This window comes from Staphylococcus sp. acrmy, from assembly GCF_022690565.1.
Lineage (GTDB): Bacteria > Bacillota > Bacilli > Staphylococcales > Staphylococcaceae > Staphylococcus > Staphylococcus caledonicus.
Map to the genome: position 1 here is coordinate 57,672 of NZ_JALCVE010000002.1, position 57,671 is coordinate 115,342.

At 33.5% G+C, this 57,671-nt stretch carries 50 protein-coding genes and 1 pseudogene (2 of these 51 cut by a window edge); 3 read left to right on the top strand and 48 right to left on the bottom strand.

Annotated features, from left to right (window positions below):
- The 20 genes from FH144_RS02065 to ylqF form a co-directional block, all read right to left on the bottom strand.
- Nucleotides 1-1,925 carry the 5' portion of a PolC-type DNA polymerase III gene (locus FH144_RS02065; RefSeq protein WP_242313675.1) on the bottom strand. The gene continues 2,386 nt to the left of window position 1, outside the view, so only the first 1,925 of its 4,311 coding nucleotides appear in the window; its start codon is at nucleotides 1,923-1,925; its stop codon lies beyond the left edge, outside the window.
- Between the two features lie 319 nt (nucleotides 1,926-2,244).
- Entirely contained in the window at nucleotides 2,245-3,945 is a 1,701-nt protein-coding gene (locus FH144_RS02070) for a proline--tRNA ligase (RefSeq protein WP_242313470.1), read from the bottom strand.
- A gap of 18 nt (nucleotides 3,946-3,963) precedes the next feature.
- On the bottom strand, nucleotides 3,964-5,250 hold the full coding sequence (rseP, locus tag FH144_RS02075; protein ID WP_242313471.1) for an RIP metalloprotease RseP: 1,287 nt from the start codon (nucleotides 5,248-5,250) through the stop codon (nucleotides 3,964-3,966).
- Nucleotides 5,251-5,466: 216 nt separating this feature from the next.
- Entirely contained in the window at nucleotides 5,467-6,249 is a 783-nt protein-coding gene (locus FH144_RS02080; RefSeq protein ID WP_242313472.1) for a phosphatidate cytidylyltransferase, read from the bottom strand.
- A gap of 3 nt (nucleotides 6,250-6,252) precedes the next feature.
- Nucleotides 6,253-7,023: an isoprenyl transferase gene (locus tag FH144_RS02085; RefSeq protein ID WP_242313473.1), complete on the bottom strand. Its 771-nt coding sequence runs from the start codon at nucleotides 7,021-7,023 to the stop codon at nucleotides 6,253-6,255.
- Nucleotides 7,024-7,383: 360 nt separating this feature from the next.
- Nucleotides 7,384-7,938, bottom strand: a complete 555-nt coding sequence (gene frr / locus FH144_RS02090) for a ribosome recycling factor (protein ID WP_107507613.1) — start codon at nucleotides 7,936-7,938, stop codon at nucleotides 7,384-7,386.
- A 16-nt stretch (nucleotides 7,939-7,954) separates the two neighbouring features.
- Complete coding sequence (gene pyrH / locus FH144_RS02095; protein ID WP_107507614.1) at nucleotides 7,955-8,677, bottom strand: UMP kinase; 723 nt, start codon at nucleotides 8,675-8,677, stop codon at nucleotides 7,955-7,957.
- 135 nt (nucleotides 8,678-8,812) lie between these two features.
- Entirely contained in the window at nucleotides 8,813-9,691 is an 879-nt protein-coding gene (gene tsf / locus FH144_RS02100) for a translation elongation factor Ts (protein ID WP_198611317.1), read from the bottom strand.
- A gap of 266 nt (nucleotides 9,692-9,957) precedes the next feature.
- Nucleotides 9,958-10,746 (bottom strand): 30S ribosomal protein S2, encoded by a 789-nt coding sequence (rpsB, locus tag FH144_RS02105; RefSeq protein ID WP_119525872.1) that lies wholly within the window; start codon nucleotides 10,744-10,746, stop codon nucleotides 9,958-9,960.
- 261 nt (nucleotides 10,747-11,007) lie between these two features.
- Nucleotides 11,008-11,781 carry a GTP-sensing pleiotropic transcriptional regulator CodY gene (codY, locus tag FH144_RS02110; protein WP_107507617.1) on the bottom strand — a complete coding sequence of 258 codons (774 nt, stop codon included), beginning with the start codon at nucleotides 11,779-11,781 and terminating at the stop codon, nucleotides 11,008-11,010.
- A gap of 21 nt (nucleotides 11,782-11,802) precedes the next feature.
- On the bottom strand, nucleotides 11,803-13,209 hold the full coding sequence (gene hslU, locus FH144_RS02115) for an ATP-dependent protease ATPase subunit HslU (protein ID WP_242313474.1): 1,407 nt from the start codon (nucleotides 13,207-13,209) through the stop codon (nucleotides 11,803-11,805).
- 59 nt (nucleotides 13,210-13,268) lie between these two features.
- Complete coding sequence (gene hslV / locus FH144_RS02120) at nucleotides 13,269-13,814, bottom strand: ATP-dependent protease subunit HslV (RefSeq protein WP_242313475.1); 546 nt, start codon at nucleotides 13,812-13,814, stop codon at nucleotides 13,269-13,271.
- Nucleotides 13,815-14,708, bottom strand: a complete 894-nt coding sequence (gene xerC, locus FH144_RS02125) for a tyrosine recombinase XerC (RefSeq protein ID WP_242313476.1) — start codon at nucleotides 14,706-14,708, stop codon at nucleotides 13,815-13,817.
- Nucleotides 14,709-14,850: 142 nt separating this feature from the next.
- Nucleotides 14,851-16,158, bottom strand: coding sequence for an FADH(2)-oxidizing methylenetetrahydrofolate--tRNA-(uracil(54)-C(5))-methyltransferase TrmFO (gene trmFO, locus FH144_RS02130; RefSeq protein ID WP_242313477.1), 1,308 nt, complete (start codon nucleotides 16,156-16,158; stop codon nucleotides 14,851-14,853).
- Between the two features lie 25 nt (nucleotides 16,159-16,183).
- Nucleotides 16,184-18,253 carry a type I DNA topoisomerase gene (topA, locus tag FH144_RS02135; RefSeq protein WP_242313478.1) on the bottom strand — a complete coding sequence of 690 codons (2,070 nt, stop codon included), beginning with the start codon at nucleotides 18,251-18,253 and terminating at the stop codon, nucleotides 16,184-16,186.
- 198 nt (nucleotides 18,254-18,451) lie between these two features.
- The gene (gene dprA / locus FH144_RS02140; RefSeq protein WP_242313479.1) at nucleotides 18,452-19,315 is read right to left on the bottom strand and encodes a DNA-processing protein DprA; all 864 of its coding nucleotides are present in this window, start codon (nucleotides 19,313-19,315) and stop codon (nucleotides 18,452-18,454) included.
- A gap of 288 nt (nucleotides 19,316-19,603) precedes the next feature.
- Complete coding sequence (gene sucD, locus FH144_RS02145) at nucleotides 19,604-20,509, bottom strand: succinate--CoA ligase subunit alpha (RefSeq protein WP_242313480.1); 906 nt, start codon at nucleotides 20,507-20,509, stop codon at nucleotides 19,604-19,606.
- Nucleotides 20,510-20,530: 21 nt separating this feature from the next.
- Nucleotides 20,531-21,697, bottom strand: a complete 1,167-nt coding sequence (gene sucC, locus FH144_RS02150; RefSeq protein ID WP_242313481.1) for an ADP-forming succinate--CoA ligase subunit beta — start codon at nucleotides 21,695-21,697, stop codon at nucleotides 20,531-20,533.
- 111 nt (nucleotides 21,698-21,808) lie between these two features.
- On the bottom strand, nucleotides 21,809-22,576 hold the full coding sequence (locus tag FH144_RS02155) for a ribonuclease HII (protein ID WP_107507625.1): 768 nt from the start codon (nucleotides 22,574-22,576) through the stop codon (nucleotides 21,809-21,811).
- Nucleotides 22,560-23,444: a ribosome biogenesis GTPase YlqF gene (gene ylqF, locus FH144_RS02160; RefSeq protein WP_242313482.1), complete on the bottom strand. Its 885-nt coding sequence runs from the start codon at nucleotides 23,442-23,444 to the stop codon at nucleotides 22,560-22,562. Before ylqF ends, FH144_RS02155 begins: the two co-directional genes overlap by 17 nt.
- Before the next feature lie 242 nt (nucleotides 23,445-23,686).
- Between ylqF and FH144_RS02165 the strand changes: the two genes are divergently transcribed.
- Nucleotides 23,687-26,287 (top strand): YfhO family protein, encoded by a 2,601-nt coding sequence (locus FH144_RS02165; protein ID WP_242313483.1) that lies wholly within the window; start codon nucleotides 23,687-23,689, stop codon nucleotides 26,285-26,287.
- Complete coding sequence (locus FH144_RS02170; protein WP_242313484.1) at nucleotides 26,280-28,889, top strand: YfhO family protein; 2,610 nt, start codon at nucleotides 26,280-26,282, stop codon at nucleotides 28,887-28,889. The genes FH144_RS02165 and FH144_RS02170 overlap by 8 nt, the downstream gene beginning before the upstream one ends.
- A 348-nt stretch (nucleotides 28,890-29,237) precedes the next feature.
- On the opposite strand, the gene rplS is transcribed toward FH144_RS02170, so the two are convergent.
- The 19 genes and pseudogenes from rplS to FH144_RS02265 form a co-directional block, all read right to left on the bottom strand.
- The gene (rplS, locus tag FH144_RS02175; RefSeq protein WP_103166699.1) at nucleotides 29,238-29,588 is read right to left on the bottom strand and encodes a 50S ribosomal protein L19; all 351 of its coding nucleotides are present in this window, start codon (nucleotides 29,586-29,588) and stop codon (nucleotides 29,238-29,240) included.
- A gap of 101 nt (nucleotides 29,589-29,689) precedes the next feature.
- On the bottom strand, nucleotides 29,690-30,430 hold the full coding sequence (trmD, locus tag FH144_RS02180) for a tRNA (guanosine(37)-N1)-methyltransferase TrmD (RefSeq protein WP_242313485.1): 741 nt from the start codon (nucleotides 30,428-30,430) through the stop codon (nucleotides 29,690-29,692).
- On the bottom strand, nucleotides 30,430-30,933 hold the full coding sequence (gene rimM / locus FH144_RS02185) for a ribosome maturation factor RimM (RefSeq protein WP_242313486.1): 504 nt from the start codon (nucleotides 30,931-30,933) through the stop codon (nucleotides 30,430-30,432). The genes trmD and rimM overlap by 1 nt, the downstream gene beginning before the upstream one ends.
- A 259-nt stretch (nucleotides 30,934-31,192) precedes the next feature.
- Nucleotides 31,193-31,468 (bottom strand): 30S ribosomal protein S16, encoded by a 276-nt coding sequence (rpsP, locus tag FH144_RS02190; protein WP_103166702.1) that lies wholly within the window; start codon nucleotides 31,466-31,468, stop codon nucleotides 31,193-31,195.
- Between the two features lie 232 nt (nucleotides 31,469-31,700).
- Nucleotides 31,701-33,071 (bottom strand): signal recognition particle protein, encoded by a 1,371-nt coding sequence (ffh, locus tag FH144_RS02195; protein WP_242313487.1) that lies wholly within the window; start codon nucleotides 33,069-33,071, stop codon nucleotides 31,701-31,703.
- Nucleotides 33,072-33,096: 25 nt separating this feature from the next.
- Nucleotides 33,097-33,429: a putative DNA-binding protein gene (locus FH144_RS02200; protein ID WP_198611307.1), complete on the bottom strand. Its 333-nt coding sequence runs from the start codon at nucleotides 33,427-33,429 to the stop codon at nucleotides 33,097-33,099.
- Nucleotides 33,416-34,636 carry a signal recognition particle-docking protein FtsY gene (gene ftsY / locus FH144_RS02205; protein WP_242313488.1) on the bottom strand — a complete coding sequence of 407 codons (1,221 nt, stop codon included), beginning with the start codon at nucleotides 34,634-34,636 and terminating at the stop codon, nucleotides 33,416-33,418. The genes FH144_RS02200 and ftsY overlap by 14 nt, the downstream gene beginning before the upstream one ends.
- The gene (gene smc, locus FH144_RS02210) at nucleotides 34,633-38,202 is read right to left on the bottom strand and encodes a chromosome segregation protein SMC (protein WP_242313489.1); all 3,570 of its coding nucleotides are present in this window, start codon (nucleotides 38,200-38,202) and stop codon (nucleotides 34,633-34,635) included. Before smc ends, ftsY begins: the two co-directional genes overlap by 4 nt.
- A gap of 192 nt (nucleotides 38,203-38,394) precedes the next feature.
- Nucleotides 38,395-39,135, bottom strand: coding sequence for a ribonuclease III (rnc, locus tag FH144_RS02215; RefSeq protein WP_242313490.1), 741 nt, complete (start codon nucleotides 39,133-39,135; stop codon nucleotides 38,395-38,397).
- An 85-nt stretch (nucleotides 39,136-39,220) separates the two neighbouring features.
- Nucleotides 39,221-39,454, bottom strand: coding sequence for an acyl carrier protein (locus FH144_RS02220; protein WP_001830184.1), 234 nt, complete (start codon nucleotides 39,452-39,454; stop codon nucleotides 39,221-39,223).
- 197 nt (nucleotides 39,455-39,651) lie between these two features.
- A complete protein-coding gene (gene fabG / locus FH144_RS02225; protein ID WP_242313491.1) occupies nucleotides 39,652-40,395 on the bottom strand; it encodes a 3-oxoacyl-[acyl-carrier-protein] reductase in 744 nt (247 codons plus the stop codon).
- Nucleotides 40,382-41,308 (bottom strand): ACP S-malonyltransferase, encoded by a 927-nt coding sequence (fabD, locus tag FH144_RS02230; RefSeq protein ID WP_242313677.1) that lies wholly within the window; start codon nucleotides 41,306-41,308, stop codon nucleotides 40,382-40,384. Before fabD ends, fabG begins: the two co-directional genes overlap by 14 nt.
- A complete protein-coding gene (gene plsX, locus FH144_RS02235) occupies nucleotides 41,301-42,287 on the bottom strand; it encodes a phosphate acyltransferase PlsX (protein WP_242313492.1) in 987 nt (328 codons plus the stop codon). Before plsX ends, fabD begins: the two co-directional genes overlap by 8 nt.
- The gene (gene fapR / locus FH144_RS02240) at nucleotides 42,280-42,849 is read right to left on the bottom strand and encodes a transcription factor FapR (RefSeq protein WP_242313679.1); all 570 of its coding nucleotides are present in this window, start codon (nucleotides 42,847-42,849) and stop codon (nucleotides 42,280-42,282) included. Before fapR ends, plsX begins: the two co-directional genes overlap by 8 nt.
- A gap of 143 nt (nucleotides 42,850-42,992) precedes the next feature.
- Nucleotides 42,993-45,044, bottom strand: coding sequence for an ATP-dependent DNA helicase RecG (gene recG, locus FH144_RS02245; RefSeq protein ID WP_242313493.1), 2,052 nt, complete (start codon nucleotides 45,042-45,044; stop codon nucleotides 42,993-42,995).
- A gap of 231 nt (nucleotides 45,045-45,275) precedes the next feature.
- Nucleotides 45,276-45,533: an excalibur calcium-binding domain-containing protein gene (locus FH144_RS12075; protein WP_423584757.1), complete on the bottom strand. Its 258-nt coding sequence runs from the start codon at nucleotides 45,531-45,533 to the stop codon at nucleotides 45,276-45,278.
- Nucleotides 45,510-45,938, bottom strand: a pseudogene (locus FH144_RS02255) (thermonuclease family protein); the annotation flags it as partial. The pseudogene FH144_RS02255 and the gene FH144_RS12075, both read right to left, overlap by 24 nt.
- A 436-nt stretch (nucleotides 45,939-46,374) precedes the next feature.
- Nucleotides 46,375-48,033 (bottom strand): fatty acid kinase catalytic subunit FakA, encoded by a 1,659-nt coding sequence (fakA, locus tag FH144_RS02260; RefSeq protein WP_242313494.1) that lies wholly within the window; start codon nucleotides 48,031-48,033, stop codon nucleotides 46,375-46,377.
- A 14-nt stretch (nucleotides 48,034-48,047) separates the two neighbouring features.
- Nucleotides 48,048-48,422 carry an Asp23/Gls24 family envelope stress response protein gene (locus tag FH144_RS02265; protein WP_107507643.1) on the bottom strand — a complete coding sequence of 125 codons (375 nt, stop codon included), beginning with the start codon at nucleotides 48,420-48,422 and terminating at the stop codon, nucleotides 48,048-48,050.
- Between the two features lie 275 nt (nucleotides 48,423-48,697).
- Between FH144_RS02265 and rpmB the strand changes: the two genes are divergently transcribed.
- Complete coding sequence (gene rpmB / locus FH144_RS02270; RefSeq protein WP_103167295.1) at nucleotides 48,698-48,886, top strand: 50S ribosomal protein L28; 189 nt, start codon at nucleotides 48,698-48,700, stop codon at nucleotides 48,884-48,886.
- Between the two features lie 64 nt (nucleotides 48,887-48,950).
- On the opposite strand, the gene FH144_RS02275 is transcribed toward rpmB, so the two are convergent.
- From FH144_RS02275 to FH144_RS02315, 9 genes are all read right to left on the bottom strand, one after another.
- Nucleotides 48,951-49,589, bottom strand: coding sequence for a thiamine diphosphokinase (locus FH144_RS02275; RefSeq protein WP_242313495.1), 639 nt, complete (start codon nucleotides 49,587-49,589; stop codon nucleotides 48,951-48,953).
- A 6-nt stretch (nucleotides 49,590-49,595) separates the two neighbouring features.
- The gene (rpe, locus tag FH144_RS02280) at nucleotides 49,596-50,240 is read right to left on the bottom strand and encodes a ribulose-phosphate 3-epimerase (RefSeq protein WP_242313496.1); all 645 of its coding nucleotides are present in this window, start codon (nucleotides 50,238-50,240) and stop codon (nucleotides 49,596-49,598) included.
- The gene (rsgA, locus tag FH144_RS02285; protein ID WP_107507864.1) at nucleotides 50,240-51,115 is read right to left on the bottom strand and encodes a ribosome small subunit-dependent GTPase A; all 876 of its coding nucleotides are present in this window, start codon (nucleotides 51,113-51,115) and stop codon (nucleotides 50,240-50,242) included. The genes rpe and rsgA overlap by 1 nt, the downstream gene beginning before the upstream one ends.
- A 204-nt stretch (nucleotides 51,116-51,319) precedes the next feature.
- Nucleotides 51,320-53,371, bottom strand: coding sequence for a Stk1 family PASTA domain-containing Ser/Thr kinase (pknB, locus tag FH144_RS02290; protein ID WP_242313497.1), 2,052 nt, complete (start codon nucleotides 53,369-53,371; stop codon nucleotides 51,320-51,322).
- Nucleotides 53,368-54,111, bottom strand: coding sequence for a Stp1/IreP family PP2C-type Ser/Thr phosphatase (locus FH144_RS02295; RefSeq protein ID WP_242313498.1), 744 nt, complete (start codon nucleotides 54,109-54,111; stop codon nucleotides 53,368-53,370). The genes pknB and FH144_RS02295 overlap by 4 nt, the downstream gene beginning before the upstream one ends.
- Nucleotides 54,112-54,116: 5 nt before the next feature.
- Nucleotides 54,117-55,211 carry a dual-specificity RNA methyltransferase RlmN gene (gene rlmN / locus FH144_RS02300; protein ID WP_242313499.1) on the bottom strand — a complete coding sequence of 365 codons (1,095 nt, stop codon included), beginning with the start codon at nucleotides 55,209-55,211 and terminating at the stop codon, nucleotides 54,117-54,119.
- A 1-nt stretch (nucleotide 55,212) separates the two neighbouring features.
- Entirely contained in the window at nucleotides 55,213-56,520 is a 1,308-nt protein-coding gene (gene rsmB / locus FH144_RS02305) for a 16S rRNA (cytosine(967)-C(5))-methyltransferase RsmB (protein WP_242313500.1), read from the bottom strand.
- Nucleotides 56,517-57,449, bottom strand: coding sequence for a methionyl-tRNA formyltransferase (fmt, locus tag FH144_RS02310; protein WP_242313501.1), 933 nt, complete (start codon nucleotides 57,447-57,449; stop codon nucleotides 56,517-56,519). Before fmt ends, rsmB begins: the two co-directional genes overlap by 4 nt.
- On the bottom strand, nucleotides 57,442-57,671 hold the end of the coding sequence (locus FH144_RS02315) for a peptide deformylase (RefSeq protein ID WP_107507870.1). 259 nt of this gene lie beyond the right edge of the window; only the last 230 of its 489 coding nucleotides appear in the window; its start codon lies beyond the right edge, outside the window; it ends in the stop codon at nucleotides 57,442-57,444. The genes fmt and FH144_RS02315 overlap by 8 nt, the downstream gene beginning before the upstream one ends.

Sequence of the window (57,671 nt, forward strand, 5' to 3'; positions counted from 1 at the left end):
CTAGGTGTTCGATAATAATATTTAACTAGTGATGCACTAACAATTTTAAATAAGTTTTTTAAGCCTTCTTGTGTTTGTACAATCAAAGTTACGTGTGTAGGACGCGCACGTTTATACGCATCTTCATTAGTAAGTTTTTGATTGATATCTTTATGGTTCGTCACACCAAGTTCTTTCATTTGTTGAACCATTTTTATGAAAATATAAGCAGTAGCCTCAGTATCATAAATCGCTCTATGGTGTTGAGTAAGTTCGACACCATACTTTTTAGCTAAGAAATTCAATCCGTGCTTACCATATTCAGTATTAATCGTACGTGATAGTTCAAGTGTATCAATAACCCCGTTAGTAGATAGACCGAAGCCAAGGCGTTCATATCCTGTGTCGATGAAGCCCATATCGAATGAAGCGTTATGAGCTACGAATATAGCATCTCCTACCCATTCTTTAAATTCAGTAAGTACTTCATCAATTTCTGGTGCATCGGTTAACATGTCATCAGTGATATGCGTTAGGTTAATAATTGTTTCTGATAACTTTTCATGTGGATTGCTAAAACGTTCGAATTTATCAATAATCTCACCATCGTGCACCTTAACGGCTGCTAATTCGATAATTTGGTCGTATTGATTTGATAATCCAGTAGTTTCGACGTCAAACACGACATAGGTTGCTTCTTTTAAATTACGGTCTGTAGGTTTATACGCGATTGGTACACCATCGTCTACTAACATACCTTCCATACCGTATATCATCTTAATACCATTCTTTTCAGCCGCACTATGAGCGTCAGGGAAGGCTTGAACTACATTATGGTCAGTTACAGCAATTGCTTTATGACCCCAATTAGCCGCTTGAGTAACATAAGCGCCGATGTTTGGAATACCGTCCATTTGACTCATAGCAGTGTGCAAGTGGAATTCTACGCGTTTTTCTTCTGCTTTATCTTGTTTTGGACTTTTTTTAATTTCTTCAATATCAGACATCATCATAACTAAATCACGAACAAATGTGTCTTCTTCAATACGGCCTTGAGCACGTACCCATTTACCTACACTTAAGGCTTTGAAATGATCTAAATCATCTTTGTTTTTACGTGTGAACATTTTTAAAACAAGAGAGTCCGTATAGTCAGTAACTTTTAATTCTACGATATGACGACCACTTTTTAATTCTTTTAAGTTAATATCAAAGATAACACCTTCAATAGCTACCTTAAATTCTTCTTCAATGATTGATTCGATTGGTTTAATATTCTCAACTTGAATTGGTTTACCAATCTGACATTTATCAACGTTGCTTTCGTTATTATCTTGTTGTTTCGCTTTTTCAGCTTTCATCTTTTCTATTTTTTCAGTAGCTTCTCTCGCGCTTTTCTCATCTTCTTTTTGAATATGTGCTTCTAGTGAGGCTAAGTCATCATCTGAACTTGAATCATCCGTTTCAAATACTACTTTATCTATATTGAAACCACATTTTTGAAAAGCTTTAACTAAACTGCCGTTACATACTTTATCGAAATGATTTCGCTCAATATCATTAGACGTTATAATTTTTAATACATTACCTGACATAATTAAACGCTTTTGTTTAAGCTGACCTTTAACTTTAGGAGATAATGCCGTATGTTCGATACAATGACCAAAATATTTTAAAGCATGCTCATCTTGGTTACTTGTATTTTGAATTGTAAAATGCCAGTCTACTTTTGCAATTTCTTTAAATTCTTCAGTAATTGCATTTGTAAAGATTAAATAATCTTCATTTGAAAGAAAGTAAGGCAATGTAATTTGAAATTCCCATGTTCTATTTTTATTTGATACATTTACTCGAGTTAACTCGCCTTGTTCAATTATCTCTTTATCTAATTGGTCAGACATTTTAATTTGTTCTGCGAGAACTCTAAATTTTTCCTGACTTGTCATTGCCACAATGGATAACCACCTTATTTCTTACTAATTACTTCGCTTGTTTCTTTCTCTTTTTGTGATCTGCTATTTGCAAACTTGCTTTATATTATACTACTCTGTTCTAATTTTTTCATAGATGACGTTTAATCTTTTTAACTTTTTAAAAAGAAAAGAGAGCGCCAAAGAAATCCAACTTAATGCTCAAGATTTCACGCTCTCTTATTATAATAACAACCATAGAAATTCACTTTCATTACACTCGGTTACTGCTAAAATTAAGCAGTCTAGAACATCTTATAATAAAATATTCCAGACTGCGCTTATTTATATATAGTTATAAGTTCTCATATAAAGAAGCTACATGTTTAGAAAGGTCATCAATATGCACTTCTTCACTTTCGCCAGTTTGACGCACTTTCACTTCAACAATACCTTCTGCAGCTCGTTTACCTACGACAATACGAATTGGTAAACCAATTAAATCTGCATCATTGAATTTAACGCCTGCTCGTTCTTGACGATCATCATAAAGCACATCATATTGTTGTTGCAATTGTGAATATAATTGATTACTTAATTCTAATTGTTCTTCTTTTTTAGGGTTAATCGTAATTAAATGTAAGTCAAATGGTGTCACTGATTTAGGCCATATAATACCATTTTCATCGTTGTTTTGTTCAACAATGGCACTTAATGTTCTAGATACACCTATACCATAACAACCCATGATTAATGGTTGTGCCTTACCTTGATTATCTAGGAATGTTGCATTCATAGATTCTGAATACTTAGTACCTAATTTAAAGACTTGTCCGACTTCAATACCTTCGGCAAACTTAGCTTCGCCTGAACCGTCACTTAATTGTTCACCTTCTAGAATGAAGCGGAAGTCACCGTATTCATCAATATTGAAATCGCGCTCTATATTAGCGTTAACATAATGATAGCCATCTTCGTTTGCACCTACGACTAAATTATTTAAATCTTTTACATAATTATCAACATAGATTTTAATATCATTATCATGAATTGGTCCAAGTGAACCTGGATGTGCGCCTAATAAGTTCACTATTTCATCTTGAGTTGCCATTTCAATATTATCTGTACCAAAATGTGCTTTTACTTTCACTTCATTTAATTCATGGTGTCCACGAACTAAGAACATAATAAATTCGCCATCAATTTTAAAAATCATTGTTTTTACAATTTCATCAAGAGGACGATTTAAAAAGTCAGCCAATTCTTGAGCCGTTTTCACATTAGGTGTAGCAATTTTTTCAAGTTCAGCTATTTCAGTATGTTTTTTATTAGGGTGATAAACTACTTCTGCTTTTTCAATATTAGCTGCATAATCACTAGACTCACTAAACACTATCGTATCTTCACCGATTTGGCTTAAGGCCATAAATTCGTGTGTATGGTTACCACCAATTGCTCCGGAATCAGCTACAACTGGACGAGCATTGATACCTACACGTTTGAAGATAAGGCTATAAGCGTTATACATATCTTGATATGTTTGGTCTAATGATGCTTCATCAGCATGGAATGAATACGCATCTTTCATAATGAATTCTCGACCACGTAATAGCCCAAAACGTGGACGTTGTTCATCACGGAATTTAGATTGAATTTGGAATAAAGTAAGTGGTAATCGTTTATATGATTTTAGTTCATCACGCACAATTGATGTCACTACTTCTTCATGTGTAGGTCCTAAAGCAAATTCTCGTCCATTACGGTCTTTTAAACGCATTAATTCTGGGCCATAAGCTCCCCAACGTCCTGATTCTTCCCATAATTCTGCTTGTTGTAGCGCAGGCATTAAGATTTCAACCGCATCAACACGTTCCATTTCTTCACGAATAATTCTAGAAATATTATTTAATACGCGCGTTGCAAGTGGTAAATAGCTATAAATCCCACTTGTACTTTGCTTAATCAAACCTGCTTTTAATAATAATTGGTGACTTAGTGCCTCTGCTTCAGCAGGCACTTCTCTCATCGTTGGTATAAATACTTTCGATTGTTTCATATCTTTATCCTCCTAAATCTATAAGAAATAGCGTTGTATGTCGTTCCAAGTTACTAATATCATAATAATGACTACAAATAATGCACCAACAGCAATGATTGCTGTTTCAGCTTTTTTATTAACTGGACGTCTGAAAATCGCTTCATAAATTACAAATAGAATTCTACCACCGTCTAGTGCCGGAATAGGTAATAAATTCATAATACCTAAGTTTACACTTAGCAATGCCGTATAATATGTCAACGCTATAATGCCTTGTTTCACTACTGAATCCACATTATGATAAATGCCAACCGGCCCATTTAACATATCGAATGAGAAATTACCTGTGAAAATACTCGCTATCATACCGCCTACAGCTGAGAATATTAACGTGCTTGCATCAATAAATTGACTAAAACCGAGAGCAAGCGGTTTAACTATAGTATGTTCTCTTTGAGGTTGGAAACCTAACACATAGTTCGTTTCAGAATTTAATTTCGTTTTTTTAATGACTTGTTTTTTAGGCGTAATATCAAATGATTTTGTTTGATTATCTCTTTTAACTTTAATAGTCGTTTTATTATCTTTGATGTCTTTCATTGCTGATTGGATTGCGTCAAAATCATCAACTTTATGATTGCCTACTTGGACAATTTTGTCGCCTGTTTTTAATCCTGCTTTTTGAGATGGAAAATTATCTGCTAACTTTCCTACTGTTGAAGTTGGCGTCCCTTGATAATAAGCTAAACCTATAAATAACACTACTGCTAGTAGGAAATTAAATAATGGACCTGCAAATAATGTTAAAAATTTCGGCAACGGTTTTTTATGGGCAAACTGACGATTTCTAGGTGCAATTTGTATTAAACTACCATTTTCAACAAAATAAGCTTTTTTAGCGATTGGATAATGATGACGTTCATTGTCATATGAGGTAATGCCTTCTATATATAAATCATCTTTAAAATCACATTTTTTTATTTCAATTGCTTCAATTTGTTGGAATTTATGTTGGTCATCTAAAATGATATGTGTAATCTCATCATGATCATTTAATTTAATTTTAACACTCATACCCGGTTCAACCGGAGGCTCTTCTAATCCATCTCCAGCCATTCTTACATAACCACCTACGGGCAATAAACGGATAGTGTATAACGTTTCGTCTTTACGAAAACTAAATATTTTCGGTCCCATACCAATCGCAAACTCTGGACACATAATTCCTGCACGTTTGGCAAAAAACATATGACCATATTCATGTACTGTCACAAGTACACCAAATACGATAATAAATGAGACAATCGTGATTAAATAACTCACATGCCACACCTCATTTAACTTTATTTTTCTACAACTATTCTTCTTTTTGAATGATGTAGATTATGTATTATTTAGTCGAATTATTCAAGAATTTTATTTTTAAGAAAAGGAGTTAAGAATTACATTATCTAGTAAATCTAGTCAAATGTGAACTCAATAACTCCTCAATTATATCATTATACTTTTTTCATATATAAACAGAACGTTAAATTCTTACTACATTTGTATTAATAAAATGTTGAGTAATGGCAAGACGAACATAAAACTATCGAAACGATCGAGTATGCCACCATGACCAGGTAAAATACGTCCAGAATCTTTTACACCAAAATGACGTTTGAAACCTGACTCAACTAAATCACCTAATTGTCCAAACATGCTTAGGATGATTGTTACAATTAATAATAACCAAATGTTTAGATGAAAATCTACGAAGAACAACATAACTAATGGCACGATTAAACTACAAATCAACCCGCCAATAAAACCTTCTATTGTTTTATTTGGACTAATCACTGGCCAAAGTTTGTGTTTTCCCATTAAACGGCCAAAGATATATGCTCCCGTATCCGTAAGCCATACAACTAAAAAGGCATAAAGGATATAGTGTAAACCATCAGAGCGTGTTGCATAGAAATACATAAATCCTATACCTACATATGCTACTGACATTAAACAAAATGCTGCATCCATAAAACTAAATCTGTTTTTAGAAAGTATAGTATAACTAAGCAATATAAAGCTCATTGCTACTAAACTTTTTAATTGAATATCATTTACCCAATGACCGGCATCTTGTGGCAACATAATAATGATTAATGCAACCGCACTAAATATACCGGGCACAGAAAGAAATTTAATCATATTCATATTCAAAAGTTCTTTTAAGGCAATTAATGCTAATAGGTAAGCAAATAACATTAAAATAGTTCCGCCTTTTAATAAAATAGGCAGAAAAATTATTAACGCAATAATTGCGGTTAAAGTTCTTACTTTCATACGCTACTCCTTACTTAATCCTCCAAAGCGTCTTTGGCGAGATTGATATATTTTTAAACATTTTCTGAATTCTTCACCATCAAAGTCTGGCCATAACTTCTCATTAAAGATAAATTCACTGTAAGAAGTTTGCCAAATAAGGAAATTACTAATACGTTGTTCTCCAGAAGTACGAATTAATAATTCAGGATCTGGGTATGGATGCGTCATTAAATGTTTCGTTATCATTGATTCCTCGATGTCGTCACTAGTTTGACCATTATTTTGAAGCTCATCATAAATTGATTTCATACTTTGAACAAGTTCAGCTCGTCCACCATAATTAATGGCAAATATTAATTTCAACCCTGTGTTATCTTTAGTTTTCGCTTTGGCATGTTCTATAGCTTCAATCGTTGATTGAGGTACTGCATCTAAAAATCCAATGGTTTCTATTTGAACATTTTTTTCTATTAGTTCTGGTAGAAAAGTTTTTAAAAAATTAATAGGTAAATTCATGATATAATTAACTTCATTTTCAGGTCTAGACCAATTTTCAGTTGAAAAAGCGTATAAAGTTAAATATTTAATGCCTAAATCGCTAGCCTCTCGAGTTACTTTCTTGATTGTTTGCATACCTTCATAATGACCTTTAATTCTTGGCATTTTACGCTTTTTAGCCCAACGTCCATTTCCGTCCATGATAATCGCTACATGTTCAGGTAAATTATGTAAATCTAAATCATCGTTCTGACTGATTTTAGTCTTATTTCTTTTTATTAGCTTTTTAAACATGGTCTTTCCTCCGAGCCTGATCATCTCTGTTATTATATTAATTATTTAAGAAATCATCTATCATTTTATCATACTCGATAATGGCATTGAATAAGCAAATTAAAAAACTGTACCAAAGTCTGAATTGGTACAGTTTAGACTAAAATAATTTATTGAGACGTGAACACTAATAATTGATACTTCGAAAAACTAATTCAAAGTCTCTCATAAGTAGAATTTAAGCCGAATCTCACTCCCTATTCTGACAAAACTTTAAGACTGATTTTGTACTCGAATAAAGGGTTGATTCTTGTCAAATTCTAAACATATTTGTTTCACACTCTTATACATTATTAAAAATAAATGCTACTGTCGATTTCATTAAACAGACATAATATCTTGTTCTTTGTCTTCAACTAGTTGATCAATTTCTTTAATTGAATTATCAGTCGCTTTTTGAACATCTTCTGTTTGACTTCTTAAGTCGTCTTCAGTAATGTCGCCATTTTTTTCGTCTTTTTTCAATTGGTCGTTGATGTCACGACGGATATTACGAATAGAAACTTTAGCATCTTCACCAATTTTTTTAACGTTTTTTACTAACTCTTTACGACGTTCTTCTGTTAATGCAGGTACTGTTATACGGATAACTTCACCATCACTAGTTGGGTTAACGCCTAAGTTAGCAGCATTGATTGCTTTTTCAATATCTGAAACAGATGATTTATCATATGGAGAAATGACTAATAAACGTGCTTCAGGAACATTGATACTTGCTAATTGTTGAACAGGTGTTGGTGCACCATAGTAGTCAACTGTAACACCGCTTAATAAATTTGAATTAGCTCTACCCGCGCTAATATTAGCTAATTCACGAGATAAGTTATCAATAGATTTACTCATTCTAGCTTTAGTATCTTGAATAATGTCACTCATAATTTTACACCTCTAATTATTTAGTTATTAATGTACCTATTTTTTCGCCCATTACTGCACGTTTAATATTTCCTTCTTCCATAATTGAGAAGACATTTAAAGGAATATTATTATCCATACAGAATGATGAGGCTGTTGAATCCATAACTTGTAGACCTTCTTGTAACATTTGGATATGTGTTAAATGTTCATATTTAACTGCGTTACTATCTACTTTAGGGTCTGCTGAATAAACACCATCAACATTATTTTTACCCATCAATATAACATCAGCTTCTACTTCTGCTGCACGTAAAGCTGCAGTTGTGTCAGTAGAGAAATATGGATTACCGATACCTGCTGCAAAGATAACTACACGTTTCTTTTCTAAGTGTCGGATAGCACGACGACGAATATATGGTTCAGCAACTTGTTTCATTTCAATTGAAGTTAATACGCGTGTATCACATTCTAATTGTTCTAAACTATCTTGTAATGCTAGAGCATTCATAACTGTAGCAAGCATGCCCATGTAGTCAGCTGTTCCACGGTCCATACCTAAATCACTACCAGTTTTGCCTCTCCAAATATTACCGCCACCGACGATTACAGCAATTTCACAGTCCATTTTAGCTACTTCAGCAACTTGTTTCGCTACACTTTTAATGATAATTGGATTAATACCGAAGCCTTTATCACCAGCAAGTGCTTCACCGCTAAGTTTTAATACTACACGTTTATATTTAGAAGTTTGCGCCATTGTTTTTTCCTCTCTATTGTAAAAATATGTAATTATACAAGTAAAGAAGACACAGACGCGTCTCCTAACATAAAGTAAACTTTATAGTAGAAAACCTCAAAGGTGCCTTCTTTCTTGTTTAATAATGTTGACAGATTATTTCATTTGTCCTTTAACTTCATCAGCGAAGTTTTCTTCACGTTTTTCCATTCCTTCGCCTACTTCATAACGTACGAAGTCAACAAGTTTTCCACCTTTAGATTTTAAGAAAGCTTCAACTGTTTGATCTGGATCTTTAACAAAGTTTTGGTCAACTGCACAAATTTCTTGAAGATATTTACGTAAACGACCTTCTACCATTTTTTCAACGATATTTTCAGGTTTACCTTCATTTAATGCTTGTTGTTTTAATACTTCTCTTTCGTGGTTGATTTCGTCTTCACTTACTTGGTCTGAAGAAACATATTTAGGGCTAATTGCCGCGATGTGCATAGCAACATCTTTAGCAGCTTCTTCATCAGAAGAACCTTCAACAACAGTTAATACGCCAATACGTCCACCCATGTGTAAGTAAGCGCCGAATGCATCGTTGTCTGATTTAGTTCTTACTTCAAAACGACGGATGCTTAATTTTTCACCGATAGTTGAGATAGCTTCTTTCATTCTTTCGTCAACTGTTTTACCGTTAGATAATTTAGTTTCTAATAAAGCTTCAACTGTTTCAGCTTTGCTTTCAAGAACTTGGTTAGCAATTTCTTTAACTAATTCTTGGAAACCTTCATTACGAGCAACGAAGTCTGTTTCAGAGTTAATTTCAACGATAGCAGCTTCATTACCTTTTACTTCTACATGTACTAAACCTTCAGCTGCGATACGGTCAGCTTTTTTAGCTGCTTTAGCGATACCTTTTTCACGTAAGTAATCAATCGCTTTATCGATGTCACCATCAGTTTCAGTTAGCGCTTTTTTACAATCCATCATACCAGCGCCAGTTCTTTCACGTAATTCTTTAACAAGTTTTGCTGAAATTGCCATTAATTATTCCTCCAATATTTCTAATTGTAATAATAGATGATACCTAAATATTACCATTAAAGGTACTATAATTTCCAATACTCTATTATTATTTTTTAAAGTTGTTTTTATCCTTAGATATGATTTTAATCTTTTAATTAAATTACCGCTTTATAAACAGGCAACATTTCAAAGTATTAAGTCATTTATCTAAGTTTAATCATTTAATTAATTATTTGAAAAAAGGGCGATAAGCATTACATCTTATCACCCATTTAAACTATATCTTAGTTTGATTCAACAGTAGTATTGTCTTCAGTTGATTCTGCTTTTTGAGTTTCTTCTTTTTCATCTAAATCGATGTTTTGTTCTGCAGCTACTTCATCGTTAGAAATACCTTGTTGACCTTCTAAGACAGCGTCAGCCATTTTACCAGTTAATAATTTAACGGCACGAATAGCATCATCGTTTGCTGGGATAACGTAATCAATTTCATCTGGATCACAGTTAGTGTCAACAATACCAACGATTGGAATATTTAATTTATGTGCTTCAGCAATTGCGTTACGCTCTTTACGAGGGTCAACTACAAAGATTGCTTGAGGCATAGATTTCATATCACGGATACCGCCTAAGAATTTGATTAAACGGTCATATTCTTTTTTAAGTTCAACAACTTCTTTTTTAGGTAAAACGTCGAATAAACCGTCTTCTTCCATTTTTTCGATTTCAGAAATACGTTTAATACGTTTAGAAATTGTTTTATAGTTAGTTAAAATTCCGCCTAACCATCTTTGGTTAACGTAGAATTGTCCAGCACGTTCTGCTTCAGCTTTAACTGATTCTTGTGCTTGTTTTTTAGTACCAACGAATAAGACTTTACCGCCATCTTCTGATACTTGTTTAATGAAGTTATAAGCTTCTTCAACTTTTTTCACTGTTTTTTGTAAGTCAATGATATAGATACCATTTCTTTCAGTGAAGATGTATTTTTTCATTTTTGGGTTCCATCGACGTGTTTGGTGGCCGAAGTGAACACCAGCTTCTAGTAATTGTTTCATTGAAATTACTGCCATAATAAAATTCCTCCTATTGGTTTTTTACCTCCATAACAAACTAATATAAAGACAATATTTATTGCACCCTTTATATATACATTTATTATGTGTGTATTGGCTTTATAGCCGTCAATAATATTATCATATAACTGCTTATAGTGCAATCATTTATTTTATTACAAAAATGAATTTAATCAGAATAAAAACTGCTGATGGTAACTTTCCTTCTCAGCAGTTCAATATATAATTAGAAATAGTATTATTTACTAACTTTTAATATTATTTATTACGTTCTAATTCATCTAAGAATTTTTCTTTTTTCACTTTAATGAATGTACCTTTCATACCTAAGGATCGAGATTCAATCACACCTGCACTTTCTAATTTACGTAGTGCATTTACAATTACTGAACGTGTGATGCCCACTCTATCCGCTACTTTAGATGCGATAAGTAGACCTTCATTGCCACCTAATTCTTCAAAGATATGCTCAATAGCTTCTTTTTCTGAATATGAAAGTGAGTTGATTGCCATTGTAATAGCCGCTTTATCACGTGCTTCTTTTTCAACTTCATTATGCTTTTCACGTAAAATTTCCATGCCGATAACTGTTGCTGCATACTCGCCAAGGACTAAATCATTTTCATTGAAGTCATCTTTGACACGACCAAGTACTAATGTACCTAATCTTTCTCCTCCACCAAGAATTGGAAAGACTGTAGTACGGCTACTAGTGAATGCGTCTCTGTCTTCAGGTGGGAATACAGTTAATTCGTTATCAATATTAATGTTAGATTCTGTTTGTTTAACGTCCATTAATAATTCAGTGTATTCACTTGGAATGTGCTTACTTTCTAACATTTCATTAATTCGTTCACTTTTTAAAAGTTCATTTAAACTTGAACCTAAAATTTTGCCTCTACGCGAAACAATAAATACATTTGTTACTGTAACATTACTGATTGTTTGAGCAACGTCTTTAAAATCTACCGCGATGCCCTTATGTTTTTGTAATAATGTGTTAAGTTCTCTAGTTTTAGATAATAAGCTCATAAAATTTCTCCTTTATATATATTATAAGATAAATGCACTTAAATCTTTATTAGTTGAAATAGATTTCAACTTATCATCAACATACTGTGGTGTTATATCTACAACCGCATTTGGCATACTTGGTGCTTCATACGATAAATCTTCAAGCATTTTTTCTAAAATAGTGTGTAAACGACGTGCTCCAATATTATCAGTGTCCTGATTTACTTGATAAGCTATTTCAGCTAATCTTGTAATCGCTTCCTCTGAGAAGTTCACAGTTACATTTTCAGTATTAAGTAGAGCCTCATATTGCTTGATAAGTGATAACTTAGGCTCTGTCAAAATTCTATAGAAATCATTAACTGTTAAGCTTTCAAGCTCAACTCTAATTGGAAAACGTCCTTGTAATTCTGGAATTAAATCACTTGGTTTTGAAACATGGAAAGCTCCAGCACCGATAAATAGCATGTGTTCAGTATTTACAGTACCATATTTAGTTTGAATCATGCTACCTTCGAGAATTGGCAAGATATCTCTTTGAACACCTTGTCTAGAAACGTCTTGGCCACTATTAGAATTATTTGTTGCTACTTTGTCAATTTCATCGATAAAGATGATACCCATTTGTTCAGCTAATTCTAAAGCTTCTTGATTAGCTGTTTCTTGGTCTATCAATTCGTCAGCAAAGTCATCAGCTAAAACTTTACGTGCCGTTTTAACTGGCACTTCACGTTCAACCTTACGCTTAGGCATTAATTGGTTCATCATGTCTTGCATTTGTTGATTTTGGTTAGTGCCAAGCATACCTAAAGCGCCTGGATCTTGCTCAACTTTAATTTTAACTTTCTCTTCTTCAAGTTTACCATCTAAAAGTTGTTGTTTGATTTCAGAGCGTTTCGTTTTAATTTCTTCAGTAGGTGCTTCTTCTTCCTCTTCTTCATTATTATTATTGAAGTTAGGAATAGCGCCTCCTAATAAAGACTCAAATGGATTGCTATTTTGTGATGCCTTTTTCTTCATGCTAGGAACTAATAATTTCACTAATTTTTCATTAGCTTTATTAATTGCTTCATCTTTAACTAGCGCTTTCTTTTGATCTTTCACTAATCTTACTGCAACATCAACTAAATCTCTTACCATACTTTCAACGTCACGTCCGACATAACCTACTTCAGTAAATTTAGTTGCTTCCACTTTAATGAACGGAGCTCCTACAACTTTAGCCATGCGTCGTGCTATTTCAGTCTTACCTACACCTGTTGGGCCAATCATTAAGATATTTTTAGGTGCGATTTCTTGTTTAGTTTCTTCGTCAAGAAGACTTCTTCTATATCTATTTCTTAATGCGATAGCTACTTTACGTTTAGCGTCGTCTTGACCAACAATGTATTCATTCAATTTAGATACGATATCTTTAGGTGTTAATTTTATACCGATTGCATCCATCAATGTTTACCTCCAACTAAATGTATGTCCATTTCTATTCATTTCTCATTTTTAGAAAATTATAGCGTTTCCACGATAATATTATCATTTGTGAAGACGCAAATATCTGATGCTACTTTTAAACTTTCATATGCCATTTCTTTAGCTGACATTTGAGAAGCATGACGTTTCAAGGCTCTACCAGCACTTAAAGCATAGTTGCCTCCTGACCCAATAGCAATGAGATCATCGTCAGGCGCTATTACTTCACCAGTACCACTTACAACTAATATGGCGTCTTTGTCCATAACAATTAACATTGCTTCAAGTTGACGTAATTGCTTATCTCCTCGCCATTCTTGAGCAAGCTCGACTGCTGCACGTTCTAAGTTACCGCTAAATTGTTGTAATTTGGTTTCAAACTTCTCAAATAAAGTAAACGCATCAGCTACACTTCCAGCAAATCCAGCTAAAACTTTACCTTCGTATAGCCTTCTCACTTTACGGGCAGTTTGTTTCATAATGACTTGTTCACCAAGTGTAACTTGGCCATCGCCAGCCATTGCTGCTTCACTGTTGTGTCTAACAGCATAAATTGTTGTAGCATGTAATGATGTATTACTCATTTATTTACTCTCCTTTTTCGCTCGAGGATGTGCATTTAAATATACTTTACGTAATTGTTGATTAGATACATGTGTATACTTTCCTGTTGTAGAGAGATTCACATGACCTAATAGAGACTGAACGGTTCTTAAGTCTGCACCTTGATTTAGTAAATGTGTAGCGAACGTGTGTCTTAGCTTATGGGGATGAATCTCCGTCACGCCAGCCGTCCGTTTCACTATATCATTAAGTACATGTCTAACTCCTCTTTCAGTTATCGCTTCACCTTTCATATTTACAATCAAAAAAGAATGTCGCGCATGTTGAACAGGTTTAAACTCGTTTAAATATTGTTCAATACTTTGGCGACAAAACTCTCCGAAAGGAACAAAACGCTCTTTATTACCCTTTCCCAATACTTTCACACCAGGTAAGGACATGTCGATATCACTTAATTTTATATTTACAAGCTCTGAAACACGGATTCCCGTAGCATAAAGTAATTCTAAGATAACTCTGTCACGTAATCCTTTTTTAGAATCCTTTGCTACAGTGTTAAATAATTCTTCCATCTCTTCTTCATAGAAAAATTGAGGTAAGTATTGTTCTTTTTTAGGATGGACTAACTGAACAAAAGGATTAACCACTGATTCATCTTGTGTCATCCAAAATTCATAGAACGTTCTTAATGTCGAAATTTTTCTAGATACAGTGGTACGTTTCAAATTTTGAGAATATAAAAAGCTTAAGTAATTTCTTGCATCTTTATACTCGAATGTTTTTAAATTTAATAATTCTTGATCTAAAAAATGATTAAATTGTATTAAGTCATCATGATATGACTTAAGCGTATGGGCAGAGAAATTTCTTTCAACTTTGAGCATATTTAAAAATATCTCTTGGATTTCTTTCACTTAAAAATCCCCTCCATCATATGCATTGTAGCATATAACATAAAGGGGACTAAAATAATTAGCTATAGAATTCAAAATCTTTTGAGAATTATTCAAAATATCGAAATAATTTTTAAAAAATTGATTTAATTATTTTATAAAGTTATAGAGTTTTTTTATAGTTTTCTAAATATTCCAAGGCCTTATTGGCTTGTGCTTCATAGCGTTCTTTTTTATCTTTAATACGTTTTTCAAGTGAAGGTAATAAACCAAAGTTAGCATTCATAGGTTGGAAGTTTTTTTCATTTTTAGCATGAGAAATATAATAAGCCATACTACCTATCATTGTTTCTCTTGGGAAAATCACTTCGCCTTTACCTTGAAGTTTATGAGCTAAATTAATACCTGCAACAAGTCCACTTGCTGCACTTTCTACGTAGCCTTCAACTCCAGTCATTTGCCCTGCAAATTGAATTCTTTTCTCATTAATTAATTCGTATTTTTCATTTAATACATCTGGAGAGTTAATGAATGTATTTCTATGCATTACGCCATATCTGACGATATCTACATTTTCCAAACCTGGGATTAATTGAATAACTTCTTTTTGCGCGCCCCATTTTAAATGAGTTTGGAAACCAACGATATTATATAAAGTTCCAGCAGCGTCATCTTGTCTTAATTGAACTACTGCGAATGGGCGTTTTCCTGTTTTAGGATCTTCAAGACCTACAGGTTTCATTGGACCAAACAATAGTGTTTTACGACCACGTTCCGCCATAACTTCAAAAGGCATGCAACCTTCAAAGTATTTTTCTTTTTCAAATTCATTAACCGGCGCTACTTCAGCAGCTAATACCGCATCATAGAAACGATTGAATTCTTCTTCTGTCATAGGACAGTTTAGATAAGCTGCTTCGCCTTTGTCATAACGTGATTTTAAATACACTTTGTCCATATCAATTGAGTCTTTTTCAATAATTGGGGCAGCTGCATCATAAAAGTACAATTGATCTTTACCAGTAATATCTACAATTTCTTTAGCTAAATTTTCAGTAGTTAGTGGTCCAGTAGCAATAATTGTATAACCCTCTGGAATACTATGAATTTCTTCATTTAAAACAGTAACGTTAGGGTGATTTCTTAACGTTTCAGTAATATAGCCAGAAAAATCATGTCTATCTACTGCAAGTGCTCCGCCCGCTGGTACTCTTGCTTTATCAGCAGCGGCAATAATTAATGAATCTAAACGGCGCATTTCTTCTTTTAGTACGCCTACACCATTTGTAAGTGCATTACCACGTAATGAATTTGAACATACAAGTTCAGCAAATTTATCAGTATGGTGAGCTGGTGTTTGTTTAACAGGTCGCATTTCAATTAAATTAACTTTGATACCTCGTTGAGCTAATTGATATGCTGCTTCCGATCCAGCTAGCCCTGCACCTACTACATTAACAGGTTGATCCATAATTCCCCTCCTTAAATTAATTTATCTATTTTTGAGTTTCTTCTTTATAATCACAGTTTGAACAAATAACTTGTGAGCTACGGCCTTTTTTATGCTCCATAAGATAGTGATTACACTTAGGACAATCACGACCAACTGGTTTATCCCATGAAATAAAGTCGCATTCTGGATAGTTTGAACAACCATAGAACAATCTATTTTTCTTAGATTTTCTTTCGACTACATCTCCGTCTTTACATTTTGGACAAGTCACGCCTATTGTTTTCACAATCGCTTTAGTATTTCTACAGTCTGGGAAGTTAGAACATGCCATGAATTTACCATAGCGTCCCATTTTAATAACCATAGGTGAACCGCATACTTCACAATCTTCTCCTGCAGGTTCATCTTTAATTTCTACTTTTTCCATTTCTTCCTCAGCACGTTCAACGTCTAATTTAAAACTACCATAGAAATTGTCGATTACTTTTCTCCAACCGATATCGCCTTCTGCAATCTTATCTAATAACGTTTCCATATTAACTGTGAATTCCACATCAATGATTTCTGGGAAGTAATCTTTTACTTGTTCATACACAATTTCACCTAACTCTGTAGGTACGAAACGTTTACTTTCTAATTTAACGTAGTTACGCTTTTGAATAGTATCGATAGTTGGCGCATACGTTGAAGGTCGTCCAATTTTCAACTCTTCTAATGTTTTAACTAAGCGAGCCTCAGTGTAACGTGGAGGCGGTTGTGTAAAGTGTTGTGCAGGTTCAATCTGAGTTGCAGTAACCTTATCACCTTCACTTAAATTTGGTAATTTATTCTCTTTATCGTTTTCTTTATCGTCTTTTGTTTCCACGTATAAAGTCATAAAGCCTTTAAATTTAATAGTTTGACCATTTGCTCTAAATTTAATGTCGTTTTGTGTGACATCTAAAGCAACTGTGTCTAGAATTGCTGGAGCCATTTGACTAGCTACAAATCGTTCCCAAATTAATTTATATAAACGATGTTGATCTCTAGTTAAAAATGCTTTCATTTCGTCTGGTGTACGTAGCGTACTTGATGGACGAATCGCTTCGTGAGCGTCTTGATCCCCTTGTTTACCTTTAGCTGTTCTATGAGAAACATAATCATTACCATATTTATCTTGAATATAGTTTTTAGCTTCATCTTTGGCTGTTTGAGAGATACGTGTTGAATCAGTACGCATATAAGTAATTAAACCTACCGTACCTTGTCTTTTAAGGTCAATACCCTCATATAATTGTTGAGCAAGCATCATTGTTTTGCGGGCCTTAAAATTTAATTTACGAGCCGCTTCTTGTTGTAATGTAGAAGTAGTAAAAGGATTTGCCGGTTGTCTAGTCTTTTCTTTCTTATTAACATTAGTGATTTCAAATTCGTCACCATTAAGTTCGGCCATAATCTTTTCTACGTCTTTTTTATTTTTTAATTTATGAGACTTATTTTTATAATGTAAAAATTTGGCACTAAATTTTGATTTCTTGTATCTAAATTCGCCTTCAATTGACCAATATTCTTCTGGTTTAAAGTTGCGAATTTCGTTTTCTCTATCAATAACCAATCTTAATGCGACTGATTGAACACGCCCTGCTGATAAGCCCTTTTTAACTTTTTTCCATAGTACTGGAGAAATGTTATAACCAACTAATCTATCTAAAATACGACGCGCTTGTTGCGCATCTACTAAGTCCATTTCAATATCTCGTGGATGTTTAAAGCTTTCTTTAACTGCTTCTTTTGTTATCTCATTAAATACAACTCTGTTTTCTTTTGAATCATCAAGTTCTAATATTTTTGATAAATGCCAAGCAATCGCTTCACCCTCACGGTCGGGGTCACTTGCAAGAAATACTTTTTTAGCTTTCTTTGCATATTTTTTTAAGTCTTTTACGACTGGACCTTTACCGCGTATTGTAATATATTTTGGTTCATAATTATCTTCTACATCGACACCCATTTGACTTCTCGGTAAGTCGCGTACATGTCCCATAGAAGCTATAACTTTATATTTTTTACCTAAATACTTTTCAATGGTTTTAGCTTTTGCAGGCGACTCAACTATGACTAAATTATCTGCCAAAGTGAATTCCCCCTTGCTTTTTCAGTTACTAAAGATAAATGATAAACGGTTAATTTTGTTTTTGTCAATAATTAAATTCTATTGCCTTCCTTTTCTAATTGAAAAACAAATTAATTTCTCAAATATAAAATAACTATATACTTCATATGGAGAAATACCAATTATATTGAAATAAAGATTTTATAGAAATAACTAATATTAATAATCGCATAAAATATCTTCCGCTTCTGAAACGATCATAGCACCCTCTTGCGCTCTCAACAAATTTCCTTTTGTAAGAGGGTTAAACATCGATCCTGGTAGCACATATACATTTCTATTTTGTTCGATTGCGGAATCAATGGTGATTTGACTGCCACTCTTAATTCTTGCTTCTGTAATCAGTACACCTCGTGAAAGCCCGCTAATTAAACGGTTACGCTGTGGAAAATGATATCTTGCTATGTTTTTAAATGGAGGATATTCGCTAATCACTAATCCTTTTTCTTCAATTATATTGCGTAATTTTAGAGTTTCTTTTGGATAATGTTTTAAATGCCCATAGCCTAGAACAGCTATCGTAGGAAGATTATATTTTAATGCGTAGTAATGTGCCAGACTATCAGCCCCAATAGCAAGTCCAGAAACGATGGTAAGCGGGAGATGTGTAGTAAATTGGGAAAATAAATATCTTAGTGCATTATCGGAATAAGTTGTGGCATTACGTGAACCAACTACGCCTAAAGTATATGTTGTTTTAAATAATTGGGGGTTCCCTCTGTAAAATAGTATCAAAGGATAATCATAAATTTCTTTAAGTAAGGAAGGATATAAGGAATCAAGCGAAGTTAGGAAATTAATATTGTGTTTCTTTAGATAAGTTAAGATTTCATTTACTTTAAGGTTACTAACATAATCTATCAATTTTTTACGACTGTATAGCTGTTCCCAAGACTTCAAAGTATCTAACTGATCTCTATATGAATATGTTAAAAGTTCTGGGTATAGTTTCAAAAGATGATGTACTTGTTGTGTTGAATAACCAGCCCATACCATCTTTAATAATAAGTGGTCATTATTCATTATGTGGTCTTCTCCTTTTAGATAATTATAGCGTTAAATATTAGGAGTGACATTTCATTTATTATACAAAATCTTTTAAAATTAAATCTAAATTTAATAAGTATTCTACTTACTATACTTATGTTAACTTTTTTATTTACTTGTCTTTAAATTTTTCCTCTCAATGCAATTGAACTTTAAATCATTAGAAGAACGCTTTAAATACATATTTAATTTCATTAATTATCGACATATTAAAGGCTGAGACACTCAAATGAGTACTTCAGCCTAATATTAACTAATTCTTTATTATTTAACTGTTAATAGTTGTTCGTAAATTCCAGCTTCTTTAGCTGCTTCAATTAATGTAGTACCAATTTCTGAAGGTGTATCTGCAGTTTTAACGCCACATTCATTTAATGTTTTAATTTTTTCAGCTGCAGTACCTTTACCACCAGAAATAATTGCACCTGCGTGACCCATACGTTTACCTGGAGGAGCAGTTTGACCTCCAACGAAGCCTACTACAGGTTTAGTCATATTTGCTTTAATCCATTCAGCTGCTTCTTCTTCAGCAGTACCACCGATTTCACCGATCATTACTACTGCTTTAGTATCTTCATCTTCATTAAATTCTTTAAGAACGTCAATAAAGTTTGTACCATTTACTGGGTCTCCGCCAATACCTACTGCTGTCGTTTGGCCGATACCTTCTTCAGTTAATTGATGTACAGCTTCATAAGTTAATGTACCAGAACGAGATACAACGCCGACATGACCTTTTTTATGAATATATCCTGGCATAATACCAATTTTACATTCATCTGCAGTAATTACACCTGGGCAGTTTGGTCCAGCTAAACGTGTTTTTCTACCTTCTAAATAGCGTTTAACTTTAACCATATCGACTACTGGGATATGTTCAGTAATACAAATAACCATATCTAATTCAGCATCAGCAGCTTCTAAAATAGAATCTGCGGCAAATGGAGCTGGTACATATACGACTGATACGTTAGCGCCAGTTTCTTCTTTAGCTTCTGCTACAGTATTAAATACTGGTACACCTTCTACAACTTGTCCACCTTTACCTGGTGTTACCCCTGCGACAATTTGTGTACCATAATCAAGCATTTGTTTTGTATGGAAAAGGGCAGTAGACCCTGTGATACCTTGTACTATTACTTTAGTATTCTTATCTATAAATACACTCATCTTAGTGTTCCCATCCTTTCCTTACGCTTCTTTAACAAGTTTAACAATTTTTTGTGCGCCTTCAGCCATTGTTGCTGCTGGTTCAATTGCTAATCCTGAATCGTTTAAGATTTCTTTACCACGTTCAACGTTTGTACCTTCTAAACGTACAACTAATGGTAAAGTTAATTCTACTTCTTTAACTGCTGCTACAATACCTTCGGCAATAACGTCACATTTCATGATTCCACCAAAAATATTTACAAAGATACCTTTAACATTGTCATCGCCTAAGATGATTTTAAATGCTTCAGTAACTTTTTCTTTAGTAGCGCCGCCACCTACGTCTAGGAAGTTCGCTGGATTTCCACCAAAATGGTTGATTGTATCCATAGTTGCCATTGCTAAACCGGCACCATTAACCATACAACCAATGTCGCCATCTAAAGCGATGTATGACAAGTCATATTTAGATGCTTCAATTTCTTTTGGATCTTCTTCTTCTAAATCGCGTAATTCTTGAATATCTTTATGTCTAAATAAAGCATTATCATCGAAATTAATCTTAGCATCTAATGCTAATACTTCCCCTTCACCAGTAGTTACTAGTGGATTGATTTCGACAATTGAGCAATCTTTTTCAATAAATACGTTATACAATGAAATTAAAAATTTCGCTGCTTTATTAATTGATTCTTTAGGAATATTGATGTTAAAAGCAATACGACGTGCTTGGTAAGGTGATAAACCTACCACTGGATCAATTGTTTCTTTAAATATTTTCTCTGGTGTTTTAGCGGCTACTTCTTCAATTTCAGTACCGCCTTCTTCAGAAGCCATTAAAGTAATGCGATCTGTAGCACGGTCGATAACAAAACCTACATAATATTCTTTTTGAATATCGCAGCCTTCTTCGATATAAAGTCGTTTAATCTCTTTACCTTCTGGACCTGTTTGATGTGTTACTAATTGTTTCCCTAATAATTCGTTCGCGTAAGTTTCAACTTCAGATAGTGACTTAGCAATCTTAACTCCACCTGCTTTACCTCTACCCCCAGCGTGGATTTGTGCTTTTACCACATAAACCTCTGAATTTAATTCTTTCGTTTTGTCCACCGCTTCTTCAGCAGTAAATGCAACTCGTCCTTCTGGAACAGCTACGCCCATTGAACGAAATATTTCTTTACCTTGATACTCGTGGATATTCATCTTCCATCCTCCTGTTTCTTAGGTTAAGTTCATCTACAATTATAGAAAATGAAAGCGCTATTGTAAACTGAAAGTGTTCCACTTTTGCCAATAAATTTAAAATTCAAATAATTACAACATAGACTTTATCGGTTCGAAACTTTTGCGATGATAAGGAGTAATCCCAAGATTTCTTAATCCTTCTAAGTGAGCTTTAGTACCATAGCCTACATTCTTCTCAAAATCGTAACCAGGATATTCCTCGGCTAAAGCTTTCATTAGCGTATCTCTGTATTCTTTTGCCATAACACTAGCAGCAGCAATCGATACACTCTTTGCATCGCCTTTGATAATTGAAGTTTGAGGAATATCATTATCTAATTTCATGGCATCAATGAGTAAATAATTAGGTTGTTGTTTAAGCTGTCCTATAGCACGCTCCATAGCTAATTTCGTTGCATTATAAATATTTAATTCATCTATCTCTTTAGGGCTGGCGATCCCATAAGCATAATCTAGTACATCTTCTTTAAGTTGCGTATTTAACATTTCACGTTTATTAGCTGATAACTTTTTTGAATCATCTAACCCTAAGAAGTTATGTCCTGTGTTTAATATTACTGCGCATGCTACTACGGGCCCTGCTAAAGGCCCCCGACCAACTTCATCTATACCACAAATTAAAGCTTCCGGATTTTCTTCAAGTAACATGTTTTCATATTTATTCATATAATTGTAATGTTCAATCATCTCTTGCTCTTTTAGTAGCTGTTTGCGACGTCGATTTATGCTTTGTTGAATACCTTTACGTTCATCCTTATTTAACTCGTGCTGGTTCAAGTCATCAACAGACTGAATCGTTTCTAATAAGTCTTTCGCTTCCTTAATTGTTAGCGTCATGATCTATTTCACTCTTCATTTCTGAATATAAATCAAAACAATATGTTCCAATTTTAGCATTACGCATATCATTAATAATTAGTTCAATCACAGCTTCATAATCTACTTCGTTACCTTTTTGGAGAAGGCCACGACGGCGCCCTATAGCATCGAACCATTCTAGGATCTCAGCATCTTCTGCTACATCTATATTGTAATGTTGCTTAAATGCATCAATATCGTGCTCTATTAGGAAATTCATACCATAAATTGCTACTTCATCTAAATGTACAATACTATCTTTAATTGCACCCGTTAAGCTTAGCTTTTTACCAACTGTTTCATCTTCAAATTTAGGCCATAAAATTCCCGGCGTATCTAAAAGTTGTAAGGATTGTCCTACTTTAATCCATTGTTGTTGTTTAGTAACACCTGGTTTATTTCCAGTTTGTGCGATATTCTTCTTAGCTAGCTTATTTATTAAAGTAGATTTACCAACGTTTGGAATGCCTACAATCATTGCTCTGATTGCACGTGGTTTAAGACCTTTAGCTTTTTCTCTTTCAAATTTCTCTTTAGTAGCTTCAATTGCTGCTGTTTCTACGCCTTTTAAATTTTTACCATGTTTAGCATCCACCGCTACAGGATAATAACCTTTATCGATGAAGAAACCTTCCCATTTCTGCATTTCTTTCAAATTTGACATATCTTTTTTATTTAAAATAACAACACGAGGTTTTTGTTTAATTACATCGTCAATCATCGGATTTCTAGAGCTATAAGGAATGCGCGCATCAACTAATTCAAACACAACATCTACTTTTTTTAGTTGTTCTGTAACTTCTCTCTTAGCTTTCGCCATATGTCCTGGATACCATTGTATTGCCATAGTCTGTCACCTTGCTTTCATTTAATTCGAATTCAACTTATTGATTATACTTGAAAATTAGAAACCTAACCACTATTACTAAATTAATCTCTTCTATTTTATCATTCATTAATTAGGTGATTAAATAGTTATAAATAAATCATTTAAAAAGTATAATTACTTTTAATCGACCCATCTATCCCCTACAATTTAAATGTGTTGTATCATTTTAAATTAGTAATCTTTATTTTAGAGGTATAAACATGAAAAAAATATTCATTTTTATCGGCTTATTCCTAGCATTATCATTGTTAGGGCATAGCTATCTTATTTACCGATTTGTTCATGACGGGGTACTATTTACAGGTCCAAATGATGGCATGGAACAAATGGTGCCTATTCAAATGTATTTATTTGATAAATGGAGTCAAGGCAATCTATTCTATTCCACTGACTTTGGTTTAGGTGGAGACTTCTTTACAGATTTAAGCTATTATTTCTCCACAAATTTACTATTCATCATTAACGTGTTTATTATAATAATTTTAAAATCATTTATTTCTTTACATACTGAAGGCTTAATGTTTTGGATGGTCAATGCCCTTATAGTATCAATCTTAAAAGCTAGTATTGCGATGTATTGTACATATTTGTATAGCAGATTTATCACTAAAAACCTTTGGATAAGCCTAATTATGTCCTTCTTATTTGTTATGTCGCCTTTATATTACCGTTTCACTGTATATTGGCCGTTCTTTAGTGATGTGTTTATTTGGATGCCATTATTACTCTTATCTATTGAAAGAGTTTTACAAAAACAGAAGTTTGGATTATTCATTTTTACCATCACGTTATCATTTATCAATAATTTTTATTTCGCATATTATTTAACACTTATAGGTGCAGGCTACATATTAATCAGACTTATCTTTAGACATCGCAAAGATACTATTTCACGTGGAAAAGCACTATTATTCTTAGTCATTAGTGCGGTACTTGGTTTAGGCAATAGTTTATTTATTTTCTTTCATGGAGCGCAAAGCTTTTTAAACAATCGACGTGCGCCCTTCAATGGGGAAGTTCAACCTTTTGAAAAGCTTAATATTAATACGAATACCTTCTTCGATAATTACTTAATTGTCTTGTTATTTATTACGCTACAAGCATTATTATGTTTTAAACTCTACAAACATTTCTATTATCGCTTGTTTGCTTTATTATCAATTGTCTTTATATTATTTAACTTTATTCCTTTTATTGACCAACTATTTAATGGTTTTTCTGCGCCTCAGAAACGTTGGCATTTTATCCTAGCATTTAATTCTGCAATGCTTATTGGTTTATTTCTTAAATATTTTAGAACGTTAAGTATTAAAGCATATGTATTCAGTAATATCGTTGCTGAAATTATAATTTTCGCGAGTGCCATTACTTACCACAAGTTTGTGGCTTGGTTAGTACTTGTACCGATTGTTTCATTGATTGGCTTATTTATCTTAATTTTAAAAGATAGAAAATATCGTCTTAAATTGAGCTATATGTATGGAATATCAATTATTCTATTAAGCATCATGGTTTCGATAGTATTTATTAAAAATCAAATTTATTTTAAAGACCATCAAGAGCGTGCAAATACGTTTTATGTTAATTCAAGTCTCTATAGTTCTGACTTACAACGTTCACTTGTAAATGAAATGGATCACGCTAAACGAGGAGATGAGCGTATTGATTGGCGTGTAAACGAGCAAGATAACACACCTATGTATCAACATTTCAAAGGTCTTAGCTTATATTCAAGTATCTTCCATCATAATATTCTCGATTTTTATTATGACGCTTTGAAGATAAATTTAGCTGAAGAATCATTAAGTCGTTATCAATCTATGAATGGTCGCCAAAATATCGCTAGTCTATTCTCGATTCGCTATATGATGTTAAAGGACTATCAAGGCAATTTACCTGCCCATTTTCAAAAAATTAAAACAAGTGGGCAATACACAATATATGAAAATAAACTTAATTTACCATCTGTAAAGGTCACAAATAATGTATACAATAGTCAGAACTTATCGACTGCACTTGATCGAGAACATGCGATGTTAGATGGCGTGATTATGGAGGGTAAAGGCGCTAAATATAAAAACAAAACTGACAATTTATTACCTAAAACTACAATTAAATTTAAAAATATAAAACAATTGAGTGATGGTAAATATAAAGTCGTTGGTGGCAAGGGAGGAACTATTTCATTACATCTTCCTAATACACTTAGAAAAAAATACGAAGATTTCTATATCACGATGAAGATTAAGCGTGGCCAGCCTGACAGTAACTATACTGTAGCTATCAATAATTATGCTAATCACCGTTTATTTAATAATTCAACCTATCGTACTGGAGTTGATACTCAGCTCTATCGCACTCAACCAGATAAAAATGGTAATATTAATATTACCTTATCCCCAGATGGTGAATTTAATTTAAATTTACAACAATTAAACGGAGAGAATTATGCTACGCTTAAACAGGCTCATCGTAAAGCCGATTTCAATTCATTTTATAAGGATATTAAAAATGGTATAGAAGCTCATTTATCACACCATAAAAAAGGGATTGCTTCTATTAATATTCCATATCGACATGGCATGCGCGCTTATGTAGATGGTAAGCGTGTTCAACCAATGAAGGTTAACTATATGATGACTGGCGTGCCCGTTAATCAAGACGCTAAAAAGATTGTTATTAAATACCAACCACCTTATTGGAATACCATGATAATCATTTCATTAATAAGTATCATTATAAGTATTATATTTGTTAGATTTAGCAATTCAAAAAGAAAGATGAGGAAGCACATTGATTAAGAAAGTTTGGACGAAAACGTTATGGACCTTCGGATTTATATTTATCATTGCCAATTTATTAACCTTAACTATTTATTATCCATTTATTCGAGATTTCATCAAAGATGGCGTAGTATTTAGCGGTTCCGGTGATGGCTTTAGACAAATGATGCCATTTCAACTTTATTTATACGAACATATAACTCACTTAAGAGGTTTTTACGACCATTCATTTGGCTTAGGCGGAGACTATGTTAAAGGTTTAGCTTACTATTACTCATTATCACCAATTATGTGGCTCAATTTTTTAATTATCTGGTTAGGTGAACATTTATTAAACTGGAATCCTCACGACATCAGTTTTTGGCCCACTAACCAACTCATAGTAGCCTATGTCCGAAGTGTGATTTCATTTATTTGTGCGTTTTACTATTTTAGATATTTAAAATTAAAACCTGCTCCACTGATGATTGCCACCATCTTGTATGGCTTATCGACCGTTGTACTTTATTATAATTTCACATGGTCATTTTATGGTAATTTATTAATATTTTTACCTTTATCACTTTGGGGCATGGAACGATTTTTCCAACAACGTAAAATTGGATTATTTATTTTCTCAGTAGCAATAACACTGTTGTCTAACTTTTATTTTAGTTACTACCAAGCGATAGTACTAGGCATTTACTTTATATTACGTATTATCTTCCACTATCGCTACGATATAGTTACACGTTGGCAAAAGTTCTATTTACTCGTAATTGGTGTAATACTAGCCGTGCTATCAAGTATTTGGGGATTTTATACAGGCGTCTCATCATTTTTAAATAATGATAGACAGCAAAATAGTGATTTTAAAATCTCATTATTTACTGATTTAACAAATAATAATTATTATATATTCTCAAATGGTTTTTATATTACGATTACGCTTGTTGCACTTGTTGCGTTGTTAACTTTTAAACTCTATAAATACTATTATTATCGCTTGTTTGCCATAATCACTTGGTTTTTACTCATCGGCTCACTATCACAGTATTTTGATAGCGCATTTAACGGTTTCTCATTACCACAGCGTCGTTGGGTATACTTTTTAGTTCTATCTACTAGTGCGTTATGTGCGTTATATATTCAACATTTGTCAGAACTATCTATGAAGCAATTTTCATTTGCAGCTCTACCTGTTTTAATAGTAGGTATTGTGCGTTTTATAATAGCAGATAACTTCGTCAACTGGATGATTGTAGCGTTTCTTATCATCATCGTCTTGGCATTACTTGTCTGGCAGAAAAAGTGGCTCAATAACTCTTTCGTACTATTAGCTATTGTTGTCCTATTTATCATTCAACAAGTCGTTATGACCCATGATTCAAGACAACGCACTATTGATCCATACGCGACGACTACAGATACAATTAAAGATCCAAGCTATCACAACCCTGTACTTGCAAAAACTATCGACAAGTTAAATCAAGACAATCAAGATCCATTCCATCGCATCGATTATATGTCAGGATATGCGCTTAATTCGCCTTTTATCTATCACTATAATGGCATTTCATTATATTCCAGTATTTTCGATGGAGATATATTGAAATATTATGATAAATTAATGCAAATTAATATGCCTGTAGATAAAAATAGTACGTATCGTTATTTAGGCAACCGTGCTAATCTCGAGGCCTTATGGAATGTACAAGATCGCTTCCGTCATCCAAACGACTTAAACATGCCTTATGGCTTTAAAAAGGTAGATACTTTCGTAAATGGCAAAGATAAATTAGTTCATAGTAAAAATACAACGGATTATCCAGCAGCACATGTTACTGATAAGATTTATGAGGCTGATGAACTTAAATCTCCTTTAGATCGTGAACAAGCTATGTTACAGGGCGTCGTCTTTGACCAACCTTCAGAGAAATCGACTACTTCACTTCCTAAAAACGAAAATTTATTAGATGAAGCGGACATTTCTACCAGAGATGCAACTTGGAAAGATAAGGATCATTTAAAAGTGAACAAAGATAACGGTGGCGTAACATTAAATTTGCCTAATTCTATTGCTAATAAGTACAAAGATTTATATGTAGAAATGGACGTCGAGTTACTCTCACCTGATAAAGCACACACAGTAGGTATCAATGAATATTCACAAAATCGAAATGAATTGACCTATAAATATCGACGTTTTGTAACACCTGTCACAATGCGAGTGAAATCATCTGATGAATTAAAAGTACGATTATCGACTGGTAACTATCGCCTATCTATTAAAGGAATTTACGGAGAAGACTATCATACTCTACACAAAGCGACAGAGGATTTAACACCTGTTAAAGTACAAGAAGAACGAAATGGTTACTCAGTGACAAAACCTAAACAAAGCTCCGGTTACGTCGTTCTTCCTACCGTTTATGCTAAAGGTATGCATGCGACAGTGAATGGTAGAGATGTCGATGTAAAAGAAGCAAATGGCATTATGACTGCGATTCTTGTCAGTAAGGGAGATACGCATATCCGAGTAACTTACACTCCACCATATTTTTATCCTTTAATCATTGTAAGTGTTATAGGTATCGTGCTTAGCATTGTATTTAGTCTTTGGTTAAAAAGAAAACACTAGAAGTAGTTATATATAAGATTAAATTGGGATAAAAATCCCAAAGTAATAGCGTAGAGATGATTCAATCATGAATCTTCTCTACGCTTCTTTTATCAATACTTCGTATTGTTATGGAGCGGGATATAAATCTAAGGAGCGGGACAGAAATCTAATGCAATTTCTAAGATTTCGTAGTCTTGCCCCGGCGAGGTTGACTAGAATGAATGTGCACTAAAATGCGATTCTCTCACAAATCACTACTAAAATAAAAAGCTTCTAATATCTCCTCTACAAGAAGATACTAGAAGCTTATTTGTAAGATAACTGTTGTTGCTAACCTTTATCTCATGCTTATGTTTATAATGCTGATTAACGAATTTCTTGGATTCTAGCAGCTTTACCACGTAAACTACGTAGATAGTATAATTTAGCACGACGTACTTTACCACGACGTTTAAGTTCGATTTTCTCGATTTTTGGAGTGTGTAATGGGAATGTACGTTCCACACCTACACCTGAAGAAATTTTACGAACTGTGAAAGTTTCAGAAATTCCTCCACCACGACGTTTAATTACAACACCTTCGAATACTTGGACACGTTCACGTGAACCCTCAACGATACGTACGTGTACACGTAAAGTGTCACCAGTACGGAAAGCTGGTAAGTCAGTGCGTAATTGTGATTTAGTTACTGCTTCGATTAACTTATGATTACTCATTTATATACTCTCCTTCAACCTATGTTCTTGCCTCGACATACATATAGCAGCGGATCATAGTGATTTTTAGTGTCTTTTCACACTTGATATATATTAGCATACTACTTCTCGTTTTTCAATTGCTTTTTATAGCTTTCTATAATTTCTTTATCTTTTTTAGTTAAAGGATAATCTTCTAACAAGTCAGGACGTTTAGTATACGTTCGAATTAATTTTTGCTCATGACGCCACTGTTCAATGTTGGCATGATTTCCAGATAATAAGACATCTGGCACAGTCATTTCTTCAAATTCTCTTGGACGAGTATATTGAGGAAATTCTAGTAACCCATCTGAAAAAGAATCATCTTGATGAGATTGTTGATTACCTAAGACACCTGGTATTAAGCGTACAATAGCATCTGTCATTGTCATTGCAGGCAATTCTCCGCCTGTTAGGACATAATCCCCCATTGAAATTTCATCAGTCACTAAATGCTCTCTAATACGTTCATCGTATCCTTCATAGTGACCACAAATAAATACAAGATGTTCTTCTTCACTCAATTCTTGTGCAATTTTTTGAGAAAATGGACGACCTTGAGGGCACATTAAAATCACTCGTGTTTTTTCACTACGTTGTAAATCTTTCATCGCATTAAACACAGGTTCTGGCTTTAATACCATCCCTTGGCCTCCACCAAATGGATAATCATCAACTTGATTATGCTTATTAATCGCATAATCTCTAAAATTAACAGTATTAACTGTGATAATTTCTTTATCTTGAGCACGTTTTAAAATCGAATGTTGAAGGACACCCTCAAACATTTCAGGGAATAACGTTAAATAATCGATTTTCATTAATCTAACAATCCTTCCATAGGTGTAATTCGAATTGTCTTATTATCAACATCAACGTCTTTTACTACATCTGCAATATAAGGAATAAGATATTCTTTATCTCCTTTAACTACCCACACATCATTTGCGCCGGTTTCGAAAATATTAATCACACGTCCAATAGGAGTATTTTCCTCGTTAAACACTGTACAACCGATGATATCTGAATAATAAAATTCATTTTCGTCTAATTCAATATCATCATGATCGCGTTCTTGGTATAAATAATCTCCTTTATAATGTTCTACATCATTAATATTATCTATACCTTTAAATTTAAGCATATGAAAGCCTTTGTGCACACGATAGGATGTGATTGTGAGCTCAATTTCATTATTATTATGTTTTACAAACAAAGTTTCTCCAGGTTGAAAACGGGTTTCTGTAAAATCAGAGTTAGATTTTACTTTAACCTCACCTTTTATACCATGTGTATTTACAATTTGGCCAACCTCAACTTGCATGCTTGCACCTCTCTCAACACTTTATAGTTATTTTAAAATAATATATTTATCATACCATGCATTTAAGTAACTTTTAACCATAAGAAAGCGGAGTGGAAATCTAATTGATTCTCAACGATTTCATCACCCCGCCCATCAATAGAATTAAGGTTGAACATAGTTTCTTACTCGTTAACTTGTTCTAAACTAACGAGCCTAGAACATTCTAATATCAATGCCCTAGGCTCGTTAAACTCTATTATAATAAAGTTTGTACTAATTATTTAGTATGTTTTTGTTCGTCAAAAGTTTTTAAAATACCTTGTTTAGATAAGATATTGTGAACTGTATCAGTTGGTTTAGCTCCGTCTTTTAACCATTTTAAAGCTAATTCTTCGTCAATTTTAACTTCTGGAGCATTAACGCTAGCTGGATTATAAGTACCGATTTGTTCGATGATACGACCGTCACGTGGCGCACGAGCATCAGCTACAACGATACGATAGAATGGATTTCTTTTTGAACCTAAACGAGTTAAACGAATTTTAACTGCCATATATAAAACTCTCCTTTAAATCTTTTCATTTTTTATTTTCTACAAGAAATAATGATAACAGGAACATAAAACTTTGTAAAGAGTTTTTTCTTTACCAAATAAATTTATCTCATTAAGTAAAATTTATTGTCTATTTTTAGTCATTGAATAACTTACTTTTAACTTTAAAGGAGCGGCGACTGAAATCTAATGAAATTACCAAAGATTCCAATCCCGCTCCTCATTTATTTTATTAAAATGGTAAGTTCATGCCTTTCAGCATATTTTCCATTTGACTACGTTTACCTTTTTTACCTTTACGACTACCGCCAGTAAATTGTTTCATCATTTTCTTCATATCGTTAAACTGCTTCATTAATCTGTTCACTTCTTGTAATGAACGACCAGAACCTTTAGCGATACGTTTTTTACGAGATACATTTAAGACAGCTGGATTTTCTCTTTCTGCCGGTGTCATAGATTGAATAATTGCTTTAATATGATCGATTTGTTTTTCGCTCATATTTAAATTATCCATGCCTTTCATCTTATTCATACCTGGAATCATTTTCATAATATCATCAAGTGGACCTAAGTTTTTAACTTGATCTAATTGTTCTAAGAAATCATCCAATGTAAATGAAGAATCACGCATTTTCTTTTCTAAGTCTTTAGCTTTGTCTTGGTCAACATCTTGTTGCGCCTTTTCAATGAGACTTAAAACGTCGCCCATACCAAGGATACGAGAAGCCATACGTTCAGGATGGAATAATTCTAGACCGTCTAGCTTTTCACTCATACCTACAAATTTAATAGGTTTTTGAGTAACTGCACGAATAGATAATGCCGCACCACCACGTGTGTCGCCATCTAATTTAGTTAGCGTTACACCTGAAACATCTAATTGATCGTCAAATGATTGTGCTACATTCACGGCATCTTGACCGGTCATAGCATCTACTACTAACATAATTTCATTTGGTTTTGAAATTTCTTTCACTTCTTGAAGTTCATTCATTAATGTTTCATCAATGTGCAAACGTCCAGCAGTATCGATAATCACAAAATCTAAATGTTCTTCTTTAGCGTGTTGTAAAGCATTTTCAACAATCTGTTGAGGTTTAACTTGATCCCCTTCACTATACACTGGGATGTCAATTTGTTTACCTACTGTTTGTAATTGGTTAATCGCAGCTGGACGATAAATATCGGCAGCGACTAACATTGGTTTTTTATTATATTTTTTGCGCATTAATAACGCTAATTTACCGGCAGTTGTTGTTTTACCGGCACCTTGTAAACCGACCATCATTACGACTGTTGGTGGTTTATTAGCCATTGTAATGGAAGTGTTTTCTCCTCCCATTAATTGTGTTAATTCATCTTGTACAATTTTTATGACTTGTTGACCAGGCGTTAATGATTGCATTACGTCTGATCCTAGGGCGCGATCTGATACAGTTTTTACGAAATCTTTTACTACTTTAAAGTTAACATCGGCTTCAAGTAAAGCAAGACGTACTTCACGCATCATAGTTTTAATGTCTGCTTCAGTCACTTTACCTTTACCACGAATTTTTTGCATTGTATTCTGCAAACGATCGGATAATCCTTCAAATGCCATATTAATTGCCCTCCTTTGTCTCTAGTTATTCAAGTTCTTCTAATTGATTAATATAATGTTGTAATTTATTAGCATCTTTTAGTGATAATTTCATCTGTTCATAGATATGTTGGCGTTGTTGGAACTTTTCATATAAATTTAGCTTAGTTTCATAATTTTCAACTAAATCGCCAGTTCTTCTTATATTATCATAAACTGCTTGTCTACTCACATCAAATGTCTCTGCAATCTCACTTAATGAGTAATCTTTTAGATAAAATAATTCAAGATAATTACGTTGTTTTTCGGTCAATAATGATTGATAAAAGTCAAATAAATAATTCATTCTTAACGTTTTGACTAAATCATTTTTCCCCATGTGTGTGTTCCTCATTCTCAGAGTCTGAGTTGGCTATTTCTTCAGGGATATCTTCATTTTGTTCAATCATATCGGCGAATAAACCATAAACATAGCTTTCAGGGTTGAATGGTTGTAAATCGTCTAATTTTTCACCTAGACCTACGTATTTAACTGGAATATGGAGCTCGTTTCTAATCGCAAGTACGATACCACCTTTGGCAGTACCATCTAATTTAGTTAATACGATACCTGAAACATTTGTTACTTCTTTAAATGAACGTGCTTGAGACAATGCGTTTTGTCCTGTTGTAGCATCTAAACATAATAGTGCTTCGTGTGGTGCATCTGGTACGGCGCGATTAATCACACGTTTCATTTTATCTAACTCTTGCATTAAGTTAGCTTTATTTTGTAAACGACCTGCTGTATCACAGATTAAAATATCTATACCTTTATTTTTAGCTGCATTAATTGCATCGTAAACTACGGCTGCTGGATCTGAACCTTCACTTTGTTTAACTACTTCTACACCTACGCGGTCGCCCCAAACTTGTAATTGGTCTATAGCTCCAGCTCTGAAAGTGTCACCCGCGGCAAGCATTACTTTTTTGCCTTCCATTTTATAACGGTGAGCTAACTTACCGATAGTTGTAGTTTTACCTACACCATTGACACCTACCATTAAGATAACGTTTAAACGTCCATCTTCAAGATTCATTGCTTCTGAATGATCATCTTCTTGATGGTAAATTTCGACAATTTTTTCCACAATAACTTCACGTAAATCTTCAGTTTCTTGGATATTACGGCGTTGTGCTTCTACACGTAATTCTTCAGTTAGTTGCATCACTGTATTAAAACCTACATCTGCTGTAATCAACATTTCTTCTAAAGCTTCGAAGAATTCTTCATCAACAGTTCTATAACGTGCAATTAAATTATTTAATTGTTCTTGGAAGTTTTGACGTGATTTTTCTAAACCAGCTTTGAATTTCGCACCCATTTTTTGAGCTTCGATTTCTTCAAAGTCTTCAATTGAAATTAAACCATCATCGTCAAAGTCGGCTTCACTTAATTTACGTGGTTTCTTTCTAGGCGCAAACTCTGAATCGCTATCTTCTTGTGAAGGTTCACCACTTGGGGCTTCTTCTTCAGTTAGTTCTTGTTCAATATCATCTGTAGATTTAGTTGAAAATTTATCTTTTAATCGTTTAAAGAAACTCATACTTGTTCCTCCTCCATAACCTCATCTATTGTATTTAAATTTACACTTACTAATTTAGAAACGCCTGATTCTTGCATCGTCACGCCGTATAAACGGTCGGAATATTCCATTGTTCCTTTACGGTGTGTAATAACGATGAATTGGGTTTGCATAGATAATTCTTTTAAAAATTGGGCATAGCGTATCACGTTAGCTTCATCAAGTGCCGCTTCTACTTCATCTAGTATAACAAATGGCGCGGAACGAACCTTCAATATGGCGAAAAGTAATGCAATAGCACTTAAAGCACGTTCACCGCCACTTAATAAAGATAAGTGCTGTAACTTCTTACCAGGAGGTTGTACTATAATATCTACTCCTGCTGATAAATAGTCATCATCAGTTAATTCTAATTTAGCATGTCCTCCGCCAAATAACGACTGAAATACTGTAGAAAAATGTTCTTGCACTTGTAAGAAAGTATCTTTGAAACGTCCCTTAACCTCTTGATCCATTTCACTTATAACTTGTTCAAGTGTATGTTTGGCTTCACGTAAATCGTTACGTTGATCGTTAAGGAAGGTATATCGTTCATTTAATTCTTCAAATTGTTCGATGGCATTGATATTCACTGGTCCTAATTCGTCAATCGACATCTTAGTAAGTTTCACTTTTTTTCTAAGAGAGTCAATCGTATCATCTGAATGGTACTCTTCTCGTGCACGTTCTACAGTTAATTGATACGTTTCATTCAAATGATCAATGGCATGATTGATTAGGACATCTAATTTAGATTGTTGCGCTTTAATATCTTGATAAAAACTTTCAATAGAAAGTAAATCTTGATGATATTCTTGAAGTTTGGCTTCATGAATTTCTATATCTTCATTAATATCCATGCGTTGTTGTTTTAAATCTTTTAATTTATTCGTTATTGTTTCACGCAAGGTTTCTTTTTCTTCAATATTAGCTTGAAGCTTGTCAAAAGCTTGCTTACCCATCATATCGTCGGAATTAAACAATTCGATTTTTTCTTGTACGTCATGTAATTGTTGGCTTATATTAGTAATTTGTTTGTCAATTCGCTCTAAAGATGATTTATGAGCATTCATTCGTTCTTTAACTACGGCGAGATCAGAACGTTTTTGATTTAATTGTTGTTGAACTTGTGTAGTATTTTCTTTTCCTTCTTTAGAAAGTTGAGTATAGCGTTCAATATCTTCTTCAAGTTGTTTAAGTTGTTCTTTAATCGTAGATAAACGATTTTGTTTTTCAGTTAAAGTAATACGACTTTGTTCACTTTGGTAACCATCATTTTTCTCAAACTCAAATTCTTCATGTTCATCTTTAATATGTGTTTCTTGTGTTTTTAAACGATCTAACTGAAGCGCTTCATTATGAGATGTCTCTTTAACTTCATTATATTGTTGGCTCAAAGTGAAATACGATTCACTCATTTTTTCAACTTTATCTTTTTGTTGTTGCAATTGTTTTTCAAATTCTTGTGTTTGTGTTTCATATTGTTGTAATTGCGTACGCATTGTAGTTAACTCATCTTTTTGTGACAAGATACTTTTAGTTTTACGCGCGCCGCCACCAGTCATTGAACCGCCTGAGTTTACTATATCCCCTTCAAGCGTAACAATTCTCGTCTTATATTGAATAGCTCTCGCAAGTTCATTGGCGTTTTTAAGGTTATCCACGATGATAGTGGTACCTAGAAGGTTGCCAACTACATCTTGATATTCGGAATTTACACGCACAGCCTCTGAGGCTACATTAATAAACCCGTTTGAATTTTGTGCTATTTGTCTAATATCCGTAGTTAATCTTCTTGGCTTAATTACATTCAAGGGTAGGAAGGTTGCTCTGCCTAGACCTTTTTGTTTTAAAAATTGGATAGCCTGACGTCCATCTTTTTCCGTATCAACTATAATATGTTGTAAGGAAGCACCTAATGCGGTTTCTATCGCTTGTGTTAATTCAGAAGGTACATCAATTACTTCAGCTACAGCGCCACGAATCCCTTGTAATGTGTGATGTTTGGCTTTTAATACATGTTTAACACCATTAAAGAAATAAGTATAATCTTCTTCTTGAGTTTCTAAACTTTCAACTCTTGCTTTCATTTTATCTGTATAACGGTATGCTTGATATAACTTATCTTCATACTCTGTTTGTAGACGTTTAGCTTCGGATAAATCTTTCTCAAGTTGTTGCGTATTTTTTTCAATATCTTTGAGTTGTTTTAAAGTCTCTTGATGTTGATGATTCACTGTAGTAATTTCTGTTTGAATTTCTTTAAGTTGATTAAATGCTTCGACTAAACGTGAATCAAGACGAGATTTTTTAGCTTCATTTTCCTTAATCGTATGTTCAAGAAAACGTATATCGTTATTTACATCAGACTGTTCGGACATTAATTCATAGTAATTATTTTTTATCACTTCTAACTTTTCTTCATGTTGTTCATCTGATACATATAATTGAGATTCTAATTGATGAATTTCGTTGTTCAGTTGTTTTTGTTTATCTTTTAAAGAAGCACGTTGTTGTTCAACACTTTCTTTCTCACGTTGTACAGTATCTAATTCGTGATTAAGATTCTCTAATTCCTCTTCAAAGCGAGCATTTGTTTCAGATTGGTTACGTTTTCTTTCTTCTAAGACATTTAACTGTCCTGTATATTTTTCATACTCTTCAGTTGCTCTAATCAAATCATAATTCAATTGTTCAACTTCATTATCAATATGTTGACGCTTGGTCTTTTGCTTTTGTAAGTATTGAGTGATTTGAGCTTGTTTCGCCTCTTTATCTGCTTGTTGACTCTTTAAATCATTAAGACGTTGATCTAATTCGCGATTGTCTTCTGAATATTGGTCAATGTCATGCACAGTGACAATTACATCACTTTGCTTCATTTCTTTTGATAGTTGTATATATTCTTTGGCTATCGAAGCTTCAGCTTTCAAGGGCTCAACTCGCCCTTCTAAATCATACAAAATATCTTCGACGCGAGATAAATTATCTTCTGTACTATCTAATTTTTGAAGTGATTCAGCTTTTCTTTTTTTGTATTTTAATACACCTGCAGATTCTTCGAGTATTTGACGTCTATGAATAGGTTTCGCATTAAGTATTTCATCTACTCTACCTTGAGAAATAATACTAAATGCTTCTTTTCCTAAACCAGAATCTAAGAACAACTCAGTAATATCACGTAATCTTGCTTTATCATTATTTAAATAATATTCGCTTTCACCGCTACGGTATAAGCGACGTGTGACCACAATGTCATCAGCATCAATTTGCAGTTGTCTTGCTTTATTATCTAATTTTAATTGAACTTCTGCATAATTTTGGGCACTACGATGTTCTGCACCTGAGAAAATAATATCTTCCATTTTAGAGCCACGCAGAGATTTAGCTGATTGCTCGCCTAGCACCCATTTAATGGCGTCTGTAATATTACTTTTCCCACTACCATTAGGACCGACAATTGCAGTTACACCTTTATCGAATTGAACATCGGTGCGATCTGCAAATGATTTAAACCCTATGGCATCTATTGATTTTAAATACACCATACTATTCTCCTTGTTAATCATTCATACTCATTCTTGTTGAGAAGAGGACAATATTCAATGGGGTTGGAAGAGACTGAGACATTAATAATTTCACTATAGAAGACCGATATATATTGTTCCAATCTCCTTCACCATACCATGGAAAGAATACGAAATTGATAGTTTAGATTTCTCTCCTACTCTCTATATACTTTACTTTTTGGGAATTGATTTTTTCAATTTATTATATGCGCTTTCGGCCGCTTTTTGTTCGGATTCTTTTTTAGTTTTTCCTTGGCCCTCTGCGACTGCTTTATTTTCCAAAATAACTTCAGAAGTAAATAAACGATGATGTGCGGGACCTTCTTCTTTAATTAAACGATACTTCACGTCGCCTTTATTCTGACTATGTACATACTCTTGAAATTGTGTTTTATAATCAACAACGCCAACTAATTCATTATCTTCCACATATGGAAAGATGACTTTCTCTGCAAATTTCCAAACTGTATCTAAGCCTTGATCAAGATACAATGCACCAACAAACGCTTCAAACGCGTCAGAAACAAGAGAAGGACGTGTTCTACCACCTGTCTTCTCTTCGCCTTTACCTAATAAGATTAAACGGTTTAGGTTAATTTTATTCGCAAATATTACAAGTGAGGGCTCACATACGATTGTTGCTCGCATTTTAGTTAAATGACCTTCTGGTAAATTAGGATGTTTATCAAAAAGGTAGCGTGAAACCGTCAATTCTAATACCGCATCGCCTAAAAATTCAAGACGTTCATTATGAGCTAAGCGATCCATATTGAAGTCATTGATAAAACTAGAATGTGAAAAAGCTTGTTGATATAAATCAATATTGGAATATTTAAATCCAAGTTCTGTCATTTTCTTTGAAAATTGCTGTTGAAAGTCATTTACCATTTCTGTTTTTTTGGGATTTGTCATGCTACAACCTCCAATAACTTATTCTGTGTTAAACCCCTATGAAAAAAATCTGAGCCATCTTGTAGACGACTCAGATGTAAGTTTTTTATTTTTCAAGACTATTGATATACTTAACAGCATCACCAACAGTGTTGATTTTTTCAGCTTCTTCATCAGGAATTTCAGTACCAAATTCATCTTCTAATTCCATTACTAATTCAGCGATATCAAGTGAGTCAGCGCCTAAATCATCTTTGAATGATGCGTCTTCTGTTACTTTATCAGCGTCTACACCTAAACGATCAACGATGATATCTTTTACTTTATCGAAGTTTTCCACGTCGATTCACCTCCTTTAAAAGTGTCTATCCATAGACTATTATATTTTCCCATTTTAATGGGTAAAACACAAGTGTTTATTAAATAGTCTTATAGATAAACGTGTTTATTTATTTTGAATAATCTAGCATAAACAATAAGTTGAAAGTGTGAAAATTAAAATCAATTCAACCTACTACTCATTGATTATTCAAATACTTACATATACATACCACCATTAACGTGAATTGTTTGGCCAGTAATGTATTTAGCACGTTCTGAAGCTAAAAAGGCAACTGTGTTAGCAATATCTTTATCTTCGCCAAAACGTGATAAAGGAATTTGTTCTAACATTTGTGATTTTAAATCGTCATTTAATGCGTCAGTCATATCAGAAACGATAAAACCAGGCGCTACTGCGTTAACAGTAATGCCACGAGAAGCTAATTCACGTGCACTAGATTTTGTTAATCCTTCAATACCCGCTTTAGTAGCAACATAGTTAGCTTGGCCAGGGTTGCCCATTGCACCTACAATACTAGATAAGTTGATGATTGAACCTCCACGTTGACGTAACATTTGTGGTGTCGCTTTTTGAATACAGTTAAATGTACCTTTTAAGTTAGTATTGATAACATCGTCCCATTCTTGTTCTTTCATACGCATTAATAAATTATCGCGCGTAATACCCGCGTTATTAACAAGTACATCTAAAGAGCCAAATTGACTAACTACTTCTTTAATCATAGCTTTAACTTCATCACCATCGGCAACGTTAGCTTGAATTGCGAAGCTTTCTACACCTTTATCTTTAATTTCTGCAACTACCGCTTCAGCTTTCTCTTTGTTTCCTGCATAATTTACTGCTACATTAAAGCCATCTTCTGCTAATTGTAAAGCGATACTACGGCCGATTCCTCGTGAAGCGCCTGTTACTAGAGCATTTTTATTAGTCATTCTCATTCCATCCTTTCACATCGTCTAGAGTTTGAATTGATGTTAATTTGACATCGCGGTTGATTTTTTTGATTAAACCGGATAACACTTTGCCAGGACCAATTTCTATAAAGTGATCTACGCCTTGATCAATTAACCATTCTGTAGATTTGATAAATTGAACTGGTGAATAAAGTTGTTTAACCATATTTTGTTTGATCGTTGTGGCATCCGTTTCTCCTTGCGCATTCACGTTTTGGATAATTGGAAATTGTGCGTCATGCCATTCAAATTGATCAATATACGCTTCAAAGTCTTTTTCAATCACTTGCATCATTGATGAGTGGAAAGGTCCAGACACAGCCAATGGTAAAACACGTTTAGCGCCTAATGCTTTACCTTCTTCAGCTAACTTATCAATTAACGTTTTATGGCCAGAAACTACAATTTGTCCTGGACAGTTAATATTTGCAGGCTCAATTAATTCATCATCAGTAGATAAATCTTTACAAATTTTATCTACTTCTTCATAACTTAACCCTAAAACCGCTGCCATACTTCCTACACCATTTGGAAATGCTTGGGCCATTAATTGTCCACGTTTACGGACAATTTTCACTGCATCTTCAAACTTAAGCACGCCTGCAGCTACTAAACTAGAATATTCACCTAGACTGTGTCCCATAGTGTAATCGGCGTCTATATCTTTAAGCGCATTTAACAATGCCACACTATGTGTAAGCAATGCAGGTTGTGTGTTCTCTGTTTCTCCTAATTTGCCTTCACTATCAGTAAACATTGTTTCTAATAAATCAAAATCGACAACTTCTTGTGCAGAATTTAGTATTGCAGTGGCTGCTGTTTCTTCATTATATAAATCATTCGCCATGCTTACTTTTTGAGCACCTTGTCCTGGAAAAACAATTGCAGTTTTACCCATTTTCATCACCAACCGTTTCTTTCATAATGTCGACTATTTTTTCTTCTCCTGCAACCTTAGCTTGACGTATTGCAGAATAGAATGCACGTGCGTTCGAACTACCGTGAGCTTTAACGACCGTACCGTTTAACCCTAATAATACTGAGCCACCGTATTCGGCATAGTCCATTTTTTTAGAGAATGTATTTAAATCTTTCTTCAACGCTAAAGCAGCTAATTTATTTCTAAAACTACTTAATAATGTTTCTTTTAGCATTTTACCAATTGATTTCGCTGTACCTTCGATATTTTTTAATATCATGTTACCAGTGTAACCATCTGTTACGACCACATCAGTTTGGCCTTCCATTAGTGTTTTAGCTTCTATATTACCTTCAAAATTAAAACTATTATCTTCGCTTAATAGTGTATAGGCCTTTTTAGTTAATGTATTACCTTTGGCAGCTTCTGTACCAATATTGAGTAATGACACTTTTGGTTGTGCAATACCACGAATTTTTTGCGCATAAATATTACCCAATTGGGCATATTGTAACAAGTGTTCTGGTTTTGCATCTGCATTAGCGCCTACATCTAAAAAGACAAAGCCTTTACCATTAATGGTAGGGAGCGTTACTACAAGCGCCGGACGTGCCACGCCTTTAATTCGGCCGACGATAAATAGGCCTGCCGACATTAAAGCACCCGTATTCCCTGCTGAAACACAACCATCTGCTTCACCATTCTTAACCGCTTCAGCCATACGTACCATTGAGCTATCTTTCTTACGTTTAATTGCTCTAACCGGTTCATCTTCCATTTCGATTTTTTCAGAACAATGTCTAAATGTAATACGTTCGTGATTTAAAGTATATTGCTTTTCATCTCCGAAAAGAATAATTTCTAAATCTTTAAAATCGTTAACAGCTTTCTCGACAGCATCTAAAACAATACCTGGGGCGTCATCGCCACCCATCATATCTATAGCAATTTTAACCATTTATTCGATCCTCGCTTATATAAAACATTTTAAAAGTTCCTTTGAAAACTAATGTATCTTTTACAAATGAATTTACTTCAATAACATAATGTTGTTTGGTCTTATCTAAGACGGTTGCTTCTGCCCTTACAGTATCATGTAACTTCACTTTTTCAATAAATTCAATATTACTTTCTTGAGTTAACACAGTTGAATTATGTATTAGCGCTACGCATAATGAATTCGCTTGAGCAAATAACACATGACCACGTGCAATTTGTGTCTTCATAAAGACTGAATTTTCAGTGATATCGATGATAGATTGAGCCGATTTGTTTGGTTCGACTTGAATCAAATCTCCAATCACTTCACTAGCTTCAAGTGCACGTACCTGCTCATAATTTTGTTCAGCTACTAATTTAATACGCTTTCGCAATTCTGGGATATTAAGATTTGTACGATCTAATCTAATCGTTTGAATACTAACTTCAAACTTCTCACATAATTCACTATCTGTAATAAAGGGGTTTGAGTCGATTGCTTTTTGAATAGCTTGACGACGTTCAGTCTTCTTTAATTTAATGTTTAGCGCCCCCTTTACAAGTGAATTTAGTACCAAGTCTTAATCATTCCTCACATATCATAACACTTTCTATTTATAAAGCTCAACAAATATTATATATGCGTTATAAGAAAGTTTAATTTTTCAAAAAAGAAATATGCGACTTAATCAAAGCTTACATGTAATAAATTCTCTTCTATAAAAGTACGCAAGTGTGCATAATCATCTGTAAAGAAAATACCCGATTGTATTAATTCCGCTGCTTCGTCACGTGCTACTTCTAACATTCGATAATCTTCAACGATATTTGCCACCATAAAATCAGGAAGACCACTTTGTTTTACGCCAAAGAAATCACCAGGACCACGCATCTCTAAATCACGTTCACTAAGTTCGAATCCATCTGTTGTTTGAGTCATAATTGTCATACGTTCAATCCCAGTTTCCGTTTTAGGAGAAGCAATTAACACACAATAACTTTGATGCTCACTTCGCCCAACACGACCTCGTAATTGATGTAACGTAGACAAACCGAAACGATCAGCATCATAAATCATCATAAATGTCGCATTAGGTACATTTACACCCACCTCTACTACAGTAGTAGATACTAAAATATCGATATCGTGTTGACTAAATCGGTTCATAACATCATCTTTATCACTAGCTTGCATTTTACCGTGTAATAGTCCCACGCGTTCGTTACCATAATACTGTTGTAACGATTCATATAATGCTACAACATTTTGAACATCTTCTAAATGTTCCGAGCTTTCAATTAGCGGACAGATTACATAGGCTTGTCTGCCTTTCTTTAACTCAGAAGTCATTTGCGTTAACACTTGTTCATATTGTTCATGCTTAGCCCAGTTCGTAATAATAGGTTTTCGTCCTTTAGGTAATTGTTTAATTGAAGAAACATCCATTTCTCCAAACACTGAAATCGCCAACGTTCTAGGTATAGGCGTTGCCGTCATAAATAAAACATTAGTCATTGCGCCTTTTTCTCTAAGCAATTGACGTTGGTTTACCCCAAAACGATGTTGTTCATCGGTAATCACTAACCCTACATTTTGAAAAGTAACATCATCTTGAATTAATGCGTGAGTTCCTATTAAACAATCGATAGTGCCATTTTCTAATTGTTCGAGTAAAACGCCTCGCTTTTTACCTTTTACCGAACCAGTTAACAAAGCAACATTCATATAATCTCCAAACAAATCAGTCAAACTATTGGCATGTTGTTCAGCTAAAATTTCAGTTGGCACCATTAAGGCCGATTGATATCCTGCTGTTTTCAGTGCATACATACAAATTGCTGCGACAACTGTTTTACCAGAACCTACATCCCCTTGTAATAAACGATGCATTCTAACCGGTGCTTTCAAATCTCTAAAAATTTCATTAACGCTAGTCTTTTGGGCATCAGTTAATTCAAAAGGTAATGTATCAATAAAAGCTTTCACTTTTTGAATATCATAATTAATTTCGATAGCTTCATCGGAAGTCTTCTCTAATCGGTTAAGCCATTGCATGCGAAGTTCAAACATAAATAATTCTGTGAACGCATATGTACGACGTGCACGCATTAAGTCTTGTTTATCCTTTGGTTGATGTAGCGTTTTAATTGTCGAATCTAATGATTCAAGTTTATACTTTTCTCTTAAATCATCAGTCAACCACTCGTGAATAGTTACATCATTGAGGGTTTGATGAATCATATCTCGCATTTGCTTTTGTTTAATACCTTCTTTAATACGATACACAGGTTCTAACTTAACTTCATCAGTGTCTTGAGTTTGGTCATTAAAAAACATGCGATTTCCATTAATTTCCTGTTTAGCACGATTCCATTTACCTTTTACTGTCACCATTTCGTGAAGTTCTATTTTCTTTTTTAAGTATGGTTGGTTAAAGAATGTACATTTTACTGCAATATTATCTACCATGAGATGCACTGTTAATTTAGATTTATTTCTTCCAAAAAAGGCAACAGTAGGCATTGCATATACTTGACCTCTTACTGTGACCACAGATTGGTCTTCAGCAATATTTAAATCAACAACTGTATTATCTTCATATCGCGTTGGCAAGTATAATACTAAATCTTCAACGGTATGTATATTTAATTCTTGTAATAACGCAATTCTTTTTGGTCCGAGTCCTTTAATGTTTTGAAGCGGATATGGACTTTCAACTAAATTGACCTTAGACATAGTTTCCTCACCTAATATTTATAATCTTAGTATCTATTTTATCATGTATAGCTCAATTAATTGATTAGTAAAGCTTTTTAACAATAATTAATTGAAGTAACTATATTTAATTCGTTATTCGTATAATTTTTATTCTAATTTGAACTTCTTTTAAAGGATACATTATATATAAAAACAAACCCGAACTTTAATAAAGTCAGGTTTGTTTATCATAAAGTACAATATTTAATTTTATCTACTCAACTCACATGCCCATCCATCTTTATCACGATCTTGAGTGGCGCGGTAAGCTGGATGATTTTTAGAAACACCATTAGGATATTTCTTTCTCATTAAATCACAATTTTTAAAGTATTCTTTTTTGGCAGGTTTAGCAGTATTAGTTTTAGGTTTTGTTACTTTTGGTTTTGTTTTAGAAACTTTAGTTGATGAAGCTTTTGCACTAGTTGTAGCTTTGGCAGTTTTATTAGCTTTTTGAGTACTCCAAATATTTATTTTTTGAGCTTGTGCTTTAGATTGGCTAGCTAATAACATTTGTTGATATGTATTATTAGGTGGGTAAACATATGCTACTTTAGCTAATCCTTGTCTTACAACTGCTTCGTTGACCATTCTTCCATCAGCATAAACATATGCTAAAAAACGACCATATTTATCTGTTCGTTGTCCACGGTCGAATTGAACTTGTACTGTACGCGCATTAGCCATCATAGATGTAGTGAATCGACTTGCTTCAGGGCCATATTTTTGAACTGGTTTACGTGGATCTTTTGTTTCCGGTGTATCGATAAGTAATAATCTAAAAGTCGATTTTTTACCTTTATATAATAACTGAACAGTATCACCATCCACGCCTCTAATAAATTTTGCTGGTTCTTTTTTCAAAGTGCCTGTTTTTGCTTCTACTATATCATTACCGTAGATTAAATTGATCCCGAGCCCAAGTAGTATCACACTGCTTAATGCAATCATAACTTTTTTGTTTTTTAATATTACTAATAAAACACTAATTAACGATATAATACCAATTACTAATAATACATTTTCCATTTAGTTTCTCCTTTAGCTTTAATACTTTTATTTTATACTAATTTCAATGAATATTACTATAATTTTTTGTAAATATTTGTTTTTTAGTAATTAATATTATTAATTCAATTCGTATTTTCAAAATATTTCAGTACGCGTAATTTTAAAATTATATTATCATGCTCTACAAACATAATAAAAACCCTTAAACGATTATAATAAAACCATTTAAGGGTATTGCGATTGAAATCGAAGTGTTTACCGATTTCTCAAAACCAAAATATTATTATCTTATTCTTTTTTATTCTACAGCAAATAGATATTGGTAAATCGGTTGACCACCATTGTGTTCTTCAACCTCTAACTCAGGATATTCTGATTCTATCCACTCAATTAGTTTGTCTGAAACATCTGGATTAGCATCTTCACCCGCAAAAATTGTTAATATTTCACTATCTTCGGATAATAACTCTTTTAATAAGCCTGTGATAGTTGAAAATTCATCATTATTACTTGTGACGATTTTACTTTCTGCTAAGCCCATGAATTGACCTTTTTTAATTTCTACACCATCAATTTTAGTATCTCTAACTGCAAAAGTAACAGAACCTGATTTTACAGAATCTAAAGCAGTCGTCATATGAGATTTATTCTCCGCAAGTGATGAAGATGGATCATATTGAAATAATGCAGCAACACCTTGAGGGATTGACGTCGTTGGTATCACTTCTGTCTCTGCCTCAACTAAATCAGCTGCTTGGTCACTAGACATTCTTATATTTTTATTATTAGGCAAGATGATTGCACGTTGACATTGTGACTGTTCAATGACTTTAACAATATCTTCAGTTGAAGGATTCATTGTTTGTCCACCGCTAATAATATGAGTTGCTCCCATAGAAGTGAACAATTCAGAAATGCCTTCTCCCATTGAAATAGCAATAATCGCAGTTTCTACCGTTTTAGATTGATTGTCATCTTCTTTATGTTGATTTTGTTGTTCTTTACGAATAACTTCACGGTGTTGCTCACGCATATTTTCAGCTTTTACTTTAATTAATTCGCCATATTGTTGGCCATAATTAAATACTTCTCCAGGTGTTTCAGTATGCACGTGAACTTTTACGATTTCATCATCATTAATAACTAATAATGAATCACCGAATTGACTCATATCGTTTCTAAATTCTTGCTCGGAAAATTCTTTTTTATCTTTACCAAAACGGACCATCATTTCAGTACAATAACCAAATTTAATATCTTCAGTGTTAATCACACCATGAAAATCATGTGATTCATGTACTAATTCTTCAGTATCAAGTTTCTCTTTTGTTGCTTCAACAGTTTCTCCATTTAGACCTTTTAAGAAACCTTCATATACACATAACAACCCTTTACCACCACTGTCAACAACACCAACTTCTTTTAGCACTGCTAATAAGTTAGGTGTATTCTCTAATGATTTCTCAGCTTCAGCAATTGTATGTTCCATAATTGCAACACAGTCATCTGTTTCTTCTGCTTTTGTCATTGCCGCATTTGCAGCATCTTTAGCAACAGTTAAAATAGTACCTTCAACTGGTTTCATTACAGCTTTGTATGCAGTATCTACACCAGCTTGGAAACTACTAGCTAATTGTTGTGCATTAATTTCATCTTGGTCTTCAATATTTTTACAGAACCCTCTAAATAATTGAGATAAGATTACACCTGAATTTCCACGTGCACCCATTAATAGACCTTTAGAGAAGGTTTTACCTAACTCACCTATACTTTGAGATAGGTTATTTTCAACTTCTTCACGTCCAGAAGTGATTGTTAAATTCATATTTGTCCCAGTGTCACCGTCTGGCACTGGATATACATTGAGTGAATCAACTAAATCTGCATTATTTGATAAATTTTGTGCCCCTTGTATAATCATATCGGCAAATAATTTACCATTAATTTTGCTAATCATCGTGCTACGTCCTCCTATGCCTTCTTGCCCTTATTATTAAGTCTTACACCTTGTACAAAAATATTAATCGAATTAACTTTTAAATTAAGTGAAGTTTCTAATGTATATTTAACTGATGATTGTACATTGTTAGCTACTTCTGATATTTTCACACCATAGCTTACAATAATATACATATCTATATCAATAACACCATCATTTTCATTTACTACTATACCTTTAGCATAATTTTCATGTCCCAATATTTCGGCTATTCCATCTCTTACTTGTTGTCTGGATGCCATGCCTACTATGCCGTAACTTTCAACAGCTTTACTGCCTACTACTGACGCAATGACTTCATTTGAAATATCAATTTTGCCATAGTCATTTGAGATTTCTATTGTCATTTTCATATTCCTCCTGAATGATGTTTTAATGACGAAACGAGAAAGAAATTAATTGTTTTCTTGAAGATAACCAAATCTCCCATAAATATTTCATAATAATATTATTAAATATATTACAAAACTCCTCAGCTTACAATTATACCATATATTATGATTTTCGAAACATTTTAAAATAGTTTACATTTTATTTCATTGATTTAAAAATTTAGATATGGTATCTTATTAAAGTATATAAGTAGCCAAGTGTATTTATATTTATTAAAGGAGGTACTTTGATGGGTAAAGAATGTTTCGTAACAGGTCGTAAAGCTTCGACTGGTAATAATCGTTCACACGCTTTAAATGCGAACAAACGCAGATTTAATGCTAACCTTCAAAAAGTTAGAATTTTAGTTGACGGAAAACCTAAAAAAGTTTGGGTTTCTGCTCGTGCTTTAAAATCTGGTAAAGTTACTAGAGTTTAATAAATATAATGCACTAAAAAATGCCTTCATATGTGGTGAAGGCATTTTTTTATGTCTAAATTTCTTAAAGATCTTTACTTTTCATTTGTAGCACCTGGCCCTCTTCAAGATTAACCGTTGCTATTTCTTCTTCAATTTCATTAGAAATTGTAAGTGTCGAACCAATTTCTAAATGTTGATGGTTAAGATTATATTTAAAGCCAGATAAAGATATAGTAGCCTCTCCATTGACTGGAATAAATGATACATAGTTATAAAAAGATGATTTAGAAATCTGATACTGCCCTGTATTTAATAATTGAATTTCATTTTGTCTATCTATCACTATGATATTCACTTTTTTATCAAAATATAGTGGCTTTTGGAGTATTTGTAACATCCCCATGAAATGATCCAGTCTTCCACCTGTTGCACCGTAAATATTTATTTCTGTATAGCCTTTATTTACAGCTTCTTCCACACCTAAAGCTAAATCTGTGTCGTCCTTTTCAGCTTTAACAGGATGAATATTTAAAGCTTGCTTTAAATGTTCACGCTCTTCATCCGTTACTGAATCAAAATCTCCTACCGCATAAACGGGGATAATATCGTGATGAGTCAGGATAAGCGTTCCTCTATCAATCCCTCCCCAATGGGCGTGCTTTTCTTTTTCAAAAATATGGGGAGGCAAATTACGTTCACTACACAATAAATTAATCTTCATAGCTCATCAGCCCTTTAAATGTTGTGTAACCTTTTTATAGTCTTCGTGATTAAAGAAATAAGAGCCTGTTACAAACATAGTCGCTCCATTTTCCGCACATAAATCAATAGTTTTATCATTAATGCCACCATCAACTTCAATATCAAATTGGAGGTTTAATGACTGCTTCAAATCACGCAATACTTTAACCTTTGAGGCACAAGCTTCGATAAATGTTTGACCACTAAAGCCAGGGTTAACTGTCATAACTAGAACATAATCCACGATTTCTAACACTGGCATAATTGCTTCGACTGGCGTACCTGGGTTAATTACTACGCCAGCTTTTTTATTAGCATTTTTAATCATTTGAAGTGCGCTATGAATATGAGGTGTGGCTTCAACATGTACGGAAATCATATCTGCTCCATGCTCAGCAAAAGTTTCAATATAGCTCTCAGGATTGTCAATCATTAGATGTACATCAATCGGTAACTTGGTAGCTGAACGTACAGCATCGAGTATAGGCAAGCCAATTGAAATATTTGGTACATATTGACCATCCATAACGTCAAAATGCACTCCATCTACTCCTGCGTTTTCTAATGCGACAATTTCTTCTTTTAAATTTAAAAAATCAGCTGATAGCAGTGAAGGATAAATTTTCTTCATTAATATCTTACCTTTCTATTTGAAATTTCATTATATAATTGAAGGTAGTGATCATAGCGAAATTGAGCTAGATGTCCTTCTTCTAGTTGTTGTTTTACATTGCATTTAGGTTCTTTGATATGATTGCAATTTCTAAATTTACATTCTTCGCCGAATGAATCAATATCAATGAAATAGTGCTTTATTTCATCTTTTTCAATATGTTCAAAATCTAATGCACTAAAACCGGGTGTATCGGCGATAAAACCATCTTCTCTTTCGAACAACTCTACATGACGTGTTGTATGTTTACCACGATTAAGTGATTTTGAAATATCATTTGTTTCAAGATTCAATTCAGGTTTTAAAGCATTGATAAATGTCGATTTACCTACTCCTGATTGTCCACTCAACACTACTAAACCTTTAGGCAAGGAATTAATAATAGTTTGTTTGTCCGTATCTTTATGAATGAAGTGTGTGGTATAACCAATTTTTTCATATATCTTTAATAACTCGTTAATATGTTGAATTTCTGATTCAGATGCCAAATCTTTTTTTGTAACTAAGATACTTGGAGCTAACTTATAAGAATGTGCAATCACTAAAAATCGATCTAATAGTTGAGTAGAAAAGTCTGGCTCTACTGCGCTCATTACGATAACTAAACCGTCAATATTACTTACAGGCGGACGTTTTAACGCGTTGCGACGTTCATGAACATGATGGATATAGCCTTCGTTTATATTTTGAATTTCAAAATCAACGATATCTCCGACGATCGGTGAAAATTTCTTTTTACGGAAAAGTCCACGAGGTTTAGTATTATATAATGTTCCATCAACGTCGACTTGATAAACCCCACTAATTAATTTGATGATACGTCCAGTTTCCAAAGCGACACCTCTCATTTACTATTTATATCTAAATATTATAGCAAATCATTTATAAATATTATATGTTCAAGCATGATAGTATTACTTGATTAAGAAAATACTATTTATTAGGTTTACATAATAATATTATAGTAGTTAAATATACAAAATAAACTCCTTCATTTCTACACGTAATATGTATAGATTGAAGGAGTTTATCTCTAATTAATAGGTAATGTCTTTATCTGCTATAACATCGCCATCTACTCTAATAGTATAACCTGCGTCAGAACCTTCTTTTATTTTTAAAGGAATCGTAATTGTTTTATCTTTATTTATACTATATGTTTGTTTCGCATTAGACCCACTGTTATCTTTATCTCTAACATATACTTCGACTTTTTGACTGTCATCATCGTCTCCTGTGTATGGTATGTGATATGTTTCAGTGTAGTTTTTTACGTCCGACTTGCTGTCAGAATCATCCTTTTTCTCTTTAGCACTGTCTGATTTTGATTTATCTTTCGCTTTATCATCTTTTTTAGCATCTGCTTTCTCTTCTTCACCTTTAGATACAGTTAATTGTATAGTGCTTCCTTCTTCAACTTCTGTATTTTTTGGACTTTGAGAAATAATCATATCCTTTTTCACGCTACTACTTGTTTCAGTGGTAACTTGAACTTTTAGATTAATTTTTTCTAGTTCTTTTTTCGCAGATTTATAATTTTTATTTTCATAATCTTTTACGTAAACTTTTTTAACGCCTAAAGATTCAACTAAGGTAATTTGATGACCATTAATTTCAACATCATTATCTGGGTTTACGCTTTGTTGCGCAATTAATCCCTTAGGAAATTCGTTATTATATTCCTGTTTAACCGTAACATTTTTAAGCTTTAATTCTTTTAATTTATCAATGGCATCTGCTTTTTTCATGCCTATAACATTTGGCATTTTAGCACGTTCCGGTCCTTTAGATAGCACAATATCTATCTTTTCATGTTGATTGACACGTTCACCAGAATTAGGTGTTGTTTTTATAATTTTATTTTCTGGATAATCATCACTGTAATCTCTAGAAATTTTGCCAATTTCTAAATTTGATTTATGCAATGTTTTCTCAGCTTCTTTTTCAGTTTTACCTTTTAAGTCGGGCATTTCAGCATATTTACTACCAAACATTCCTAATGCAATAAAACCAAATAGACTAGCTATTAATAATATCAGAATAAAACCAATCGCAAACTTTTTCTTTTTTGAACGTTTTTTCTTTGGCGTTTCATAAATCGGTCCTTCAGCGGTTTGGAATTTATGTTCATTCACAATTGGTATTTGCATTGTTTGTGAAATATCTTTTTTATCATGCTCTTTTTTGATTTTATTTTTAATTTCATTCTTGTCTATTGAAACTGTATTTGTTTCATCACGTTCTAGTGAATGTTTCTCTTCATTCGCTCTACTAGAAACAAGCACACTACTTAAATCTTCTCTCATTTCTTTAACGCTTTGATAACGATCACTAGGATCCTTTTCAGTCGATTTTAAAATCACATTACTCAATGACTGAGGGATTTCTGAGCGTATATCAGTTACATTAGGGATTGCGTCTTGTATATGTTTAATCGCTATACTAACTGCAGTTTCACCAGCAAATGGCGGCTTACCTACTAGCATTTCATATAGCACAATACCTATAGAGTAAATATCAGTCGTTTCGTTAGTCGCTTCACCTTTAGCCTGTTCAGGCGATAAATATTGAACGGTGCCAAGTACATGATTTGTTTGCGTCATAGATGTTTCACTTAACGCTTTCGCAATACCAAAATCAAAAATTTTCAACGTTTTATTCTTATCAATCAATATATTCTGTGGTTTGATATCTCTATGAATAATTAATTTCTCATGAGCCTGCTGTACCCCTTTTAAAATTTGCTCAGTAAAAGCGATAGCAGTGTCTACATTTAATGGGCCATGACTATGTATATATTCTGAAAGCGTAGGGCCATCAATATATTCCATAATTAGAAAGAAACAATCGTCATCTTCTTGAACGTCATATACACCTACAATATTCTCATGTGAAAGTTGCGTAGCGTTATTAACTTCACGTTCAAAACGCTTCATCGTTTCTTCTTTCTCATCTTGAGGAATTGAAATTGCTTTAATAGCTACTTTACGATTTAAAATAGTATCTTCGGCAAGATAAACAGTGCTCATACCACCGCCACCAAGTTTATCTAACACCTTATAGCGATCACTAATTAACTTTCCAATCATACACTATCACCCTCAATAGATGCTAATAGCACACTAATATTATCTTTAGACTTATGGTGTAGTGCTAACTGAATTAATTGTTCGCCATGTTCTTCTAAAGTAAGCGATTCATTTAACGCTTCTTTAATACGATTATCTCTGACGTAATCTGTAAGACCATCAGAATTTAATAAGATGAAGTTATAATAACCAATGCGTTTAGTAAAGACATCTGGACTAACTCGTTTGTCAGTTCCCATAACTTTTGTAATTATATTTCGTTGTGGGTGATTAAACGCTTCTTCTTCAGTAATTTGCCTCATCATAATTAAGTGATTTACGAACGAATGATCATGCGTCACTTGTTCTATTTCTCTAGAATTAATGACATACGCTCTAGAATCACCAATATTAGCGACCACCATTTTTTTATCGAATACGAGAGCACAGACACAGGTAGTGCCCATGCCTCGATATTCTGAATTATCTTGAGCATATTCGAACAACTCACGGTTAATTTCTTTTAAATTAAAACGCAACCAAGTTTCGGCTTGTTCAAACTCGATAAAGTTCTCCTCTTCAAAACGTTTTTGAAGTTCGTTAGTAACAAACTGACTTGCAATTTCCCCCGCTTTATGACCGCCCATACCATCGCATAATACTAATAATTGTTGGTTAGTTTGGTTATAAAAAATACCTCCTGCATCCTCATTCTTTTCTCTATGTTGTCCAGTATCTGTGAAAAATTGTGCGTTTAGCATTATGATTACCTCGTTTCTACTTGTCGTTCCTTAGCTCTTAATTGTCCACATGCTGCATCAATATCTGATCCTTGTTCACGTCTTATTGTAGCATTGATTCCTAATTTCTTAAGTTCTTTTTCAAATTTAAAAATATCATCTTTCGGTGTTTTAACGTAATTACGTTCTGGAACATGGTTAACTGGAATAAGGTTAACATGACAATTTAAATCTTTAATAAGATGTGCTAAGTCACGTGCATGTTCTAGTTGATCGTTAACACCGCCGAATAGGCCGTATTCAAATGTCACACGTCGATTTGTCTTTTCCTGATAGTATTTAATAGCTTCCATTAATTTATCTACATGATATGCTCGGTTAATAGGCATTAATTTAGAACGAATATCATCTTTAGCGGCATGTAAACTGACCGCAAAGTTGATTTGAATATCTTCTTCAGCAAAATCATAAATACGTGGGATAATACCTGATGTTGAAACCGTAATATGACGAGCACCAATATTTAAACTATTATCATCATTAACTATACGTAAGAAATCCATCATTTCATCGTAGTTTTCAAATGGTTCACCAATACCCATGATTACAATTTGTGATACACGTTCCTCCGTTGCGTCTAGCGCTTTTTGAACAGTAAGAACTTGAGACACAATTTCTCCCGCTTCTAAATTACGTTTTAGTCCGCCTAATGTAGAGGCACAGAATGTACAACCAATTCGGCATCCTACTTGAGTAGTTACACATACAGAATTTCCGTATTCATGGCGCATAAGCACAGTTTCAATTGTATAGCCGTCTTGTAATTCAAACAGAAATTTAATTGTCCCATCTTTACTTTCTTGCTTTACAACTGTAGTTAATGTTGTCATCGCGAAATTATCTTTTAAAACTTGACGTAACTCTTTTGATAAATTAGTCATTTCGTCAATACTATCTACACGTTTTTGATATAACCATTCAAAGATTTGCTTCGCTCTGAATTTCTGTTGGCCGTGTTCTACTAACCATTCTTGCATCTCATCAAATCTTAAAGAATAAATAGATTGCTTTTCAAAATTGGGCAAGAACTTGTTTTTCTTTTTCTTTTCAGCAGTTATCATCTTAACTTTCCTTTCTCTTTACTTTAGTTATGAAAAAGCCATCCGAATTAAAATCTTGGGGTAAAATTTGTATTGTTTTAACTTTTTCACCTGTTACAGGGTGAATCATCGGTTCAAATTCAAAGTCTTTATTATTTTTTAAAAATGTATAAATAACATTATCGTTTTCAAGTTGTTCTATAGTACACGTTGAATATATTAACGTTCCACCTGGTTTTAAATTATCTTTTACATTGTCTAATATGCGCAATTGCAATTCAACTAAGTCTTGAATATCTTGTGGTGTTTGAACATATTTAATTTCAGGTTTATGACGCAATACGCCTAGACCACTACATGGCGCATCAACTAATATTTTATCGTACATGTCTTTATACGGTGTTGTAGCATCATGATCATACGCTTTAATATTATTCAGTCTTAACTTTTTAATGTTTTCTTTAATTAAACCAATTTTATGTTTATGAACATCTGTTGCATCCACATGTCCACTCGGCGATAATAATTCAGCTATATGACAAGCCTTACCACCAGGGGCACTACAAGCGTCTAGCACGATATCGTTATCTTCCACATCCATTAGATAACCTACAAACATAGAGCTTTTATCTTGGATTGAAATGAGTCCCTCGTTAAAAGCGTGTGATTCAATAATAGGTTTCCCTTTTAAATGTAAACAATAAGGAATGATATCATCAATTTCGACTTGATATCCTTCTTCAATTAAAGCATTCACTACTTTATCCACGCTACTTTGACTTGTATTAACACGTACAGTACTTGCTGTTTTAGTAAAGAATGCAGTTGCTATTTCACGTGTTGTTTCTACACCGTAGTGAGTAATCCAATGTTCAATAATCCATTTAGGTATACTATACTCTACCGACATGCGTTGCTTTTCATTTTTAATCGAGTCAATTTGTGGTAACTCACTTCTGAAAATAGTTCTTAATACACCATTAACTATATTGCCATTATGAGGTCCGCCACGATGTTTTGCAATTTCCACCGCTTCATTTATGATAGCGTGATTTGGTACTTTGTCTAAATAAATATATTGATAAAGACTCATCCATAATAATTGACGAACCCAACCTTTAATTTTGGTTTTAATAAATGGTTTGAGATAAAAATCGAGCGTTAGTTTACGCTTTACAGTTCCATATACTAATTCGGTATAAAGTGGTTTATCAATATCAGAAATCTCATTTTCATTAATTACTTCGTTAATTCTTAAATTACTATAGGCATAATCATTGAAAATATCTTGTATTGTTTGGAATGCTAATTCTCTTACTGTTTGTGTCATATTAATTTTTTCCCTACTAGCGATTCTTGAACACCGCTTAAATAATTAGCAGCAAGCATGCGCTTTTTCCCTGCTAGTTGAATATCTGTTAAGGCTACAGAATCATTCGAACCTGTTGCTACGATGATAGCTTTTTTAGTTGTTTCAATGATTTGGCCTGCATCGCCTTGTTTATCGGGTACTATATGAGAAGCATATAATTTTAAATTCGTTTCATCCATTGTAGTATAAGCTACAGGCCACGGCGATAATCCTCGAATGTGATCGTGAATTTCTCGTGCACTTTTAGTCCAATCAATACGTTCATCTTCTCTACTAATATTTGAAGCAAATGTAGCCTGAGCGTTATCTTGAGGGATACTTTCATTTGTTCCTTCTAAAATAGACGGTAATGTTTCTTTTAGTAAATCCGCGCCTAAGAAACTAAGCTTATCATGCATTGATCCAACGTTGTCATTCTCTTCAATCGCTATTGATTTTTGTGAAATAATGTTGCCGGCATCTAATTTTTTTACCATGTACATAATTGTCACGCCTGTTTCTTTCTCACCATCAATAATAGCTTGATGTATTGGCGCCCCACCACGATATTTAGGTAGCAATGATGCATGAACATTTATTGCACCTAACTTAGGTAATGTTAGTAACTTCTCTGGTAATAGTTGACCAAATGCTGCTGTAATGATTAAATCAGGTTCTAAAGTTAGCAATTCATCCAACTCTGTAGAATCTTTTAAGTTTTCTGGTTGATATATAGGCAAATGATGTTCTTGAGCCACACGTTTAACTGGTGGCGGTGTGAGTACACGCTTACGTCCAACTGGTCTGTCAGGTTGTGTGACCACTGCTATTACCTCATGCTCAGCTATTAACATTTCTAATATTTTAGTTGAAAAGTCTGGTGTCCCCATAAATATCACTTTACTCATTGTCAAAATACGCCTCCATCTCTTCATCTGTTAGTATACGCTTCGCGCGCTCAGTAAACACTACACCGTTTAATTGATCAATGATATGTAACAACATACGGGCTACATCATCATAGGCAGTTAATTCGATAGTATTACCTTCTAGATCATTGCCTTCTACTACAATCATCTTACTACGTTCAACCTCACCGAATACACCCGGAAGATTTACAGACCCTTCTA

Bases quoted from the DNA above. Each gene is read 5' to 3' on its own strand.
- ftsY (WP_242313488.1), bottom strand. From the start codon at position 34,636: ATGAGTTTCTTTAAACGATTAAAAGATAAATTTTCAACTAAATCTACA.
- FH144_RS02155 (WP_107507625.1), bottom strand. From the start codon at position 22,576: ATGACGCTAACAATTAAGGAAGCGAAAGACTTATTAGAAACGATTCAG.
- ffh (WP_242313487.1), bottom strand. From the start codon at position 33,071: ATGGCATTTGAAGGATTATCCGATCGTTTGCAGAATACAATGCAAAAA.
- FH144_RS02085 (WP_242313473.1), bottom strand. From the start codon at position 7,023: ATGTTTAAAAAGCTAATAAAAAGAAATAAGACTAAAATCAGTCAGAAC.
- rpmB (WP_103167295.1), top strand. From the start codon at position 48,698: ATGGGTAAAGAATGTTTCGTAACAGGTCGTAAAGCTTCGACTGGTAAT.
- plsX (WP_242313492.1), bottom strand. From the start codon at position 42,287: ATGGTTAAAATTGCTATAGATATGATGGGTGGCGATGACGCCCCAGGT.
- FH144_RS02265 (WP_107507643.1), bottom strand. From the start codon at position 48,422: ATGACAATAGAAATCTCAAATGACTATGGCAAAATTGATATTTCAAAT.
- fmt (WP_242313501.1), bottom strand. From the start codon at position 57,449: ATGAGTAAAGTGATATTTATGGGGACACCAGACTTTTCAACTAAAATA.
- fakA (WP_242313494.1), bottom strand. From the start codon at position 48,033: ATGATTAGCAAAATTAATGGTAAATTATTTGCCGATATGATTATACAA.
- frr (WP_107507613.1), bottom strand. From the start codon at position 7,938: ATGAGTGACATTATTCAAGATACTAAAGCTAGAATGAGTAAATCTATT.
- recG (WP_242313493.1), bottom strand. From the start codon at position 45,044: ATGTCTAAGGTCAATTTAGTTGAAAGTCCATATCCGCTTCAAAACATT.
- pknB (WP_242313497.1), bottom strand. From the start codon at position 53,371: ATGATTGGAAAGTTAATTAGTGATCGCTATAAGGTGTTAGATAAACTT.
- fabG (WP_242313491.1), bottom strand. From the start codon at position 40,395: ATGAGAATGACTAATAAAAATGCTCTAGTAACAGGCGCTTCACGAGGA.
- trmFO (WP_242313477.1), bottom strand. From the start codon at position 16,158: ATGGATCAACCTGTTAATGTAGTAGGTGCAGGGCTAGCTGGATCGGAA.
- dprA (WP_242313479.1), bottom strand. From the start codon at position 19,315: ATGAATAATGACCACTTATTATTAAAGATGGTATGGGCTGGTTATTCA.
- FH144_RS02275 (WP_242313495.1), bottom strand. From the start codon at position 49,589: ATGAAGATTAATTTATTGTGTAGTGAACGTAATTTGCCTCCCCATATT.
- rsmB (WP_242313500.1), bottom strand. From the start codon at position 56,520: ATGACACAAACAGTAAGAGAATTAGCATTCCAAACAATACAAGATATT.
- fabD (WP_242313677.1), bottom strand. From the start codon at position 41,308: ATGGGTAAAACTGCAATTGTTTTTCCAGGACAAGGTGCTCAAAAAGTA.
- rpsP (WP_103166702.1), bottom strand. From the start codon at position 31,468: ATGGCAGTTAAAATTCGTTTAACTCGTTTAGGTTCAAAAAGAAATCCA.
- hslU (WP_242313474.1), bottom strand. From the start codon at position 13,209: ATGGATGCAATCGGTATAAAATTAACACCTAAAGATATCGTATCTAAA.
- rplS (WP_103166699.1), bottom strand. From the start codon at position 29,588: ATGAGTAATCATAAGTTAATCGAAGCAGTAACTAAATCACAATTACGC.
- rlmN (WP_242313499.1), bottom strand. From the start codon at position 55,211: ATGATAACTGCTGAAAAGAAAAAGAAAAACAAGTTCTTGCCCAATTTT.
- sucD (WP_242313480.1), bottom strand. From the start codon at position 20,509: ATGAGTGTATTTATAGATAAGAATACTAAAGTAATAGTACAAGGTATC.
- ylqF (WP_242313482.1), bottom strand. From the start codon at position 23,444: ATGGCAATACAATGGTATCCAGGACATATGGCGAAAGCTAAGAGAGAA.
- tsf (WP_198611317.1), bottom strand. From the start codon at position 9,691: ATGGCAATTTCAGCAAAACTTGTTAAAGAATTACGTGAAAGAACTGGC.
- pyrH (WP_107507614.1), bottom strand. From the start codon at position 8,677: ATGGCGCAAACTTCTAAATATAAACGTGTAGTATTAAAACTTAGCGGT.
- rimM (WP_242313486.1), bottom strand. From the start codon at position 30,933: ATGCAAGTTGAGGTTGGCCAAATTGTAAATACACATGGTATAAAAGGT.
- rpsB (WP_119525872.1), bottom strand. From the start codon at position 10,746: ATGGCAGTAATTTCAATGAAACAATTACTAGAAGCTGGTGTTCACTTC.
- FH144_RS02295 (WP_242313498.1), bottom strand. From the start codon at position 54,111: ATGCTAAACGCACAATTTTTCACAGATACTGGACAACATAGAGAAAAG.
- rpe (WP_242313496.1), bottom strand. From the start codon at position 50,240: ATGAAGAAAATTTATCCTTCACTGCTATCAGCTGATTTTTTAAATTTA.
- trmD (WP_242313485.1), bottom strand. From the start codon at position 30,430: ATGAAAATCGATTATTTAACGTTATTCCCTGAAATGTTTGAGGGTGTC.
- smc (WP_242313489.1), bottom strand. From the start codon at position 38,202: ATGGTGTATTTAAAATCAATAGATGCCATAGGGTTTAAATCATTTGCA.
- FH144_RS02080 (WP_242313472.1), bottom strand. From the start codon at position 6,249: ATGAAAGTAAGAACTTTAACCGCAATTATTGCGTTAATAATTTTTCTG.
- rnc (WP_242313490.1), bottom strand. From the start codon at position 39,135: ATGACAAATCCCAAAAAAACAGAAATGGTAAATGACTTTCAACAGCAA.
- sucC (WP_242313481.1), bottom strand. From the start codon at position 21,697: ATGAATATCCACGAGTATCAAGGTAAAGAAATATTTCGTTCAATGGGC.
- FH144_RS02200 (WP_198611307.1), bottom strand. From the start codon at position 33,429: ATGGGGAAAAATGATTTAGTCAAAACGTTAAGAATGAATTATTTATTT.
- codY (WP_107507617.1), bottom strand. From the start codon at position 11,781: ATGAGCTTATTATCTAAAACTAGAGAACTTAACACATTATTACAAAAA.
- FH144_RS02165 (WP_242313483.1), top strand. From the start codon at position 23,687: ATGAAAAAAATATTCATTTTTATCGGCTTATTCCTAGCATTATCATTG.
- FH144_RS02070 (WP_242313470.1), bottom strand. From the start codon at position 3,945: ATGAAACAATCGAAAGTATTTATACCAACGATGAGAGAAGTGCCTGCT.
- hslV (WP_242313475.1), bottom strand. From the start codon at position 13,814: ATGAGTAATACATCATTACATGCTACAACAATTTATGCTGTTAGACAC.